The sequence below is a fragment of the Halomonas alkalisoli genome (assembly GCF_021412585.1).
Taxonomy (GTDB): Bacteria; Pseudomonadota; Gammaproteobacteria; order Pseudomonadales; family Halomonadaceae; genus Halomonas; species Halomonas alkalisoli.
Map to the genome: position 1 here is coordinate 57,672 of NZ_JAKCMI010000026.1, position 57,671 is coordinate 115,342.

Below are 57,671 nucleotides of genomic sequence, written 5' to 3' on the forward strand. Positions count from 1 at the left end.
GGATGGGCAGCGGCCGCGAGTAGAGATAGCCCTGGTAGGCATGGCAGCCGTGGGCCTCCAGCCAGTCGCGATGCGCCAGGGTTTCCACGCCCTCGGCGATGACCTCCAGCCCCAGATTGCGCCCCAGGCTGATGATCGTGGCGGAGATCATCTCATTCGACGCATCCTCGAACAGGGTGCGTACGAAGGATTGATCGATCTTGAGCTGGTCGAGCGGCAGGCAGCTGAGATAGGAAAGGGATGAGTAGCCGGTGCCGAAGTCGTCCAGCGAGAAGCGCACCCCCATGGCCTGAACCCGCAGCATCGTCTCGCGCACCGCCTCGGGCTCCTCCATGAACAGCGTCTCGGTCAGCTCCAGCTTCAGCCGCTCCGGCCGCGCCCCGGTCGTCTCGAGTACCGCCGCGAGATTGGCCACGAAATCCGGCTGCTGGAACTGCAGCGGGCTGATATTGATTGCCATGGTCAGCTCGGCTGTTCGGGGATCACTGGCCCACCTCGCCAACTGTCGGCATGCCGTCTCCACCACCCAATTACCGATGGCAACGATCAGGTAGCTCTCTTCAGCCACCGGGATGAAATCATTCGGCGGAATCATGCCGTGCTCCGGGTGCTCCCAGCGCAGCAGCGCCTCGACTCCGGTCACCTGCGACTTGCCGTCCACCTGGATCTGATAGAAGAGTTTCAGCTCTCCGCGCCTGGCTGCCTGGCGCAGGTCCGACTCGATCATGGCGCGTCGCACCGCCACCGCCTGCATCACGGGGTCGAAGAAACGCAGCGTATTGCGGCCCGCCTGCTTCGCCTGGTACATGGCCATCTCCGCCTGCTGCAGGCACTCCTCCGCTCGCCCGACACCATCGCCGAGCAGGGTGATACCGATGCTACCGGAGAGCAGGTGTCGGCGCTCGCTCAACCAGCAGGGCTCGGTCAGCTTACCCAGCAGCTTGGTTGCCAGGCGCTCCGCCGCCTGCGAGGTTCCGTCGATGGTCTCGCCCAGGCCCTCCGCCAGGATCACGAACTCGTCGCCCCCGAGGCGGGCCACCAGGTCGACATCGCGACTGACCGCCTGGATGCGCCTGGCCATGAGCTGCAGGAGTTCGTCGCCACACTGGTGACCCAGGCTGTCATTGATATGCTTGAAACCATCCAGGTCGATGAACAGCAGGACACCCTGCTGTTCGCTCTGCCGTGACGCTTCGAGCGCCTCCGCCAGCCTGTCCAGCAACATGCGACGATTGGGCAACCCCGTCAGCGGATCGAAGAAGGCCAGCCGATGCGCCTCCTGCTCGGCGGCCTTGCGGTGCGTGATGTCGCTGATCGTCGCCACGTAGTGGGTGATTTTCCCTTCCGCGTCCTTTACCGCACTGATGGTGACCCACTGCGGATAGGTATCGCCGTTCTTGCGCCGGTTCCAGACCTCACCCTGCCAGCTGCCCTTCTCATGGATGCTACCCCACATCTCACGATAGAAATCCGCATCATGACGGCCGGAATTGAGCAGCCGCGGATTCTCGCCCAGCACCTCATCGGCGCTGTAACCGGTGATGCGTTCGAAGGTGACATTGACCTTGCGAATGATGCCGTCGGCGTCGGTGATGAACATGCCAAGGTGCGTCTCGAACGCCATGGCGGCAATCCGCAGTTCAGCCTCCAGGGAATCATTGATCTGTCGCAGTGACTGCTCGCTGCGCTCAAGCTCCGCCTCCGTACGTGAAAGACGAAGGTAATGAAGCAGAACCAGCAGTGCCAGCACCGCCGTCAGCAGCCAGCCCACGGAAAGTAACAGCACTTTCTGATGCCAGAGGGTGAGCGCACTGAGCACGCCGTATCCGGCCAAGGCCATGCCGGGGAGAATAACGGCGATCGACACGAGATACAGCGCAGTGGCCTGTCGTGTCGACCAGCGCCGCCGCGGCCGCTGGTCTCGAGCATGAATCATCGCTCGATAGCCCCTGAGGTCGTCTCGCCTTCAGTCACCTCGCACCCAGCTCCTGCTTGAGAAGGAGCTCCACCCGGCGGTTCTCGGCGCGGCCCTCTGCGGAATCGTTGCTTGCCAGGGGACGGGTCTCGGCGTAGCCCACCGCGCGCAGCCGCTCGATATCGACGCCCAGCTCGGCCAGGTACCGCAGCACGGCGATGGCCCGCGCCGACGAGAGCTCCCAGTTGGAGGGAAAGCGTGCCGTGGCAATGGGAATGCTGTCCGTGTGCCCCTCTACCGAGACGTCACCGTCGAAGGATTGCAGTAGGTCACGCAGCCGACCCAGCACCTCGCGCCCCTGAGAAGTCAGGTCCGCCTGGCCGCTGGAAAACAGCAGGTTGTCATCGATCCGCAGCGTGATGCCCTGCTGCCCCTCTGCCATGCTGACGCCCTCGATATCGAGTCCGGAGAATTGCGGCTGCAGGCCATCATGGCGCGGCTTGAGCCCCGACCCTGCGACCATACGCGCCGACGCCTCGGCCTGGGGCGTGATAAATGCAGCGATCTCGCCGCCATGCTGGCTTCCCTTGATGGCCAGGCCGTTGCCTGACAACGAGAGCAGCAATACGAACAGGGTGATGAGCAGCGTAAGGACATCGAGATAGCTCATCAGCCAGCCATCGCTGTCGCTCTCCACCGTCGGCGGGGCAAGCATGTCACGCATACCGCGATCAAGCATTCTGCCCCTTCCCTGCTGCCGGCCCCTTCCCTTTTGCAGGCCCATCGCCCGTCGCGCGCGCACGCTCGGACACGATGGGGTCGCGAATCTCGTCATGATAGTTGGCGACAAAGGAGTTGAGGGTCTCCTCGATGAAGGAAGGCAGACGCCGCTTGGTGATCAACGAGATGCCCTCGAAGACCATGTTCATGGCGATGAGCCGCTCTTCGGTGCGGCGCTCGAGCTTCACCGCAATGGGCTTGAAGACGAGGTTGGCCAGCAGGATGCCGTAGAAGGTCGTGAGCAGGGCGATGGCCATCCGCGGACCGATGACGTGAAGATCGCCGGCTTCCATGACCTCCAGCATGTTGACCAGTCCCACCAGGGTGCCGATCATGCCGAAGGCCGGCGCATAGGTGGCCATGGTGCGGAATATCTGGGCCTCGGCATGCTCGCGAGCCTTGAGGCGGGCAATGCGCCAGCGCAGGAGATCGAAGATTTCGTCCTCCTTGGTATTGGCGATCACCAGTTGGATGCCGGTACGCAGGAAGGGATTGCGCGCCTTCTCCAGGGCCTCCTCCACGGCCCGGACATCACCCTTGAACCACAGCCGCGAGATATCCACCAGCTCCTTGATGTCGTCTCGCATGTAGGTGTTCTCGCGCCGAAACACCAGCCCCACCAGACGAACCACCCGAACGACCTCCTTCAGCGGATAGCTGATGAAGGTGGCCGCCATGGTGCCGGCCAATACGATGGCAAGCCCAGGCAGGTTCAGGAAACTCTGTGGCGACTCGGCGGTGAAGAAGAGTACGCTGACCAGTAGAATGACGCTGGCAAACATACCGATGATGGTTGAAGGGTTCATGCAGGCTCCTGATAGGGGCTTCGAGTCTAGGGCATCAATCGGCGGGATAGGCCGAAACTTGAGGTGCGAGCTGCCGAGAAGCCGCCCGCACATGATCTATGTCAAGCAATTCGCTGGCCCTCCAAATTATGCAGCGTCCAGCATGGGCAGAAACGGGGCTCAAGTTTCGACCGCGTCTGCCGATTCAACGGGTAACGGGGAATCCGTTCCCCACAGCCGACAGAGACGATGGGAGTCTCCATGCATCAATGCGCCGAAAAGGATGGACGCTGCGTCATCTGCGACGGACCGCTTCCGTTCGAATTCACCATGGCCTTCCAGCCGATCGTGGACCTTGCCACTGCCCGCGTCACCACCCATGAAGCCCTGGTGCGCGGCCCCGCGGGCGAGTCGGCCTACAGCATCCTCTCCCAGGTCACTCCCGACCTGCTCTATCGCTTCGACCAGGCTTGCCGCGTCCGAGCCATCGAGCTCGCCAGCCAGCTGGGCATGACCGAAGACCTGTCGATCAACTTCCTGCCCAATGCCGTCTACGAACCCGCCGCCTGCATCCAGGCGACCCTGGCCATCGCTGCCAAGGTGGGCTGGCCCACGGAACGGCTGGTCTTCGAAATCACCGAGACCGAGAAGGTCCGCAGCCAGGCACACCTCCGCGGCATCATCGAGGCCTACCGCAGCATGGGGTTCGCCACCGCCCTCGATGACTTCGGCAATGGCTTCGCCAACCTGGACCTGCTCACCGACCTTCGCCCGGACCGCATCAAGATCGATCGTGTCCTGGTGGATGGCTGCGACAGCGACCCACGACGACAGGCCATCCTGCGGGCCATTGTCGGGCTTGGCAGCGCCCTGGATATCGCCCTCATAGCCGAAGGGGTGGAAACCCGTGAAGAGGCCCTGTGGCTGGCGCGCAACGGCCTGATGCATCAGCAGGGGTTCTACTATGCCCGCCCCAGCCTGGCGAGCCTCGTCAGCGGCCTGGAGCCCAGCCTTCACGCCTTGAGAGAGGCACTCTAGCGGGGCGCCAGGAACCTTGATCGGTCGAATAGGCGCAGAACATCGAATCATGACGACATCCTGAGTGCCGTGTCGCTCAGCAGGGAGCCCAGCAGCATGCCAGAGCAAGCGAATTTCGATCCTTGCACCATTGCCCTTCATCCGATTCACGATGCGAAACACGCCCATGTGGCGGACCGCCTGGTGTATCGCCAAAGCGGCGTGTCCGAGTCCGACGACACCCTGGCCGCCACCGCCAGGGCCCTGGCCAGCGCGGTCTACGAACTCGGGGATGCGGGCTTGCTCGGCGAGCGTACGCTCTTCGTCGACCTGCCAATGGTGTGGCTCGACCGCCCCGAACTGCTCCCCACCCCGGCCCCTCGACTGGCCATCGGCATTGCCGATATGCCGGACGTCGACGACAGGCTACTCGCCCGGCTGGATGACCTGCGGGAACGGGGCTATCGCATCATCCTTCCCGCCAGCCTCATCATGCAGCATCTCGAGGCGATGCTACCCAGAACCGACATCATTCTGGTCAAGACACCCACTGAGCTCGATGCCGATATCCTCGAACGACTCCCCGCCCGGAACATCAAGCTGCTGGTGGAGAATATCGAGGATCGCGAAGAGCTCGAGCGCTATCGCGAGATCGGCTGTGCCTACTACAACGGGCACTACCTGGCGCGCCCCAACTTCATCGCCTCCCCGCCGCGGGGGCGACACGGCAACCGCGCCGCCCAGATCCGGCTGATTCGCACCCTGTACGAGGACGACAGTGATATCCATCGTCTTCAGGAACTCGTGGTGCAGATTCCTCACCTTCACGTGGCCGTGCTGAGGCGTGCCAACTCGACCTATTACAACCGTGGCGGAAAGGAGATCGACCTACAACGGGCGATGCAGGTGCTCGGCCTTATCGAACTGAGACGCCTCATCCTCACCCTGACCCTCGCCAGCCTCCAGCCGTCGTCCAGGATCATCCTGCGCATGGCGCTCATTCGCGCCTTCATGTGTCGCAACCTGTCGGCCCCCTTCGCCACCCTCGATCCCGAAGATGCCTTCACCACCGGGCTCTTCTCGATGATGGATGCCCTGCTCGAGGAAGACCGCGACACCCTGCTCGCGCAGCTACCGCTCAACCCGCTCATCATTCGCGCCGTGAAGGACCGGGCGGGCCCCCTCGGGGCAGTGCTCAGGCTCTGCGAGAATCACGAGCGCCAGGTCGAGGAAGCCAACGACGATATACCGGCGGATCAGCTGCATAGCTGCTATATGGCTGCCCTGGCCAGTGCCCGCTCCCTGATGACCAATCTTTGAAGCGCCCTTTTAAAGAGCCCGCCCTGGCCGGCTAGTCCTCCTGCTCGTCCTGATCGGCCAGCCGGCTGCGAAGCCGGCTGACCGCCTGGCTGTGGAGCTGACACACCCGCGACTCGGTCACGCCCATGACGGCACCGATCTCCTTGAGGTTCAGCTCTTCCTGGTAGTAGAGCGCCATCAACAGCTTTTCCCGCTCAGGCAATGCCTCGATCCCCTCCACCAGCTGCTGCCGCTTCTCCTGGTCGATCAGCTGCTTGTAGGGTGTATTCGCGGTGACGTCCACGACCCCCGGTTCTACGCCCTCGGCCAGCAACGCCTCGAACGGCAGCAAATGGCCGCTATTGGTGTCGTTCAGCAGCTGGCGATAGGTGGGTAGGTCCATGTCCAACTCAGCGGCTATCTCCGTCTCCTCGGCGGGCCGGCCAAGATGCTGTTCCAGCCGGCGGACGGCCTCGTCGACAGCCCGGGCGTTACGCCGCACGCTGCGCGGCAGCCAGTCACGGCTACGCAACTCATCGAGCATCGCCCCACGAATGCGCTGGCTGGCAAAGGTGGCAAAACTCGCGCCCTGGGAGGAGTCGAAACGCCCCATGGCCTCGAGAAGCCCGACCGTACCGGCCTGAATCAGGTCATCCAGCTCGATGCTCGCCGGAAGACGCACCTGCAGGGAGAGCGCCTGACGTCTCACCAGCGGAAAATATTCCGCCAGCATGTCCCCCTGGTCGATCTTGCCTCGTGCTGTGTACATACTCTTGCTCTCGTGGCTGCCAGCCCAATTCAAAGGGTTCTGATTCGCTCAACGGGTCTCGCTTGTTTCAATGTCGTGTCACACTGCCCGGCGTCCCACCGACCATGATCATCCCGACGGGCCGAAAGCCGTGCCTGATCATGGTGGTTCACGATCACCTGAAGCCCCTGCAGTGTCATGGCACGCTGCCGGCTATCCTGCAGCGTAAACTGGAAATAGAGCGCAGTATCCGCCGGTATGCCGGCCAATGCCTCGGTATGCCCTCGCGGCCCCGCCAGCGCCACACAGCCCCCGGCGTGACAGAGCCGGGCATTCACCTCGCCTCCGGCAGGGGGCTGGAACTGCCAGCTCACACGCCCCATCACCTGGTTTCGGGTGAGCTCGGCCGTGGGCGGCACCATGTTCGCCGACTGCACCGGGCGATCCGGCATGACCACCTGTACCGCAGGGGCACTGGCCACCCAGCTGCCCGATGCCTGTGCCAGGGTGGCCAGGAGAGTCCCTCCCAGACCCAGCATCATCCACGTCCACGATCGAATTTTGCTCATCGCGCCAACACCAGCAGCTCGATACCAAGATAACTCGCCGCGGCATGGCGCAGATTGCTCAGCAGCCCCTGTCGCCCCACCCCGGGCGGGTGGACCAGGAGCAACCGCTGGGGGCCCCCCCGTTCGGCGACCTGCTTCAGCACCCGATAGGCACGACGAAACGCCTCCGGGTCGGCATCCACCCACAGCGCCCAGCGTGCTTGCTCCTCGGCCAGTACCGGCAGGTGCGGGCTACCGGCAGGCAGAGCCACCACACGCCAGGCGTCGGGATTACCGACCCACTGGCGGCCCTGGCCGGCCCAGAACGCGAAGAGTTCGCTCACTTTATCGGTATGGCGCGGGCCGGTGCCGGGAAGCCCCAGGACCATCAGCGTCGCCTCCGCTGCCGAATGCCGTGCCGGACGCGGCGCCACCTCCCGGCTGGCCGAGGAAGGCCCAGCCGGGTGGCCAGGGGCGGCAGGTTGAGCGGCGGTCGGCTGCGTCGTCCCTGCCATCGTCACCAGCATTTCGGCGACGTGGCCGGGGCACGCCTCCTGAGACTGTCTAGGCGTCGTGGTCGCCCACTTGCGTAGCCCGGCGGCCTGATCCATACCCATCTAGCCTGACTCCCTTTCACCGAGACCCAGATGCCGAATGGCATCTCGTACCATGAACAGTTGCGCCAGCGACTCCAGCAGCGCCACGTCGCGGCGGCGCTGCCGGCCTCCAGCCAGGCCCAGCAGCTCGGCACGCAGGTCCATGGCCGCCTCGTCTTCGGCCAGGTCCAGATGCGCCGCAACCGTGGCCAGCCCGCTCGCCATCAGCAGGCGAACATCGGGCCGCACCTCGCCCAGTTCGGCGGGGGCCAGACGCTGCCAGGCTCGCCGGGTCAGCTGTGGCAGCGCGTCCCCCTGCAGTTGCGCCAGCAGCAGCGACTGCGGGTCACGCCCCAGCCGTGCCGGCGCCACCCAGTAGCGCTTGACCAGGACCCGGCCGCTTTCCGCATCTCGTACCTCGCCGAGCCAGGCTCGCACCGAAACCGTCTGGCTCACGCCTTTCCCCGCCTTGAGGCTCACCGCCACCGGCAGGCTCGAGAGGGTGATGCGCGCCGGCTGGCCACGGAAGCGACAGGCCACATCCCCCAGCGGCTCGGCCAGTTCACCCAACGCCGACAGCGGCTGACGCTCGCCGGCATGCTCGACGCGCTGGCTGCCGCGTACCTGACTGCACCAGGTCAGCGCCTGCCCTTCCAGCCAGCCAGCGGCCTCGCCATCGGGCAGGCCGTTGAAGAGATGCACGCTGACCGCCAGGCGTTGCAGCGCATCTTCCAGCCGCGCCTGCTGCCCCGCTACCTGGCGGTGCTGAAGCAGCGGCAGTGCCAGCCAGGCGCCGTCCGGGTCGATGGCGACATCCGGCATCGACCAGCGCTCGCCCTTGACGCGCCGACGCTCGCTCCACAGCATGCCCAGCGCCTGCTCGCCTGCGGGGTAGTCTGCCAGCAATGCTTCCAGCCGCCGCTGCTGGACGGCTTCCGGCAGGCCCAGCAGGTCCCACACCGCCTCCAGCCGCTGGAACCCGGCCAGCCGCTGTCGCAAGGCCAGCAGCGTGCCGGAGAGCCGGCGCCCCTGCCCCAGCAGGCTGGGGGAGCGCGTGGGCGCTTCCGCTGCTCCCTGGCGAGCCGTCGATCCTGCCACGGCAACGCGGGACTCCAGCGCGCGATCGATCAGGGCCGGCACGTCGGCCACGGACATGTCCTCAGGCACGCGCTGCCCATGGGAGACGAACAGCAGGCGCAGGCCGTGACGCATGACGATATCCAGTACCGGTGCCAGGCGTCCGGCTTCATCCTGCTTGGTAATGATGCAGTCGTTGAGTTCGGCGCCCGCCGCCTGGGCCGCCTGGCGATAGCGGACCACGACCTCTTCCAAGGTCTCCGGCTGACTGGCGGCATTGAGCAGCAGCACCAGTCTCACCGGGGCATCGCCGCCGCGCAGATGCGCCACCTGCTCGATGACACGATGGTCTCGCTGGCTCATGCCCACCGTATCGATGATCACCCAGGACTTGCCGCGCATGCGCTCGAGCAGGTCGGAGACCGGCTGGTCGGCATTGAGCGCATACATGGGGACATCGAGCAGGCGCGAATAGATACGCAGCTGCTCATGGGCACCGATACGAAAGCTGTCGGTGGTCACCAGGGCGACCGGGCGAGTACTGTGGCGCATCACGTAGCGCGCGGCCAGCTTGGCCGTGGTGGTGGTCTTGCCGATTCCCGTTGGTCCGATCAGGGCCACGATGCCGGTGCGATCCAGGAAGGCACCCTCGTCATCGAGCCCCTTCAGGCGCTTCACCAGCTGGCGGTGCAGCCAGCTCATGGCCCGATCACCCAGATCATGGCCAGCCAGCTCTTCCGGCAGTGCCGAAACCACTTCCTCGGCCAACGTCTGCCGGAACCCGGCTTCCAATAGTATCTGCAGCAGCCGTTCGCGCAGGCCACCAACCGCTTCCGGCGGGGCCTGCTCGCGGGACAGCAGCGCCCGCATATCGCGCATCTCATCGAGCAGCCTTGCACTCATGGCCTCGAAGGCACTCGAAGCATCCTGCCCCACAGCAGGGGGCGGCGGCACGGGGGCCTTCGCCGGCACTCGGCTCTCCGGGGCGTCGCTGCCGTCGGGTGTCGCCGACTCGGCCATGGCCAGAATCTCGACGCCATCGTCGACCCGCCGGTTGGCCAGGATGAGCGCCTCGTCGCCCAGCGCCTCGCGCACCTGACGCATGGCATCCCGGCTGTTGACGCCTGTAAATCGCTTGACACTCATCGCTTATCGACCTCCCACCAGCGTCGTGACGCGCAGTGTCCTATCATCGGGAATCTCCGCCTGTGACATGACCACGAGATGACGCAGCCGGCGACGCAGGAAGCGGGAGAGCAGCGGGCGCAGGCTGTGCTGCACCACCATGACGGGCGGCTCTCCGCTGGCTTCATGGCGGGTCAATGCCTGCTCCGCCTGGCTCATCAGCGTCTCCGCCAGCCCCGGCTCCAGGGCGCCGTTGCCGTTCATCGCCTGCATCAATACCTGCTCCAGCTGTGCCTCCAGGCCAATGACGTTGAGCGTGTCCTGGCCGGGGAACCACTGCTGGGTAATCGACCGTCCCAGGGCGATGCGCACCAGGGCGGTCAGTTCATTGGCATCCTGCTGCTGGGGCGCGTACTCGGCCAGCGTATCCAGGATGGTGCGCATGTCGCGAATCGAAACGTCCTCTTCCAGCAGGTTCTGCAGGATGCGCTGCAGTGTGGTCAGATTGATCGCCTTGGGCACCACCTCCTCGACCAGGGACTTCTGCTCGTCCCCCAGCTTGTCGAGGAGCTTCTGGACTTCCTGACGCCCCAGCATCTCGGCAGCATGACGATGAAGAACATGGTTGAGGTGCGTCGCCACCACGGTGCCGGCATCGACGACCGTATACCCATAGACCTGGGCATGCTCGCGCTGGCCGGAATCGATCCACACCGCGGGCAGGCCGAAAGCCGGATCCTGGGTGGGAGTGCCTTGCAGCTGGCCCGTCACCTGGCCGGGATCGATGGCCAGCCACTGCCCCGGGAAGGCCTCGGCACGGCCGATCTCGGCACCCTTGAGAGTAATGACGTAGGTATTGGCACCCAGCTCAAGATTGTCGCGGATATGCACCACCGCCGGAAGAAAGCCCACCTCCTGCGCAAATTTCTTGCGCACACTCTTGATGCGGCCCAGCAATTCCCCCGCCTGGCGTTGATCGACCAGCGGGATCAGCCGGTGCCCCACCTCGAGCCCCAGGGTATCGACCAGCTGGACATCGTCCCAACTCGCCTCGGGGGCCTCGGGTGGTGGTGGCGGCTCGGCGCTGATCTCCTGCTCGACCAGGCGCTGCTCCGCCTGACGGGTCAGCATCCAGGCCAGGCCAGCCAGCAGGCCGGTAAAGATCAGGAACACCATGTTGGGCATGCCCGGGACCATGCCCAGCAGGCCCATGACCACCGCGGCCAGAATCAGCACCTGGGGATTGACGAACAGCTGGCTGATCATCTGCTGGCCAACGTCCTCCTCGGTGTTGACCCGGGAGACGGTGACGCCTGCGGCGGTGGAGATCACCAGCGCCGGAATCTGTGCCACCAGGCCGTCGCCGATGGTCATCAGCGTATAGGTCCTGGCCGCATCGCCGAAGCCCATGCCGTGCTGAAGCATGCCGATCAGCAGCCCGCCGATGATATTGACCACCATGATCACCAGGCCGGCCATGGCATCGCCGCGCACGAACTTGCTGGCGCCGTCCATGGAACCGTAGAAGTCCGCCTCCTGGGCCACCTCGCCGCGCCGCTTGCGGGCGTCCTCCTCGCCGATCAGCCCCGCATTGAGGTCGGCGTCGATGGCCATCTGCTTGCCCGGCATCGCGTCGAGCATGAAGCGGGCACCCACCTCGGCAATCCGCCCGGCGCCCTTGGTGATGACCATGAAGTTGATGATCACGAGAATCAGGAAGACCACCAGGCCGACGGCGAAGTTGCCCCCCACCAGGAAGGTGCCGAAGGCCTCGATCACCTTGCCGGCCGAATCACCGCCCTGGTGGCCCTCCATCAGGATAACGCGGGTGGAAGCCACGTTGAGCGACAGGCGCAGCAGGGTGGTGAACAGCAGCACCGCCGGAAAGGCGGCGAAATCCAGCGGCTTCTGGGTGAACATGCTGACCAGCAGGACCATGATCGCCAGCGCAATGTTGAAGGTGAACAGCATGTCCAGCGCAAAGGGCGGCAGCGGCAGGATCATCATGGCCAGGATCATGAGGATCAGGATCGGGCCTGCCAGCAGCTTCATGCGCACGTCGCCCATCCAGTCGCGACGACCGATGAAGTGACTAAGGGACTTCATTGGCGTCCCCCGGTGGGTTCATTGCCCTGTGGCGCATCTCGATCAGCCTCGTCATTGTCACCGGGCACGGCCAGCGCAGGCGGTATGGGTAGATCCTCGGGCGTTGGCGGCACGTCTCCTCCCTCATGTGACACATGCTTGAGACGGAAGGCCCAGGCCAGCACCTCCGCCACAGCGGTATACAGATCCAGCGGGATCTCCCTGTCGAGATCCACGTGATGGTACAGGGCGCGCGCCAGCGGCGGAGCCTCGAGCAGCGGCACGCCGGCCTCCTGCCCGACTTCGCGAATGCGTGCTGCCACCATGTCGGCCCCCTTGGCCACGACGCGCGGTGCCCCCATCTGCTTCTCGTCATACTGCAGCGCCACGGCATAGTGGGTCGGGTTGGTGATGATGACGTCCGCCTCGGGCACCTTGCTCATCATTCGACCACGTGCCATCGCCTGCTGCTGGGAGCGGATGCGCGCCTTGACGTGCGGATCGCCCTCGCTCTCCTTGTGTTCACGCTTGACCTCCTCCTTGGACATGCGCAGCTTCTTGGCATGGCTGTATAGCTGATAAGGCACGTCGATCAGGATGACCACCAGCAGCGTCAGCACCATCAGGCCGCAGGCCTGGGCTGCCATCATCAGGGCACGTGCCAGGGCCTGGGTCGTGGGCTGATCCAGCAGCGAGAGGTACTCCCCACGATTGAAGTAAAGGTACGCCATCCCCACCCCACCGATCAGCGTCGACTTGGCAATCGCCTTGAACAGTTCGACCAGGGCCTGCACGCCGAACATTCGCTTCAAGCCCTTGAACAGGTTCAGCTTCGACAGCTGGGGCTTGAGCGACTTGGCCGATATCAGCCAGCCGCCCAGCAGTGCCGGTGCCACCAGGGCGATCAGGGCCAGCAGCAGAAACAGCGGCAGCATCGTCCATAGCGTTCGCTGCCCCAGGTTCAGCACGTTGACCAGCATGGGCCCCGTCTCGAAGGCCTGCTGCCGTTCGAAAAGAAAGGCCTGCTCCATCACCAGACCCAACTGGTCATAGAGCATGGCACCCATGGACCACATCCCCACGACGCCGCCCAGCAGCAGCATGAACGTGGTCAATTCGCGGGATCGGGCAACCTGCCCATCCTCGCGCGACTTCTCGAGTCGTCGTGGCGTGGCCTCTTCGGTCTTTTCCTGATCACTGCTCTGGTCGGCCATGGCGTCCGGACATTCGTGTGCACGCTGGCCATTGTGGGGGCTTCAGGGGAGGGGTAATACGCCAAAAAGCGCCGATGATCGTGGCCTTATCGACCATGACCCTCGGCGCAGAAGCGTTATCGGAAGATAATATGCGCGGGAGGAGGCTAGAACCCCAGCTGATCGAGCAGGTCGTCGACCTGGTCCTGATCGGTGACGACATCGACCCCAGGCTTGATCTGAGGTCCGTTGAGCAGTCCCTCCTCACGCTTGCGATCGGTTTCCCATTGGTCGTTGGCCTTCTGCTGCATCGTCTCCCGGTCCATGTTCTCGGGAACGGCGTCGATGAGCACCTGCACCAGCTGGTGCTCGATCTCGCGAATCACATCCATCATCTTCTTGATGACCTGGCCCGTCAGGTCCTGGAAATCCTGGGCCATCATGATCTCGAGCAGCTCTTTCTGGGTCGCCTGGGTCTTGTCGGGCACAGCGGCCAGGTAGGAGCGGGTCTCGTTGACCAGTTCGCGAGCCTCATCGAGCTCCTTGGGTTCGGCGAACCACTCTGCCCAGCGCTTGTCCAGGGATTCGGCACCATCGCTGAGCGAGTCCTGCAGGGGCTGCGCCCTGTCGATGGCGTTCAGCGCCCGCTCGGCGGCCTGTTCGGTCATGGTCGCCACATAGCTGAGGCGGTCCCGGGCGTCGGGTATGGCTTCCGCCGCCTTCTCGATCTCCTTGTCCAAGCCCAGCTCACGCATGCTCTCTCTGAGCATGCGCGTCAATTGACCGATACGCTGCACCAGTTCTTCGCCGGCGGCGCTGGACGGCTGCGCCTCACCGGGCTGCTCGTTTGCGCTCATCTTGTTCTCCTTCGCCAGGGGCCAGCCCTCGGCCATCACTTGCCCATTTTCTCGAATATCTTGTTGAGTTTTTCTTCCAGGGTTGCGGCCGTGAACGGCTTGACCACATAGCCACTGGCGCCTGCCTGGGCAGCGGCGATGATATTCTCCTTCTTGGCCTCGGCGGTGACCATCAGCACCGGCAGCGTCTTGAGCCCATCGTCGGCACGAATCTGCTTGAGCATCTCCAGGCCATCGAGATTGGGCATGTTCCAGTCCGACACCACGAACTCGAAACCACCGCCACGGAGTTTGCTCAAGGCTTCCTGGCCATCCTCGGCCTCCTCGACATTGGTGTAGCCGAGCTCCTTGAGCAGGCTTCGAACGATCCGACGCATGGTCGGGAAGTCATCGACCACCAGAAAGCTCATGTTCTTGTCAGCCATCGGGATTCCTCGTTAATGTCATGAATAGTTGACTGACGGCGGCGTCTCCGCCGTCCTGCTTCAGAATTCTTCCCACTCGCCCTCGGCCACAGGCTCGGCGCGACTCTTGCGCTGCGGCTTGGGGTCCACCTCGGCGACCTGGCGCCGGGCAGGCTGGGCCAGTGCCGGCACTCGGGTGCGGGCCGCCATGTCGGCACGCCCCTGATCCGTATCGGCGTTCGCTGTCGGCTGGTGCGAGGCGTGGAGCGCGTCACCAGCCAGGCGGAACACCGCCACGGCCTGCTCCAGCCGGCTGGCCTGCTCTTCCAGCGAGGAAGCCGCCACTGTGGCCTGCTGAACCAGCGAAGCGTTCTGCTGGGTCACCTGATCCATCTGTCCCACCGCCTGGCTGACCTGCTCGATGCCGTCGCTCTGCTCCTGCGAGGCCGCGGAAATCTCGTCCATGATATCGGTGACGCGCCGAACCGCCGACACCACCTCATCCATGGTCTCCCCGGCCTGCTCGGCCAGCGTCGATCCCTCCTTCACCTGGGCGACCGAACCGTCGATCAGCTCCTTGATCTCCTTGGCAGCCGTGGCGCTGCGGCTGGCGAGGTTGCGCACCTCGCCGGCCACGACGGCAAAGCCTCGACCCTGCTCACCGGCCCTGGCCGCCTCCACGGAGGCGTTCAGCGCCAGGATATTGGTCTGGAAGGCAATGGAGTCGATGACGCTGGTGATATCGCTGATCTTCTTCGAGCTGGCCGAGATGCCGCCCATGGTCTGCACCACGCGATCGACCACCTCGCCGCCACGCTCCGCGGTAGTGGAAGCGTCCAGGGCCAGGCCGCTGGCCTGGCGGGCATTGTCGGCGTTCTGGCGCACGGTGGCGGTGATCTGCTCCATGCTCGCCGCGGTCTCCTGCAGCGATGCCGCCTGCTGCTCGGTACGTGACGAGAGGTCGGCGTTACCACCGGCGATCTCGCGGGTGCCGATATGAATCGAACCGCTGCTGTCACGCACCTGACCGACGATACGCACCAGGCTCTGCTGCATATTGCGCATGGCGTTGAACAGCTTGCCGATCTCGTTACGACTGCCCTCCGGGATCTTCCCGGTCAGGTCGGCCTTGGAGATGGTCTGCAGGTGCTGGACCGCGGCATGCAAGGGGCGAATGACGATCTTGCGCAGGCCTGCATAGATCGCTATCACCATCAAACCGATCAGGACCAGCAGCGCAAGCCCTGCTCGCTCGAACCAGAGTGCCTGGGTGTGGAAGTCCTCGACAAGCGCATTGGTCGTGCTGAAACCATAGGCAACGAATGCGCTAATGCTCTCCCCGAGGGCATTACTCGGCGCCTCCAGCTCGTCACGCAGATTGCCGAACCCCGGCGTATTGAGCTCGTCGAGGGCGACATGCTGCTGACGCACCAGATCCAGCACGGTGGTGAAATGCGACTCCACCTCGGCAGCCAGCAGCCCACCCTGTTCAGACTTGGGGGAGGCAGAGAAGCTGGCCAGTCGCTGCTCCGAACGGTCGAGGTTGCTGAGTGCCAGGGCGAGCTGCTCGTTGGCCTGGGCCATACGACCCAGCATGACCTGGTTGGAGGCGATCTCGAGGTTCACCCGCGCCACATTGAGCAGGGCATCGGCCCGGTTGATCTCGTTCAGCTGCTCGGCGCTGAGCTCATTCAAGGTCGTCAGGGCACGATTGGCATTTCTTTCTGCCACGAACCCCATGCCGGCAATCAACGCAATGAAGACGACGAAAGCTGCCAGAACGGACACCATGGCGGCATGAATACTGATGTTGCGGATGAATCGACTCATATCGGCAGTTCCTCGCGCACGGAGACGCTAGCGTCTTCAGTCATGATTGTTATGTTCAGACCCGCTGTGCCCGGCCGGAGGCCGCCACCAGCGCCATCAAGCGTTCCGGTATATCGTCCAGGCCGAGCACCTCGGATGCCCCGCCCAGGGCAATGGCCTCTCGCGGCATGCCGAATACCACGCAGCTCGCCTCGTCCTGGGCCAGGGTGGCCGAACCGGCCTGGCGCATCTCCAGCAGCCCCGCCGCCCCGTCCTTGCCCATTCCGGTCAAGATCACACCGATGGCATTGCGGCCCGCCTGGCTCGAGGCGGAATGGAAGAGCACGTCCACCGACGGGCGATGGCGGTTGACCGGGGGGCCGTCGTCCAGTCGCGCGACATAGTTGGCCCCGCTGCGCGCCAGCTTGAGATGGGAGTCCCCCGGGGCGATATAGGCGTGCCCCGGCAGCACGCGCTCGCCGTCCGTGGCCTCCTTGACCGATATCTGGCACAGGCGATCGAGCCGCTCGGCGAAGGAGCGGGTAAAGCCGCCCGGCATGTGCTGGGTGATCAGAATGGCCGGACTGTTGGCCGGCAGGGGCTCCAGTACGGCGCGTATCGCCTCCGTGCCCCCCGTCGATGCCCCGATGATGATCAGCTTCTCGCTGGAAACCAGCGGCGCCTTCAACGTCGGACGCGCGGTCGTCTCCGGGCGCCTGGCCTGTCGTGGACGCGACTTGGCGGCGGCACGAATCTTCTCGGCGATATCGTTGGCATAATCCATCATGCCGTTGCGTATCCCCAGTGCCGGCTTGGCCACGAAATCGACGGCCCCCAGCTCCAGGGCTCGGAGTGTGACTTCCGAGCCTGCCTGGGTCAGTGACGACACCATCAGGACCGGCATGGGTCGCAGGCGCATCAGCCGCTCGAGGAAATCGAGACCGTCCATGCGCGGCATCTCGACGTCGAGCGTCAACACATCGGGGTTATGACGCTTGATGAGATCACGTGCCACCAGGGGGTCCGGCGCTACGGCCACGACCTCCATGTCCGGCTGGGAGTTGATGATCTCGCTCAGCAGGTCGCGAATCAGCGCTGAGTCATCGACACACAGCACCTTGATCCTGTTCGATACCAAGACGAGGCCTCCTTGATGGCAAGGGCCGCTCGACACGACCCAAGGCAAATGACGTTATAGCTCTACCATCGGCCTCGGCGGCCGAAACTTTAGCGCCCAGCCGGCAATAGCCGAGTCGGAAAAAGATGGCAGGCGGATCGGACGGCAAGCACGCTCAGCGATGGCCTGCCAGTGTGTAGACGGTCTGTCCCCTCAGCCGGAACACCTTGCTGATATAGGAGAAGTTCTCGGAGTGGCCGGCAAACAGCAGCCCGTTGGGCTTGAGCAGCGGTGCGAAGCGCTCGAGAATCCGCGCCTGCGTCTCCTTGTCGAAGTAGATCATGACGTTACGGCAGAAGATTGCGTCGAAGGGTCCCTTGACCGACCACTGGGGCGCCAGCAGGTTCATTGACTGGTACTCCACCAGCGACGAGACTTCGGGCCGGATCCTGGCGAATCCCTCATGGCGGCCCTTGCCCTTCTGGAAGAAGCGCTTCACTCGCGCCTCATCGAGCTTGCGCACCTGCTCGATGGGATAGACTCCCGCTCGGGCTCTCGCGAGAGCTTCGGTGTCGATATCGGTTGCCACCACCCGTGCGTCGGCCGCCTTCGAGCCGAGGCTCTCGAGCAGCGTCATGGCCAGCGAATAGGGCTCCTCCCCCGAAGACGCCGCGGCACTCCAGACACGCACCGGCCCGCTGACCTGGCGAACGTGCTCGGCCAGCAGCGGGAAATGGTGCATCTCACGAAAGAACGCGGTGAGATTCGTGGTCAGTGCGTTGGTAAACGCCTCCCACTCCCGTGCATCGGGCTGGCGAGACAATCTAGCCAGATAATCGCTGAAGCGGGTCAGGCCGTGGTGGCGCAGGCGTTTGGCCAGTCGGCTGTAGACCATCTCGCGCTTGTGCTCCGCCAACACGATGCCCGCACGCTGGTAGATCAGCTGGCGAATCTGCGTGAAGTCCTCGTCGGTCAGGATCAGATCACGCTCCAGCTGACCGAGTCCGGACCACTGGCCCGGATCGGAACCTGAGCCTGTTGCCGTCAAAACGTTTCCCACTCTTCATCCATGGATGACACTGCCTTGCCTTGCTTCGCCGGTGACGGCTTCACCGGCCGGGGATCCTGCCGCAGAGCCGGCACCGCGGGCCGCAGGCTGTGCTCCCTGCCGTCTGTCGCCTGCTGCATCGCCTCGACCTGCTCAGGCCCCGCCCCGCGCAAGCGGAACACCCGGATGGCCTGGGCCAACTGTTCCGCCTGATACTGCAGGTCGCTGGCCGCACGGGCACTCTGCTGCACGCGCTCGGCATTCTGCTGGGTGACCTGGTCCATCTCGGTGATCGCCTGGTTGATCTGGCCGATGCCGCTACTCTGCTCCTCGGAGGCCGCGGTGATCTCGCCCATGATGTCGTTGACCCGCGTGGATGCGGCCACCACCTCCGCCATGGCGCTCTCGGCCTTCTGCACCTGGGCCGCGCCCTCCTTGATCTCGCTGGCGGAACCGTCGATCAGCTGGCGGATCTCCTTGGCGGCATCCGCACTGCGCCCCGCCAGGCTGCGCACCTCGCCGGCCACCACGGCGAAGCCGCGGCCCTGCTCGCCGGCCCGGGCCGCTTCCACCGAGGCGTTCAGGGCGAGGATATTGGTCTGGAAGGCGATCCCGTCGATGACGTTGATGATGTCGGTCATCTTGTTGGAACTGGCGGTGATCCGCTCCATGGTCTGCACCACGCCATGCATCAGGTCGCCGGTATCCCGTACGCGGCTGGCATTGTCCAGGGCCAGCCCGCTGGCCTGGCGCGCATTGTCGGTATTCTGCTGCACCGTAGTGGTCATCTCCTCCATGCTGGAGGCGGTTTCCTGCAGCGAGGCGGCCTGCTGCTCGGTGCGCGCCGAGAGATCCTCGTTGCCACGGGCGATGGAGCGCGAGGCCGGTGTCACCACGTCGATGCCCTGCTGCACGCTGTGAGTCGTGGTATAGAGGCTCTTGCGCATGGTGTTCAGCGCCTTGAGCAGCATGCCGACCTCGTCGCGCCGCGGCTCCGGCGAGCGCACCGCCAGGTTGCCGGAGGCAACCTGCAGCGTGAAGTCCACCGCCCGGCGCAGCGGACGGGTAATCGAGCCCATGGTCCAGAGCCCCAGCATGATCAGGAAAGCGACCCCCAGCGATACCGCAACCACCTGCCCCTTCAGCATCAGCGCCTGCCCCTGGGCCGCCTCCTCGGCCAACACGTTGGCATAGGCCAGCTTGCCCTCCACCAGTACGTTGATGCTTTGACCGATCAATTCGACTTCCGCGCGCAGCACATCGTTGAAGGCCTCGTAGGCGGCAAAACCGCTGCCCTCGATAAGAGCGGCCAGCGTGGGGCGAATGCCTTCCTGTACGGCAACATCGAGCTGCCCGTCCAGGGTGGCAATCTCCGGCTGGGTGGCGTCCTCGCCATCCAGGAAACTCTGCCAGGAGGCCTCGATACGATCGACCACGACATTGACCTCATCGTCGAGCTCGTGGATCTGCTCCAGGCGCAGCGCACGCGGGTTGCGCACCGGACGCTCCAGGTCGATCATCAGCTGGCTAAGAAGCTGGTCGATACGCTGAAGGTCGGCGATATCCTGCACGCCGTTGTTGTTGAGCTGTGCGACCCGGTCCCCCGACACCTTGAGGCCATAGAGGCCAGCCGCACCGCTGAGCAGAAGCAGCAGAACGGGTACCAGCGTCATCATGACCAGCTTGGCGCGAATGGTGCGCAGGTTGAGGCGGGCAAGAAAGCCCAGCGGCCCGCGCCGCACCAGTTGACCCTGGCGGAACGCCAGGTGCCTGGCACGTCCCTCGCGCAGGCGGGCGTAATCGCCTGCGGCCCTTTCGGCGGTGGCCGGGTCGACCTTGGCACGCACCGAGGTGTAGCCGAGACACTTTCCCTCTTCGAGGATCGGGGTGACGGTGGCGTGCACCCAGTAGTGATCGCCGTCCTTGCGCCGGTTCTTGACCACCCCCTGCCAGGTGTCGCCCTGCTTGATGGTCTGCCACAGGTCGGCAAAGGCCTCCGCCGGCATGTCGGGGTGCCGGATGAGATTGTGGGGTGAACCGATCAGCTCATCATGGCTGAAGCCACTGACCTCCACGAACGCCGCGTTGGCATAGGTGATATGCCCCTCCAGGTCCGTGCGGGTGATCAAAAGGTGCTGATCGCTCAGCTTGTATTCACGCTGTGTTACTGGCTGATTATCGCGCATGTTTATTATCCCTTGTCACACTAGTCACGCCCGGAGCGCCCCGACCCTTTATGCAAAGCCTTATATAGAAAGCCCCTATAGAAAGCCCCTATAGAAAGCCTTCCCGCAGATCCTTACGCAACAGTTTACATAAGCAATGTTACGTAATTTACGTAACCATTCTTACACACCCTTCAGCAATACATGCCGCATGGAGCCGGAATCTCTGTCTTGCCTGGCTCTCAGAAGGAAGCCCACTCCTCTTCCTCTTTTCGAGACGCGCCGTTTCGAGCTGCGCTGTTTCGAGACACGCTGTTTCGAGAAGCTTCGGGCGACGACTCATGGCCGCTGCGCCTACCGGCAGGCAAAGGATCGCTCAACGGCGGGGCCTGAAGCGCCCTGCCGGGATCATGCTGCGTTGGGGCGCCATGGGCTGCCGCCTGCCCCGCCACGCGGAAGCGCAGCACCGCTTCACGGAGGCGACCGGCCTCGGCCTCCAATTGCGTGGCCCCGGCTGCGGCCTTCTGTACCAGCGTTGCATTCTGCTGGGTCACCTGATCCATCTGGGTGACGGCCTGGTTGACCTGGCCTATGCCGTTGCTCTGCTCCAGCGACGCCGAGGCAATCTCGTCCATGATGTCGCTGACACGCTGGACGGCCGCCACGATCTCGGCCATGGTCTGGCCGGCCTGGTCGACACGTGAGGTGCCCACGTCCACCTTCTCGCGGGATGCTTTAATCAAGGTGCGAATCTCGCCGGCGGCCAAGGCACTGCGACCGGCAAGGCTGCGAACTTCCTGGGCCACCACCGCGAATCCACGGCCATGCTCGCCGGCCCTGGCTGCCTCGACCGAGGCATTGAGGGCCAGAATGTTGGTCTGGAACGCGATGTTGTCGATCACACTAATGATGTCCGACATCTTGTGCGAGCTGTCGCTGATGTCGTGCATGGTCGACACCACATCGCTGACCACATCGCCACCCTGAGCGGCGGTACGCGATGCCTCGGCCGCCAGCTGGCTGGCCTGGCGCGCATTGTCGGCATTCTGCTCCACGGTGGAGGCCAGCTGCTCCATGCTGGAGGCCGTCTCTGCCAGCGATGCCGCCTGCTGCTCGGTACGCGAGGAGAGCTCGCCGTTGCCTCGGGCGATCTCATGGGCGCCCTGGTAAATACCTTCGCTGCTGCTGCGCACGGTACCCACGGTGTCGGACAGCCCGTCCTGCATATGCTTGAGGGAAGTGAACAGTCGGCCTATCTCGTTGTTGCCGCGGTTCTCCACCGGCTGGGAAAGATCACCCCGTGCCAGGCCCTCGAAATAGCCGACCAGCCGGGCCAGCGGCTGCAACACATTGACCGTGATGCCCCACATGACAACCGCCATCACCAGCGCCGAACCCACCAGCACGGCAATGATGGCCAACCGCATCCAGCCGGCCACCACATCGAAGCCCTGTAACAGCAGGGCGCCCGACTCACCGGCATGGGGAGCCATCTCGGTAACCGCGGCATGGCCCTGCTGCAGGGCATACAGCCCCAGCACGCTGAGCACGACGATCATGCCACCGAAGAACAGCAGCACCAGGACCCAGCTGGCTCGGACGGTCAGGTTGTCGAGAAGCTTCACGTCATTCCCTCATGATCGGCAGGGCCAGGGCCCGATGATGGTTGGCGACAAGTATCGATGGGCGACAAGCCAAAGCCTGGCCTGCCGCGGATCACCCTCTGGGTTGACTATCGGCCAGCAGGGAGAAAACTTGAGTCGAATCAGGCCTATTCAGCCACACGCTCGACCAGCTCCATCTCGTCGCTGGTCAGCAGCTTGTCGATGTCCACGATCACCAGCATGCGATCCTCGAGGCTGCCGAGCCCGCTGAGGAAATCGGACGAGAGCGTCACGCCGAATTCCGGCGCCGGCTTGATCTGGTCGGGCGACAGCGTCATCACGTCGGAAACGCCATCCACCACGATCCCTACCACGCGATCCTCGACGTTGACCACGATCACCACGGTCTGGCCGCCATACTCCACCTTGTCGAGATGAAACTTGATGCGCAGATCGACGATGGGCACGATCACGCCGCGCAGATTGGTCACACCCTTGATGAAGTCGGGCGCATTGGCAATGCGCGTGACGTTCTCGTAGCCGCGGATCTCCTGCACCTTGAGGATATCGACCGCGTACTCCTCCTCACCCAGGGAGAACACCAGGAATTCACGGTTGTGGGCTTCGGCCGCGGTCATGGCCGCTTCGGTCGTCTGGTTCATGAGGAAGTCTCCAGCTCTTTGTCGGTTAAGGCTTCGAGAGATTGATAGGTACGCTCGGGTCGGCGCACCTCCTTCTTGGCACGGCTGAGGCGATGCAGACCGGTGATATCCAGGATCAAGGCCACGCTGCCGTCGCCCAGAATGGTGGCCGCCGATACGCCCGGCACCTTCCGGTAGTTGGTTTCCAGGTTCTTGACCACCACCTGCTGCTGGCCCACCAGATCATCGACCAGCAGGGCGTATCGACGCCCTTCGCCCTGGACGATGACCGCGATGGTCTCGGTCAGCTTCGTCTTGGCATCGGGCACATCCAGGGCTTCGTGGACGGCCACCACCGGCAGGTACTCGTCGCGCACCTTGAGCACCACGTCGTCGCCCGCCATGGCATAGAGGTCCCCCTTGGCCGGCTGCAGCGACTCGAGCACCGCCGATAGCGGAAGGATGAACATCTCGCCACCCACCTTGATGGACATGCCGTCGAGGATTGCCAAGGTCAGCGGCAGCACGATACGAATCCGCGTTCCCTCGCCGGATTTCGACATGATCTCGACATGGCCGCCCATGCCCTGGATGTTGCGCTTGACCACATCCATGCCCACGCCACGGCCGGAGACGTCGGTAACCGCCTTGGCGGTGGAGAAGCCCGGCGCGAAGATCAGCTGCCAGACTTCGTCATCGCTCATGGCGTCGGAGACCGGCAGCCCGTTCTCGCGCGCCTTGGCCAGCAGCCGGTCGCGGTTGAGGCCGGCGCCGTCATCGATCACCTCGATGAGAATGTTCCCGCCCTGATGCTGAGCCGAGAGGGTAAGGCGCCCGGTACGGGGCTTGCCGGCGGCAACGCGATCCTCCGGCATCTCGATACCATGGTCGAGGCTGTTGCGCACGAGGTGGGTCAGCGGGTCTATGATTCGCTCGGTCAGGCTCTTGTCCAGCTCGGTGGACTCGCCCTCGGTGACCAGCTCGATCTCCTTGCCCAGCTTGCCGGCGGTCTCGCGGACGACGCGCGGGAAGCGGCTGAAAACGAAATCCATGGGGATCATGCGGATCGACATGACCGATTCCTGGAGATCCCGGGCATTGCGTTGCAGCAGGCTCATGCCGTTGAGCAGGGCGCTGTCGGCAACGGCATCCATGTCGCTCACCGTCTGGTCCAGCATCGACTGGGTAATGATCAACTCGCCCACCAGATTGATGATCTGGTCGACCTTGTCGACGGAAACGCGAATGGAAGAGGTCTCGGGCCCCTTTGCCTTGGGCTTGCCCCGAGCGGTCCTTGCACCCTCATCGGCGGCCGCTTTCACCGGCGGCTTCGCGGCCTGCTCGGGGGTGGCAGCAGGCTTGGCGGTATTCGCCGCCGCGACCGGCGCTGCCCCTGCCTTTGCTGCCTCCGCAGGCGGCCCAACCTCACCGGCCTTGCTGATCTGGAGCTGATCGGCGTCGACGATGAAGCACATCACCGCCTCGATATCGTCATTGCTGACCGAGGAGGCCAGCACCACGTCATAGCGGGCTTCGTCACCCTGGCTGGAAACCACCTCGCCCAGCTGACCCAGCTCCTCGACGAGCAGTTGGCGGTCCTTTTCCCCCACGTTGAACAGCGTGACGACCCGCTGCCCCTCGCCGGCGACGACTGGTTCACCGTCCGCCTCCTCGGGCTGGCCGGAGACGGCAGGCCGGATCTGAAACTGATCGGCCTCGATGATGAAGCACATCACGGCTTCGATATCGTCGTCGCTATCGCTGGAGGCGAGCACAACGTCGTAGCGCTGCTCATCGCCCTGGTGGGAGAGCACCTCGCCCAGCTGCCCCAGCTCCTCGACGAGCAACTGGCGGTCCTTCTCACCCACGTTCAGCAGCGTCACGATGCGCTGCCCGTCATTGGCAGGCTTGGCCGGCTCCGGCGGGGTGGCCGGGGCAACCTCGGGTACGGGCTCGGCCTTCGGTGCCGCGGCACCGCCACCGTCCAGGTCCTGCCCGATCTCTTCGAGGGCCAGCTGCTGCAGGGTCTGGCAAATGCGTTCGAAGGCTTCCTGATCGGGCTCGCCGCCATTGCGGTAGGCGTCTAGCTGATCGCTGAGCATGTCCTTGGTTTCCAGAAAGGTATCGACGATATCCCGGCGCAGGGCGAGCTCCCCCTTGCGGGTATGGTCGAGCAGGTTCTCGAACAGGTGGGTCGTCTTCTGCAGCGCATCGAAGCCGAAGGTCCCCGCCCCGCCCTTGATCGAATGGGCGGCACGGAAGATGGCATTGAGCTCTTCGGTATCCGGCTCGTCCACGTCAAGCTCCAGGAGGTAGCGCTCCATGTCGGCCAGCAGCTCTTCGGCTTCCTCGAAGAAAGTGTCATAGAAATCCGTGATATCCATGCGCATCACCACCTGGTGTCAGAATGTGTTCCCAAGCCCGCTCACTCCGGATTGAGCGAACGACGCAGGCTTTCCGTAAATTGTTCCACTGGCGCCAGATCCACCTCGCCTTCCAGCCGCGAGCTCATGGGGCTGGGCACGCCAGGACCGTTGAGGATGCTGGGCCGGCGGATGTAGTCCGCCACCTCGGGCAACAGAATCAACAGTTCGATCCGGCGGTTGTCGGCGTCGCGCGGATCCGTGTCCGGCAGCTCTACCCGATCGGCAAAACCGGAGACCCGCAGCAGCTTGCTCGAATCCAGGCCGCCGACCACCAGCTCACGCCGCGAGGCATTGGCCCGGTCACTGGAAAGCTCCCAGTTGCTGTAGCCACGATAGCCGCCGGCGTAGGGCAGGCTGTCGGTATGCCCACTGATGCTCAGGTAGTTGGGCAACTCGTTGAGCAGCGGCGCAATGGTGCGCAGCAGGTTACGCATATAGGGGGCGACCCGGTCGCTGCCGATATCGAACATCGGCCGATGGTCGGTATCCAGCAGCTGGATACGCAGCCCTTCGGGAGTGAGGTCGAAGCGCATCTGCTGGCGCAGTTCGCGCAGCTCGGGGTCCGCCTCGATCACCGCCTCGATGCGACGCTGCAGGTCCATGAAGAAGCGTCGCTGCTGATCGCTGGGCCGGGTCTGGCTGCGGGTATCGACCCGCGCCCGCTCGCCATCGCTGTGTACCGGATCGGGGCCACCGCCGGGAATGACCCGGGTGCTGCCCGAGCGGTCACCACCACTGATAGCGCTGGTCAGCGGCGTACTGAAATAGTCCGCCACCCCCTGACGCTGCTCCTCGCTTGCCACTGACAGGATCCACATCACCAGGAAGAGCGCCATCAAGGCCGTCATGAAGTCGGCAAGCGCAATCTTCCAGCTGCCGCCATGATGGCCATGGACCACTTTCTTGCGCCGAATGATGATCGGGCGCTTGTCGCCGGCGGCACTCATTCGCCTACCGCACCCGCCTTGGCATTACGGACATACTCCTCCAGCTCGGTGAAGCCAGGGCGCTCGGCGGTGTGCAGCGCCTTGCGGCCGAACTCAACGGCCAGTTGCGGCGCATACCCATGCAGGCTGGCCAGCAGCGTAATGCGGATGCACTGGAGCATCTTCTCGGCCTCCTTGATCTGGCGTTCGATACTGCTGGCCACCGGATTGATGAAGCCATAGCCCATCAGGATGCCGAGGAAGGTGCCCACCAGGGCGTGGGCGATCATCTCACCCATCTGCTCAGGCCCCGCATCGGCATAGGTCAGTGCCTTGACCACGCCCATGACCGCCGCGACGATGCCGAATGCCGGCATGGCATCACCCACCTTGGCGATGGCATCCGCGGGAATGTGCGCCTCCTGCTCGAAGGTCTCGATCTCATGGAGCATCAGCTCATCGATCTCCATGGGGTCCATGCCGCCACTGACCATCAGGCGCAGGTAGTCGGTAAGGAAATCCATGATCATCGGATCGGCCAGTACCCTGGGGTGCTCCTGGAACAGGGCGCTCTCCTGGGGGCTGTCGATATCCCGCTCGATGCCGAGCATGCCCTCGCGGCGGATCTTGCTCAGCAGCTTGAACTGAACCGCGAGCAGCTCCATGTACATCTCTTTGTTGTACTTGCGGGTGCGCTTGAGCTTGGGAAATATCTTGAAGGTGGCCTTGATCGCCTTGCCGTTGTTCGCAGCGATGAAGGCACCCACACCCGCACCGCCGATCATCAGCAGTTCGGTCGGCTGGTAGAGCGGGCCGAGAAAGCCTCCGGCGAGCACGAAGCCGCCGAAGACGCAAAATATGACAACGAGATAGCCAAGCAGAATCAGCACAACCGGTATCCTTAATGGGGACGCGACTTGTCGATATTTCAGTTTATCGGCCAGGCCTCCCCGGACTTGAGGCCGACGCCCAAAAAAGCGCAAGAAAGATCGAGAAAAAACAACGCCGCCCCGGCACAGGGCCGGGGCGGCGAAGGGAGTCCGGCCGGAACCGGTTAGGGCTGGAAACCTACCGACCGACGGAAGGCTCGATCAACCGGCGCAACGCGCGTCGGGCAGCTCCATGCCCACGGGCGCCAGCCGGGCCGCCTCGCTTTCACGACGCTTGCGAGTCTTGCCTGCGCGCGAAGGAGGCATGCAGATACCGCAGACGTAGTCATGGTCCGGCGAATGGGCATGGGCCACGAAATGGCCGCTGCAATGGGTGCAGGCCGACAGTTGCAACAGGTCGCTCTCGAAGAAGCGCACCAGGGTCCATGCGCGGGTCAGGCCCAGCACCGGCTCGACCTGGTCGATGCTCACCTGCTCGCTGTAGAGCCGATAGGCGGTAACGAAGGCTTGCATTCGCTCACACTGCTGCTCTTCCCGCAGGCTGCGGAAGATGTTGTAGAACAGCGAGGCATGCACATTCGGCAACCAGGTGATGAACCAGTCGGTGGAGAAAGGCAGCATCCCCTTGGGGGGCGACATGCCACGCACCTCCTTGAAAAGCCGTATCAGGCGCGCTCGGCTCAGGTCGGTCTCGGTCTCCAGCACCTGCAGGCGCGCACCCAGCTCGATCAGCTCGATGGCCAACTGCACCTGCTGCATTTCGGTGACAAGGCTCTTCTGCTGTGTCATGCCGCTCCCCCCCGCGCAATGGATGCGGTCCCACGCCCTGCCATCAGCAGCGAAGCGTGGAACTGCGACAATCCATTGTCACGGGGGTTTTCGACAACTTGACGCAACTGCTCGGCGCCATCGAGTCCGAAATGGCACAGCAGCTGGTTGGTGCGGGCCAGCCGGGTCAACTGGGCGGCACCCAGCGACAGCAGCAGGTCTGCGGTTTCGTCGTCGAGCTTCAAGCGAAACATTGCAGCGGGCCGATCGTCGTTGAGCAGACGCTGGGCCAGCAGCAGATAGGTAAGGTTGAGCTCCTGGATGTCATCCAGGTGGTTCGTGGTCTTCATATTGGTTCCCTGCACGCGATGATACGCGTGTCCTTATTTTTTATATGTTCTACATAGAGTGCAGCAGCTGTCGATGAAACGCATCGGTAAAAGCTGGAACAGCACTCCTAAGGACGTGCTTTCTACAGGGTCATTGTGAGGTTTTGAAACAAGCTTGCCAACCAGCTAAAAGCATTAGTGTGTCAACGCACAGTCTGACAAAAATCAGTCTGCGATACTATTTTGTTAACACATTGGCCCGTATAGCAAAAAAAAGCATATTGCAACATTGACAAAAGGGAAAACAAAAGGTTACGACACATAAAGTAACATTTTTTTACATTATTTATCGTCATTCCTGTGTATCGGACAGCTCATAGACCCATACCAGCAGCTCGGCGATGGTCTGGTAGAGCATCGGCGGAATCCGCTCATCGAGATCCAGGCCCATCAGCAGCGATACCAGCTCCGGGGCATCGTGCACGTAGATCCCCTGCCGCTTCGCCTCGGCCAGGATGCGGTCGGCCATGTCGCCATAGCCCTTGGCCAGGACCCGTGGCGCATCATCGCCATCGCGGTACGCCAGGGCTATCGCCTGGCGACGTTTCTCAGGCCCCGGTTCCGCCATCGGCTCCCTCCTCGTGCAAGAGCCGGGCATCGATCAGTACCGACGTCAAGCCGGCGGCTCTCAAGCGTTCATCGAGCCTGGCAACACCCTGTTGCAGGATTGCCAGGGTGGCATCATCGTGCGCCTTCAGCTCCAGCCTGACCTCGGTCTCGCGCAGCCACATCCCCACGCGGATGTCGCCCAGGCTGGGCACCCTGAGCTGCAGTTCGGAGTGCCAGGTTTCCGGCTGCGCATCACTGTCATCGCCACCCTGCCCCTCTTCGCCATCCCGCTTGGCGCCGGCCGGCAGCTGCACCATCAAGGCCATGAAGATCCCCGACCAGACATCCCCTTCCCAACGCAGTATCGGTGTCACCAGCATTTCCAGCTGGTGACGAACCAAGCCCTGGAGGCTCTCGTGAACTGCCTCGCCACCCGCCGGTCGAGCACGAGCCAGGCCTTCGCCCTGCTCCCGTCCGGCGACAGCCTCGGGCGCGACCGCTTGCCCCTGGGCAGCGGCACCACGTCCGGCACTCGCCGAATCCCGTAACGGCGAAGCCGAGCCCTCCATGGCGCTCCCGCCCCCCGCCGCTTGGCCACTCCCCCCGCCGCCAGGCAACAGCGCGCCCGTGGCGGCATAGATGCCGGCCTGGGCCGCCTGGCCCTGAGCAGCCCCACTGCCGGCCGCCACCGGTGGCGACAGCGGCCCGGGGGCAGCGGCGGATGCCAGGGTGCCCGGCGCCATTGGCCCGGCGGCACCACGCGCGTCCGGGGCTGTCGCAGCGGGAGCCGTGGATGCCGGCGAAAAGCGCAGGGTTCGCCACATCTGCGGCTCCCTCTCCAACTGCTGGCGGGAGACCTCACCGTGATACCAACGTGACAGGTGGGATTCGTAGAACAGGCCGCTGTCTCGCACGCCCGACTGCAGTCGGCTCGCCAGCGTCGTCGCACTCGGCGCCTCATCCAGGGCCATCAGCGGCGATGTGGCACTGAGCACCGAGGGAGGCGCCGGAAAACGCACCAATAGGTCGGCAATGGTTCGTGCAGAAGGGCTGAAGTGGGTCTGGATGGAAGCGGGAGGACGAGAGGTGTCCGCCGGCCCGGCCGGTGCCTCGCCACGCTGCTGCGGTGAAGTGGCACCGGACAGGGGGGCCGCAGCAGGACGGCGCCCATCCAGCCTTGAGTCGCTATGCAGCGCCCTGGGGCCCTCGCCGGGGTCAACGGCACGAACCGGCTCATTCAGGTCACGCGGCGGCGCCGTATCGACACGCTTGCCCAATACCTGATGAAGCAGGGTATCCAGCAGTGGCGTGATGCCACTCACGAGATTCCCTGGCCGAAGTCATCGGAGGGGCTCGCCACCGACGAAGCCTGCCTGCCGTAGCTGCGATGCAGGTCACGCTGACGTCGCGAGCTGTCCATCAGGTGACCCAATTCCTCGCGACGCGCCATGAGTTGCTCGCGAATCGCCAGGTCATCGGCCAGGATCGACTCCAGCAGCTCGGCCTTGCGTGCTGCATCGCTCGGGTTCAGCGGCACTTCGGCATCGAGCCGCCTGAGCCGTTCCGCCAGCTGCAGATAGTCGGCCTGCTGCTCGATCAGCGCCTCCCACTCACCGCTGCGTGCCAGCCCCAGCATCACCGACACCTGCTTCTGCAGCCGGACGTAACCGGCAATCACCGCTTCCGAGCCGCCGGCATTGATCGTCGCCATGTCAGCCCGGCACCCCGGCGGTGCCGATTTCCCGCCATGCCGAGGCGATGTCCTCCAGCAACTGCTCGGCCTGGTCGAGACTCTCCTGATCGTTATGCAGGTTCGCCGCCAGCAGCAGCCGGGAGACATACTCATACAGCGAGCCGAGGCGTTCGGCGATCTCGCCGCCCTTCTCGGTATCCAGCGCCGCCAGGAGGCCACTGTTGACGATATCCAGCGCCTTGGAGATGGACTTGCCCTTCTCCGCGACGTTACCGGCCTGCATATGGATGCGGGCGGCACGAATGGCACCCTGGGCACCGTCGAACAGCATCACGATCAGTTGATGCGGGCTCGCCGACATCACACCGCTTTCCACGCCAACCCGGGCATAGGCTCCGGCCCCGCGGCCATAGGCGGCGGCTCCTCGCATGGTACTCATGGCAGTCATTCTCCTGTTATCTGATGGGTTTCGCGGCATTCGTGGCACGAGACCAACCAGGTCTGGACTTAAGCGATGAAGCCAAGAAACAAGTACTCCTTGCGCCCCAAGACGGACTCCGGCGAACACTTACGGATGCAGTAGTCGCACAGTACTTTTTCATCCCGGCTATTCTGACAGGCCCGCCGCCAGGGGTTCTGGCGAAAAGCCCGCGACCTTGGGGTTATTTCCCTGTATCGGCTCAACGGCAGATAACTTTAATGTCGGGCCGCATCCCAATTCCCATCCCGCAGCCGGGACCATTTCCACACCGCAGCTGGCGCCCGACGGCCATGCACAGCTCAAGTCGAGACGGGTATCTCCTCGACGGGCTCGCCCAGCCGGGCGGTGACATTGCCACGCAACACCTCGCCCAGCGCCTCGCCCGGGGGCTCTATCGCGTCGGTCAACTGCACCTGAAACGGCTTGCCCTGCTGGTCGAGCCGCTGAATCCACGCCATGTCGCCACTGGCAAAGCGAACCAGCGACCCGATCGGTCGCAAGCCGAAGCGCTGGATGTAGCGCTTCACCCAGCGCGGATCGAACTGTCCGGGATGGGTTAGCAGGTGCCGATACACGGCATCGATGCGCCAGGCCGGGCGGTCGGGCCGGTCGCGGCGCATGGCATCGACCACGTCCACGACCGCACTCATGCGGGAGAGCTCCTGCAAATGGTCTCCGTCATGCCCGGCCGGGTAGCCGCTGCCATCAAGGCGTTCGTTGACCCCCTCCACCACCGCCTTGGCCACACCGGCAGAGAGCCATTGGCACTTGGCCAGGGCCTTCATCAGTAACGGCACATGCGCCTGCAGCTGAGCGTAGCCGTTCGCCTGGAGCGAGCTGGCCGACAGCAGCTCGCCGGGCACCAGCCCCTTGCCCAGGTCGTGGACCATGGCGCTGGCCGCCAGGGCCTTGCGCACGTCCCGCGGCACCGTACTACCATTCGCCAGGGCCAGGATATGAACGGCCACGGCGAGCCCATGGCGAACGAGCCGGGGCTCGCGGCTCAGGCAGCGGGTGGCAAACTGGAGCGCCTCCATGTCCTCGTCGGCCAGCATCAGCAGCATGTCGGCATGCCGGGAAAGCTGGATCGAGCCGATGCCGTCGCCCTGCTGCAGCTCCAGCAGCTGGGCGTCCAGGTAGCCGGCCACCCGCGCCAGGCGGCGCGCCATGGGGGTGGGGTAGCTCAACAGGTTGCGCCGACCCACCGGCGCCGAGGCGACCGACTGGCCCTGGAACAGCATGGAAGGCAGGCGCCCCACATCGGCCTCCTCCGCATAGCGGGAGGACTCCCGCTCTATCTCGCGCACGAAAAACCACAGCTTGCGCTCCTGCTCGGCATTGCAGCCCTGGAACCGGAAGCCAACTCGGATCGTCTGACGATCGGCATCGGCCACGGTATGGCAGGCAGCCGCCTTGACGGCAAAGCGCGTGCCATTGGGAAAACAGAGTTCGATCTCGATCATGGCCACCGCGGAGAGCAGCGACGCGGCGGAGGCAGGCAACTCGAGCTGACACCCCTGCTGGGAGAGATCCTTGAGGTCGCCCTGCACGGTCGCCTCACCGTCACCACGCAGGATGGCACCCACCTCCATGCCCAGCCGCAGCCGTGCCCGAAAGGCTTCGCGTCGCTGCATCTCTTCCAGATAGAGGGGGTACTCGCAGCGGCAGATCACCCTGCCATCGAGGGTTTCGCTCTCCACCATCTTGAGCAGAGGCGTACGCACGATCTTGCCCTGAACCTGGCCCAGCAGGCGAAATCCCAGCCCGCGCTTGAGCTCACCGCCGATCTCGCGCACCGCGGTGATATCCATGGCCAGCGACTCCGCCGGAACCTGCTCCATCAGCACCACCGGGAGCGGTGTGCTTTCAGGCTTGTCGAGCAGCAGCGATGCACCTCCCGGCTGAATCAACGAATCCAGCAACGACTCGATGTCAGCCGGACTGCCCACCCGTACAAAATCATCTTGCGCCTTCACCATCCTTGCCTCTTCTTCGATCCGGACTAATTCAAGCCGGGCTATCCCGAAACCCTGTCAGTGCGTCACTCGTTCGGCCTGGCCGACACCGGCCGAAGCCATGTCGGCCAACCTGATACGCGATGCCTGCCCATGCTTGCCGTGTACGTCTTGCCGCTACCTGTCAGCCGCTACCTGTCAGCCGCTTATCTATCGAAGGCGGCCAGCGGGTTCGCGCTATCGGGCTCGGCCTGGTGCTGCTCGATCATGTAGCGCTTGAGCCCATCCAGCGGCATGGGCCGGGCAAAGTAGAACCCCTGGAAAACATCGCACCCGTGCTCGGCCAGGAAGTCGCGCTGGTCACGCTCCTCGATCCCCTCCGCCACCACCTGGAGGCCCAGGTGGTGGGCCATGGAGATGATCCCCTGGACAATGGCGCTGTCATGAGGGTTGCTGGTGACATCGCGGATAAAGCTGCGATCGATCTTGATCTTGCCGATCGGCAGCTGCTTGAGGTAGCTCAGGCTGGAGTAACCGGTGCCGAAGTCGTCGATGGAGACCTCGACCCCCATGTCGCGCAGCTTGTGCAGCGTGGCAATGGCGGCGGCCGTGTCGTTCATCAGGATGCCCTCGGTCAACTCCAGCTCGAGATACTCGGGGGCCAGGCCGGTCTCCAGCAGGGCCTGCTGCAGGTTGGCCATGAAGTTGGAGCGATGGAACTGCAGCGGCGAGAGGTTGACCGAAACCCGGTGGTGTCCGTAGCCCTGTGCGGCCAACAGGCACATGTCGCGGCAGGCTCGCCTCAGCACCCATTCGCTGATCGGGCCGATCTGCCCGGTATCCTCCGCCAGTGGAATGAACAGCCCTGGAGAGAGGTAGCCCCTGACCGGGTGCTTCCAGCGCACCAATGCCTCGAAGCCGGCCACGCTGCCGTCGGCGGCATTCAGCAGCGGCTGGTAATGCAGCTCGAAATTCTCCGCCTCGATGGCTTCCTGCAGGTCATTGCGCAATGCCATGCGGGAGCTCACCTCATCGTTGAGATCACTGGTAAAGCACTCCCAGGCGTTGCGCCCCTTCTGCTTGGCGCGGTACATGGCCATGTCGGCCTGCTGAATCAGCTCCACCGGGTTCTCCAGCCCCTCGTAGAGGAAGGCGATCCCCACGCTGGCACCGATATAGAGCTCCTGTTCGGCGATACGGAACGGCCGGCCAACGCAGGCCAGCAGCCGCTCGGTGAGCCTCAGGGCGGCCTCCTCCCGGCTCAGTTCCGGCAGCAGGATCACGAACTCGTCACTGCCGAAGCGGGCCAGCGTATCGCCGGGATCCAGCTCATCGGCCAACCGCTGGGCGACCTGAACCAGCACCTGATCCCCCACCTCATGACCCAGGCTGTCGTTGATCGGCTTGAAGTCATCCAGGTCGACGAACAGCACCGCCAAGTGCCTGCCGTGTCGCTGTGCCAACTGCACGTCATGCAGCAGGTGGTCCTCGAACAGCGAGCGGTTGGCCAGGCCCGTCAAGGCATCATGGCTGGCATGGAAGGAGAGCTTCGCCTCATAGGCCTTGCGCTCGGAGATGTCGTGCTGCACGCCAACGAAATGCGTCACCACGCCAGCGGTATCGCGCACCGGAGCCAGGTAGAGGTTGTTCCAGAAGGGCGAGCCATCCTTGCGGTAGTTGCACAGGGTGACGTTGACCTCCTCGCATTCGGCCAGGGCACGACGAACCTGCTCAATGGCTTCCGGGTCGGTTTCACGGCCCTGCAGGAATCGACAACTCTGGCCCAGCACCTCCTCCCGGGCGTAGCCGGTCATGCGTTCGAAGGCTTCGTTGGCATAGATGATCGGCAGGCCCCATGTCTGGGCATCGGCGATGACCACGCCGTTGATGCTCGCCTCCACGCTACGTTGCAAGATGCGCAGCTCGGTTTCATGCCGATTACGCTCGGTCATGTCCTTGGCGATGCCGTAGAAGCCGATGACCCGCTCGTTGACGACAATAGGCAGATTGGTCAGGTCGAGATAGACCATTGACCCATCCTGCCGCTTGAAGGCCAGTGAGTAGCGGAAGGCTTCGCCCTTTCCGGCGTCCTGGTAGAGCTGGGCGATTCGCGCCTGGTCGCTGGGCTCGAGCAGTTCGGCGAAGTGCAGGCCGGTCAGCCGCTCCAGCGGGTAGCCGGTTATCTCGCAGCAGGCGGCGTTGGCGGTGAGGAAATAGCCCTGTAGATCGAGCGAGAAGACGGCATCGGGATGGTAGGTGAAGAGTGAACGGTAGCGCTGTTCGCTCTCGCGCAGGGCGCGGCGGTTCTGTTCGCGCTCCACCGCCAGCGACACCAGCTCCGCCGACTCGATGATGCGACGACGATCGGCACGGGTCGGCTCCCCCGGCTCCCTGAAGTAGGTGCCGAAGGCGCCCAGCACGCGCCCGTCGCTGGCAATCACCGGATAGGACCAGCAGGCGCGCAGGCCGTACTCGGCGGCCAGCCCATGGTAACCGGCCCAGCGCGGATCGTTGGCGATGTCGGCACAGACCACGAAGTCGCGGATATGGGCGGCACGGCCGCAGGCACCGGCTTCAGGTCCCACGCCGATGCCACGCACCGCTTCGCAATAGCGCTCGGGCAAGCTGACCGAATAGACATGATCCAGCACCGACCCTTCATCGTTGCAGAGCATGATGCTCGACACCGACCCGGGCGCCTGGGCTTCGACCATGCGACAGATGGCCTTCAAGGTATCCGCTAGCGGCTGGTCGCGGGCGATCAGGGTCTGCACGCGCTGCTGGGCACGCAGGTGCCGCTGGGTGATGGCCAGGGTGACCGAGCGACGACGACTCAGGCTTGCCATGCCCAGGCTGAAGGCCAGCAGGTAGCTGAGAATCAGGCCGCCGATCGCCACGTTCAGCGGCATCAAGCCACCGATGGCCAACGGGCCCGAAGCGGCGTCGTATACCCGCGCCTCCAGGGTGACTCCACCCGGCAGCACCACCAGGTTACGGTGCAGCTTCATGCCTCGTTCTTGCTGGGGATCGTGATTGGTGGCCAGCAAGCTCTCATGGCGATGCAACGAGAGCAACTGCGGGGTGACGATGGAGCGCATCTCCTCCCCCAGCAGCCGCTCGAGATCGAGCACCCCCACCAGCTGGCCGCTGCGCAGGCCGGGCAGCGGCGCCGATACCAGGGCCAGCGCGGGCCGCAGCTCGTCGGGCAGCACCCACCGCGGGTGGTTGCCACCTACCGCCAGCCAATCCAGCAGCCAGGCACCCTCCTGTCGTGACCAGTAAGGTAGCGAGAGGTCATGGTTTCGATCGCGACCCCAGCGAAACCGCTCGCTTTCATCCTGCCAATAGAGCGACAGCAGGCTTGGCATATCGCGGAAGTAGGAATCGAACTCCGTCTCACGGAACTGTAGCGGCGGGCGGCCCGAGAAATGCCCCCAGCGCTCGGCCATACGCTGGAGATTCAACTGCTGCGTATCGACGACGCGCTCCGCCGTGATCTTGAAATTGGTGGCCATCTCTGCCGCGTGGCGATGCTTGGCATCGTACTGCTGCCAGGTGAGGGCATACCAGGCCAGGCCGCTCGCCACCACCCCTCCGGCCAGGGCCAGCACCATGGCTCGCCCCAGGACGGGCGGCACAGAGGAGCGGCGACCAATGAGGATCATGGCCGCCCCACTCAGCAAGGCAGGCAAGGCGGTAAAGGGCGTAGAAAAAGCCGTCCCCCAAGGGCCCGGCATGACGACACCTGGCAAGATCACGCCGATCAAGGAGATACCGCCCATCAGCATGGTCGTCAGACCGGCCAGAACCCAGCCCAGGCGCGTCCGGCGGGAATCTTTACCCGCCAGCAGGCACGCCGCCACCGCAAGCAGGGCAACACTGGTGGATAGGGCCACCGGCACACCCCAGAGCTCCAGCAGGCCTTGCTGCGCCTCCGGCAGTAGCGCAAGCAGCGGCGCATACAGCCCGAACGGAAGCAGCAGACCACCACAGAGCCGTGCCCACCGGGGATGGTTCAACATCGTCGCGAGCAAGCCACCACCCACCAGCAACATCAGCGGCAGGCTGACCTTCGCGGGATGCCAGGCCACCGGCAATTGCCAGGTGGCCAGTGCGTTGATCACCCCCATGACCATGAGCAGCATCGGTACAAGAATCAGCAGGGTCTGAAGCGCCACCTGCCGAGAGTTATTGGGCATAGTGCCCCCTGCTCGTGAATGAGTCCTGATAGCCGAGTTATCGGCAGCGTGGCATGACTCTTGAGGGTCTAGGGAAAATTAGGTGGGGCGGAATGCCTATCGAGAAGGCCCTCAGGCATCACGAATGGGTAGGCTACCGTCAGACAAGCGGTAGTGGCTCGGCTTCCACGACGCGGTTGCGGCCGGCATGCTTGGCAAGATAGAGCGCTTCGTCGGCACGCTTGAGGGCATCCTGAGCGGGCTCATCCTGCATCAGCTGGGTCACACCGATACTGATCGTCACCGGGATGCGCCTCCGGTCACGGTCGAGAAACTCGAAGGCCTCCACGGCAAAGCGGATACGCTCCGCGATCTCCATCGCCCTGGCCTGGCCGCTGCCAAGCAGCAGCACCACGAACTCCTCGCCACCGTAGCGTGCCGTACAGTCGTGCTTGCGCGTCTGCCGGATCAATACATCGGCGAACTGGCACAACACACTATCGCCCACGGAGTGGCCAAAGGTGTCGTTGATCTGCTTGAAGTTGTCCAGGTCGAGCATCAGCAGCGAACAGGGCACGCTACCCGCACTATCCAGCCCCTCGGTGTCGCGCTGCCAGGCCTGGATCTTGGCCAGATGCACTTCCAGGGCGCCGCGGTTGAACAGGCCGGTCAGGGGATCATGAGTGGCCTGGCGATAGAGCCGCAGCAGCAGGCTGAGCTGGAAATGGTTGGCCGCCATGGACACTGCCAGCAGGCTCGACAGCAGCCAGAATGCTTCCACACCGCGCCCTGTCATCCAGCTGCCGTCGACCATCTGGGAAAATACCTGCAGCGCCAGCAGGGCGATGCCGGCAATCAGCGACTCCAGCAGCGTGAACGGAAAGACGCTGAGCGCCGCCACCAGCAGGAAGGGAATGAAGCCGTAGCCTACCAGGTTGTGCAGCTCGCCCGGGGGCAGCATCACCAACACCAGGGTGTAAAACGCCGCAGGAAGCGCCAGCAACATGCCGGCACAAAAGCGGATACGACGGATCCTCTCCTGGCTGAACAGGGCCAGCAGCAGCACGACAACCAGGCCCAGCATCAGCACCACCCGCCCTATCAGGGTGTACTTGAGCAGCGCCGTAGGCAGCATCAGGGAGTCCACCACGATCCACAGCGGCGAGAGAACGGCGAAGATGATGCCCAGCGCCAGCACGCGGCTGCGAAGATAACGAGCATGGGCGAAGGCGAAGTCGCGGGAGTGGTGGCGACTGCTGAAGGTATCACGTAGCGAACTGAAACCAACGAAAAGCTCATGGCCCGCCTCGGGCGGTTCGGCCAGCAGGTCGAGCCGGCGTCTCCGGCGCTCGCTGTCCCGCGCTTCCTTCAGTTTACTGAAGACCATCGAATGACCTCACGTTGACAGGCCTTTCACAACGAGCGGCCCATGTTGCACGAACTGTGCCCAAGTGAGCCGGATTGTAACAGCGCCGTCTCCCTGGAAATGTTACAGAGTTTGATCCAGGGCAAGACTAGATAAGGGCTTCGATCGAAACAAACCTCCCCGCATCGGAAAAGGTCAGCCTGAAGCGGCCATGCACCCCGTCCCGGGTCACCACCCGGCGTAGCGCCTCGGCGGGAAAGATCACCTTCCTGCCATCCAGGCTACGGGTATGCACCTGCCCGACCCGGCCCTCGTAATGGGCCAGGCAGGCATCATGGGAAAGCTCGATTACCACGTCGATGGTAGGCATGGTTCGTCAGGTTGCCGTCAACGCAAAAGTCGCCAATACTTTACCCCATTCGGCCCGCCCTACGGACATTCACCATGCATGCATCCACCGTCATCGGCCCCGTGCCCTTCTCTTCCAGCAGTTGGCAGCCCGGCGCCGGTCTTGTCGGCAACGCCGAAGCCGCACGACGGGTTGGTGAACCGGGCAATGCCGAGGCGGCTGGCCGGGCTGCCGAGGAAGCGGCCCAGGGCAAGGTCGCCGAGGGCGAGGCCGCACAGAAGCCCAATGGCGAAACGCTGAGCCAGGAAGAGCTGCGCCAGCTCGAGCAGCTCAAGACCACCGACCGCGAAGTGCGCCAGCATGAGCTGGCTCATCAGATCGCCGGCGGACAGTACACCGGTGCGGTCAGCTACCAGTTCGAGCGCGGCCCGGACGGCCAGCGCTATGCCGTGGCCGGCGAAGTCCCCATCGACTACGGCCCGGTGCCCGGCGACCCCCGCGCCACCATCGGCAAGATGCAGCAGGTGATCAGCGCCGCCCTCGCTCCGGCCGATCCGTCACCCAAGGACCACCAGGTCGCCGCCCAGGCACGCCAGTACTTGCTCACCGCCCAGCTGGAAATGGCCCAGCAGTCCAGCGCGCGACACAGCGCCGAGCGCCCCGAACCCAATACGACGGAAACCTCGGCCGGCGCGCAAGCCAGCGGCAGCGGCACGCTCGAATCCAGCAAGGCCTCCCTCACCAACTATGACATCATCGCCCGCGCCGCCTTCGCCAGCGGCGGTACCGGAAAGCTGAGCGGGAAGGCGTGAGCCCACCCGACCCGCGACAAAGTAGCGACACGAAACGGCTGTGGTGACTTAGCCGCCACCGGCCGTATGCCGCACTGGCGTCGTGATTCGCCCAGTTTGGAACACTCCCGTGCTCGTACCCCTGCGTGCTGACGACTGCCCGAACGCAAGCAGCCCGGCACATGGCCGGGCTGCTTGCGGTGTACTCCAGTTTGCGGACTCAGCGAAAAGAGAAGTGAGCCCCCCTCGCCCCGCTCTCCTCGACTCCCTTAATCGTTCCTACCGCTCTACTTACACCTGATAAAACTCTCGATACCAGGCCACAAAGTTGGCCACGCCCTCCCTCACCGGCGTGGCAGGCTTGTAGTCCACGGCCTTCTCAAGATCGCTGCAGTCGGCATAGGTGGCAGGCACGTCACCAGGTTGCAATGGCAGCAGCTCCCTGATCGCCTTCCTGCCCAGTGCGTCTTCGATCGCTTCGATGTACTCCGAGAGATGCACCGGGTCGCTGTTACCGATATTGAAGATGCGGTACGGCGCGTTGCTGGTGGCCGGATCGGGACTGTCGCTGTCCCACTCGGGATTAGGTCGGGCCACGTCGTCACTGGCACGGATCACACCTTCGACTATGTCATCGATGTAGGTGAAGTCGCGAGTATGGTTTCCGTAGTTGAAAACCTGGATTGGCTCACCGGCCAGAGTGGCCTTGGTAAACAAGAACAGCGCCATGTCCGGGCGCCCCCAGGGGCCATATACGGTGAAGAAGCGCAGCCCCGTGGTGGGCAAGTAAAACAGGTGGCTGTAGCTGTGTGCCATCAGCTCATTAGCCTTCTTGGTGGCGGCGTAGAACTGCAGTGGATGGTTGACGCTCTCGTGCACCGAGAACGGCATCCTGGTATTGGCGCCATACACGCTACTGGTACTGGCGTAAGTCAGATGTTGCACCTGATGATGACGGCAGGCCTCCAGGATGTTGGTGAAGGCCACCACGTTGCTCTGCACATAGGCATGCGGATTCTCCAGCGAATAACGGACTCCCGCCTGGGCGGCCAGATGAATCACCCGCTCGGGGGCATGCTCGCGAAAGGCATCATGCACCACCTGCTGATCAGCCAGGTCTTCCCGAATGAATCCATACTCGCTACCGGTGTGCGCCGCGGTCGCCTCCAGGATCTTCAGGCGCGCCTCCTTAATCTTCGGATCGTAGTAGTCGTTGACCACATCGATACCGACCACGCTGTCGCCGCGTTCCAGCAGTCGTTTGGCCACGTGGAAACCAATAAAGCCGGCATTGCCGGTGACAACGATTCTCATGGTATCTCCATTGGAAGGGGCGAAGTTCGAGGCCTCTTCCCACCTCGAACCTGCCGTTGCACCTGGTATCTGACCTAAAGGCGCAAGTCGACCTGGCCCTTGGGCAGCACAAACTTGAGGTCGTAAAGCACATGCTCGGGTTTCCCCCAACCATGGATAACCTCGGCCCTGAGTTCGCGGAACTCCCGGTGGGCCACTGCCAGAACAATGGCATCATAGGCATCGACTTCGGGGCTCTCGACCGGACGAATGCCATACACCCTTTCGGCCTCGGCCTTGTTCACCTGCGGATCGTAGACATCTACCACCACGTTGTAGTCGGAAAGCTCACTGAGAATATCCACCACGCGAGTGTTGCGTAGATCAGGACAGTTTTCCTTGAAGGTCAGCCCCATCACCAGCACCCGCGCACCCTGCACTTCCAGGCGACGCTTGACCATCTGCTTGACCAGCTGGTTGGCGACATAGGCCCCCATGCCATCATTGATGCGCCGCCCGGAGAGGATCACCTCGGGATGGTATCCCACCTGCTGAGCGCGGTGGGTCAGGTAGTATGGGTCCACGCCAATACAGTGCCCGCCTACCAGGCCCGGGCGAAACGGCAGGAAATTCCACTTGCTGCCAGCAGCTTGCAATACCTCCTCGGTATCGAGACCGAGTCGGTTAAAGATTACTGCCAGCTCGTTCATCAGGGCGATGTTCAAGTCGCGCTGGGTATTCTCGATCACCTTGGCCGCCTCGGCGACCTGGATGGAACTGGCCTTGTGGGTGCCAGCGGGAATGATGCGGCGATAGAGCGAATCCACGAATTCGGCCACCTCCGGCGTAGAGCCTGAGGTGACCTTCTTGATAGAAGTGACGCGATGCTCCTTGTCACCAGGATTGATACGTTCTGGGCTATAACCCGCGAAGAAGTCCTGGTTGAAGACCAGGCCAGAGGCCTGTTCGATCACGGGTATGCAGTACATCTCGGTGGCGCCAGGAAACACGGTCGATTCATAGATCACCACGTCTCCCGGCTGCACCATCCCACCCACGGTTTGACTGGCCGTGATCAAGAGCGTGAGATCTGGGCAGCGACTCGCGTCGATGGGTGTCGGTACGGTAATGATATAGACATTGCAGTGGCGCAGCGCCTCGGCGTTGTTCGAGAAGCTCAGCTGCCACGCCTCGGCTAGCTGTGTCGCCTCCACCTCAAGCGTCAGATCGACATGATCGCTCAACTCATCCACCCGCCGAGTGTCGATATCGAAGCCCACTGTGGGCCACACCTTACCGAACTCCACCGCCAGCGGCAGCCCGACATAGCCCAGGCCGATGACGCCCAGGCGCACCTCATCCATCGTCAGCATCGTCCCACCCCTTGCGTCGTTGAATGGTCATCCCGAGGACCTGTGCCGGCACCCCGCTCCAACCAGCATCGAGTTGCCAAGCCCCATGGCTATCGTTTTATTTCCTTTGCGGTGGTCACCCAGTTAGATCCTCGACATACCCTGTCCTTGCGTCATGAAGGCAATCGAGTGCTGCCTCCACGACGATGCGCTCATCGAACTCGTCCTCGATTCGCACACGCGCCGCTTTCCCTGCGGCCTGCAGTTCCGCTTGGGGAAGGGCAATGCACCGCTTCATGCACTGGGCCAATGAATCAGCGCTCTTCACCTCGCATAGCCAACCGGTCTGACCGGCCACGATTGCCTGGCGGCAGCCCGGCACATCGGAGACGATGGCGGGCCGCCCCATGGCGGCGGCTTCCAACACCGTGCGGGGCATCCCTTCGCGATAAGAAGGAAGGACCAGTACATGGGCCTGCTGGATAAAGGGCCGCACATCGCCCTGCTCGCCCAGCACCTCGACCACACCTGCGGCCTGCCAGCGCTGCACCTCGACTTCGGAAATGGCGGTACAGTTGCTGGCACCATGAGGACCAATCAGCAAGAACCGACTATTGGAGTGGTCGATACGGACCTGTGCCGCCGCCTGCACGTACTCGCGAACTCCCTTGTCGCCCAGCAGGCGGGCGATCATCACGAAGGTAAAGGGGACAGGGGCCGGCAGTGGCGAGAAAGAAAAGCGGGTTGTATCCATGCCGGAGCCAGGCAGTACGGCTGTGGGGGTTTCGCGAAGCAGGCCATGGCTCTGAAACAGGTCGTGGTCTTCCTGGTTCTGGAAGAACACCCGCCGCGCCCCGCAATTAGCGACTCCATACAGCGAACGCACCCGACGGTACAACCAACTGTCGTGCAAAAAGGCAGTGCCCAGGCCCGAGACATTGTTGGCATAGGGGATGCCCAACGCACGGCAAGCCAGACCAGAATAGATGTTTGCCTTCACCGTGAAGTTGAACACGAAGGTGGGCTTAAATCGCAACAGCATATTGGCCAGCGCGAGCAGGCTTCTACCCTCACCCAGCAGCCGAGTGCCTTTGCCCTCCATGGGAAGCGGCACGTGCTTGATACCCAGTTCGTCCACCAGGCGATGGGAGTAGGCATCCTGAGGCGCGAGCCCGATCACCGTATAGCCTGACTCACGCAGCGCCAGTATGGTGCCACGGCGAAAGTTATAGAGGTACCAGGAGGTATTGGAGACCAACACCACAATGCCATTGTCCTGCATTATCCTCGCCCTCCCGTTTCTGATTTCCCCCTAGTCCAGGTTCCTCGCCACCTTGCAGCTCATTGCAACCCCACCAACTGATACGGCAACCAGGCATGGGAATGTGCCGCAAACATGAGCCACACGAGCAATACCCGCGTAGCAGGCCACCACGCTGAGTACAATCAACATCGACCAGCGCGAGTCCCGGCTAATTAACGGAAGCCGCGAGAAAAGGAACATCTGAACGGGACACGATCGATGGCGGTGGAAGACACAATCACCAGTGGGATACAGGTTTCAATGGCCAAGAAAAGCGCCGCACCCTCGTACCGACCAACCATTTTTACCTGATAGGGACCATCAACCTGGGACACAAACCAGCAGCCCGGCACAGGATCGGTCTGCTATCAATTGTGCCTCATGAATCAAAGGATCTTATAGTAGGAGTTCAGCTCGCCCTCCTCAGCCAGATGTGCATAGGTGTCCAGCTCTCTCACTGTATCCACCTCAAGCCAGCCATTCTCTACCAAACACGCCTTCACCAGCCACCCCCCATCAATCAATTGTTGTATAAAGCTGGTCATATGCATATTATCGAAACTCCTACCATCATACTTTGCATCAGGGTCGATGCCATCATACGCAGCCACCAGGTCCGACACCTTGTCACCACGAATACGAATCAGCCCTATATATTGAGCATGTACCTGATCATAAAACCGAGGCTTCTTCCCCAGTTCAAGCACATGCTGTTTTTCATCCATAACGAAAGTTTCTGCATCAGACAAGGGATCATCCATACGCAACCTCCATAGTCTTTCCCACTCTCTATCGGCAGCAACACAAATCGGAGCATTGCAATCAAGGACAGCTTGAAGCACCTGAGGTTCGTAGACAATATCACCATAACTTATTAATAGATCTTCACCGGACACCATGTGTTCTCGCGCGCAAAAAAGCGTACTAACCATATTGGTAGTTTCGTATCGTGCATTTTCCAACACCTCTGCACCAAGAGGGTCAAGCTTTTCAATACAGTAGCCACCAACAATGATGATGTTGTCAGAAATACCACACATCTCCATAACGGCCATTTGGCGGTGAAGCAGCGACTTTCCGGCCAAGAGTACCATGCACTTTGGCTTGTCGTTGGTGTAAGGGCGCAGGCGACTTCCTTGGCCCGCTGCAAGAATGATAGCTCTCATAAATCCCCTTTAAACAGCCGAATAATGAGTCGAATATCCGATAGCATAAAAGGCATTTCGCGCTCGGGATGCCACATTATGCCGGTCCATTTCCGATGACGATGCGTGACGGCCTCAATGGTGCCATCTGTCGCGGTCAGACATGACTGCAGTGTCTCGGCCAGGCCTTCTACCTGCACACCCCAGTCATGAAAACTGTTGACACGGGTGTAGGTACCAAACCGGGCTTCAGCGGTGGCTGCCCTGACCGAGTGCCGAGTGCCGACATGTTCCTTAACGGGGAAGAGACTGCCACCCAGATAAACGTTCATCATCTGCATACCACGGCAAACACCCAGTACGGGAAGTTGGTTATCACATGCGTAGTCAAGAATGGCTTTTTCTGTTAGATCACGTTCGGGAGCTGGGCAAGCAGGATTAGGCAAGCAGCTCAGGTCATTTCCGCCGGAGAGGATGTAACCATCCAGCTCCATCACCTCCAACCATGCAGCCACATTATTGAGACTGTTGGGAACAGGAACCGGGGTAAGGCCCAACTGCTCCAGCAAAACAAACCATTGCTGGTCTAGGCAATCGCGTCGTTCTGCGTACGATGCAACGTCTTCGACTCGCTGAGTAATACCAATTCGCCGGCTCACTGGAGAACCTGTATTAGATGGTTGGCAGCGTCAAGCTCAAGAACGGATGCCCGAGCAAAACTCGCGTATCGGGTTTCGCCCACTCCAATGGCGGCTGGTAAGCCGAACTCTGCCGCGCGGATGGCCATATGAGAATTGGCCCCCCCATACATGGTGATTAGCCCCGCGATATCCTGACCAAATAACCAGTCGAACCCCGGGTCAGCCTGAGGAATCAGGGCAATCTTTCCTTCCAGGGCTGAGCTCTTTCTGCTTGAGACCTGCCCAAGGTCCATGCAGGGGGCGATGATCCGACCGGATCCGACAAAGTTGGCCTGAGTGCTAGGGTAAAGAAATAGATAGAAATCCTTGTCATCCAGTAGCAGGGGCGGTAACTCGACAGCCCTCACCTGTTGATGGAACCGCTTACCGTCCATTGCCTGTTCACGCAGCCATTCGCCTATATCGTTGGTAGCCGCAGTGCCCGAGCGCAGAGCAGTAAAGGCTTCTAGTGGGATATGTGCCATATCGTCGCGTGAGACATCATAGGAATTTCCCACCTCCACCAGACAGTCCAGAGCGGCAGACAGGTGACGGCTAAAGGCAAATTTTGCATACTCACGACCTTCGATGGCATGCCGCATGAATTGCTCAACCGCTGCCAAGTCCTCCGATATCCCTTCTTCAGCCAATACTCTGCCAAATACCGCGCGCTCGCTTTGCCACAGGGCATCAATATCAGTCCGGTATTCTTCCCTTCTGCCTCGCGCACGCTCCACGAGGGGGGCCAGAAAGTGGAGCGGATCTTCCATATAAGACAGCGAGGTAATGTCATACGTGCCAGGGCGGAGATGCCCATAACGCTCGATAAATACCTGCCAAGGCAGGCGATGATCTGCTGTAGCAGCAGCATCTTCTGTAAGGCGGTGTGTTATCGTGCGGATGGAGTTCATGAAGGCATCCACAGCTCCTTGACTCAGAGCGCCGCGATAGACAGCCGACTTAAGTAGTGTGACAGCCACAAAAGCACTGCGGGCAAGGTGAGCAAACGCCAGGGTACCATAGCGCCGGCAATCCTCCAGCAGCACCAAGGCACGCTCCAGCGCCGGCATATCAGCCAGCATGATACGCTCAAAACGGCTTTGCAGTTTTTCAATAGCCTCCAGGTCTCCTGGCGTGCGAATGATGGCACCACAGGTAATGGCCTTGAGCCCCCTTGCTAGACAGGCCACTTGCCCTTCAGAGAAGCCTCCTTCCGCGATCAAGTGCGCTTGCCAGCGTTCAAAATCAAGAGCAAAACAGGTGGGCACCACATCAAACTCCACCTTGTCGTGCAGGTGCGGGTTCTGTCTCAGCCAGTCCAAGTAGAAGTTCACCAACCTGCCGGCCAACGCATCATCCACACTGGCGGGGACAAAAGAATTGAAACTGGCACGAATATCAACATAAGGGTGCCCGGCAAAAGCCACCAGCAAGGGTTGAGGCCGCACGTCACGGTATCCATATTCCGCTCTTTGGGTCGCCCAGATCTCATCCATGATGAGAAATCGGTATAGATCCATGGCCAGCTGTCCCGGCTTGGTGCCGATGATTTCCGCTGGGTTCCAGTCAGGCATCACCCCGAAAATGGCAGGACCTCCTACCACGAAGGGCGACGACTTCTGCAAGGCCCGGAACCGGGCTTCGGCATTATTCAGCAGTGCCGCAACCTGCTCATCCCTGGCCTCTGATCGGCCGTGATCAACGGTGATAGGACGGACCTGCAGAACATGGATATGGCCCGCTGGACTGATGGCAAATTCGATATCCAACGAGTCATAGCCCAACAGATCCTCGATCTCACGCAGGGCCGGAAGGATATCACGAATAGACTCAGGCGCCTGCTGATGCTTCATGCTGGCCTGGCGATGAACCAGAAGCGTCTTGTGATCACGGCTGGTCCCATTCGTGATGGATTCCGTACTGTGGGTCAGGTCGTCGTAATTGATGACATAATAGGGCGCCCCCTGGGCCAGGGTACGGGTGAACGCCACACCGCTGACCTGAACTTCCTCGAGCATTGGTTGTACCAATACCTGATGATCTCCATTGCCGTCCGGATAGGAAGCGATTACCTGCTCTATGGCGTTCCGTATAGCGGGCTGCGGTGTGGCCTCTACCCCAAGGATACTAGCGTAGACACCGGCATTGGCACAGGTAAACCCATCCTCTGATAGGGCACTGCTGCGTACAACCAGGCGCCCTGTCGTGAATGCTATCTGAATGCGGCGGATCACAAGATCTGGAGCACTATGCCATTCGGCAACGGTAAAACTGACTTGGTCTTCAATGCGACTAAGTCTGACGAGCCCCCGCAAGCGGTGAAGAGTCTGCGCCTTGGTGCCCATGATGAACCGCGTCAAATCCCGAGGTTCATTGAGCTCTGCCCAATCCCCCACCACATCCACTGCCTGAATGTTGAAGCCCCGTATCCGCAGCAACTCCAGTAATTGTGAAAGGTTGGCATGCCTCACCGGTGGAAAAAGTGACTCAGCATTATCTTTCAGGAACTTAATTACGTCAGGACTGAGCCGCACGAACCCGACAAACTCAGCATCAGCCATTTCTGGCAAAATATCCGGCCCCAAGCGAGTCACTGTAGTTTGGAACATGTTCACCTTCTCACAACGCGCAATATCGTTCTCCGAACGACCGGAAAAACGATGGCGCCAGGCGCTATCCACAGCTACCACAATATCTCCGCTGGCCTCAGCAACCCCACGAACAGCTGACTCGCGAAATAACACATCTGCATAAGAAATAAAGTGCTGTGCCCCTGATATCAAAGGTGCATGCAGCAAAGAAGTCGCTGCGCCGGTACTCTCCCATTCCACATTGAAGGTGTAATGAAGGCTAGGGTAGCGGCTGGAAATTTCTTCAAGCTGGTATCCGCCCACAAATTTAACTTCCGGTGAAAGGCATCCCACCGCTTGCAAGAGCCAATCCAATACACGTCCTTGGCTGGCGCCCCCTCTGAGAACTGGATGCTGCTCACCGCTATAAGGACGGCCAGCACCGAGAATAATGAGTTGATTTTTTCTCGAGTGTTCAGCTGAGATGGAAGCCGAATTTAATTGAGCTGCCATAGTATCATTCATGTCATGAAACCTTTTGTGGAAAGTTGCCAAGGAGCATAGGCCATGAAATGGCTAAAGATTTAATTACATCATGCCACCATTTATTTTCCAGCAGCAATCGCCAACTTTATGCTTCTTAATATCTTATCGGATGGCGAGTCATGGCAATATAAAGGCTCCACTTCATCTAATAGAAACTGCTTATGATCGGCCTTGATACTGCAACCCCCGTCAACTACAGAAATCAGGAAGCTCTCAATATCGCTTTTTTCCCTAGCAAGGTAATAAGCCTTTAGCGCTTTCAATCCGAATTTGTTTTTCAGCCCAGGCTGTTGCTTGTCGCTCACAAGATACAGGCAGGGTTTTTCTACAAAAACGTATTCAACGATAAAAGAACTTGAGTCATGTATTATTGCATCGGACTGTACGAATAACTCACTATACTCACCCTCATCTAGCTGAGTGTTTTCGGAAAAGTCCCAATATGAATAGTATTTATCGGCTTTCTCCTTTCCCCAGTCAGGATGTCGATAGAGCTTTGGCTTGAGGACCGGATGGGGCTTGAAAGACCACTGTGTTTCATTTCGATATCTTGTTGAAAGCTCAACCATGAATTCGGCATATTCATTAAAATTGGACAACCCTGAAGCCGCACCTATAGAGTGATGCGGAGCAAAGATAACTTTCTTCTTCCCACACACCTGTTCTTTCCATGCACCTTTCTTTCCTTCATTTTTTACCAACAGGCTTTCGCATGATGGATAGCCCGTTAAGACGCAGTTGGTGGCCTTATTATCAGAAACCTTTTTTGCCCTATCCATAGAATGCTGGTGGGGCATGAAAATCTTCCACATGACATTATGGAAGTGCGTATTAAACATGCTCTGCTCGCTAACATGACTCGTTGCCAAATAAAAATAAGGAACATAGCAGGTCAAAAATTTATGAAACGCATCCTCATAATATTCAGGCCTAGTGTGATTGTATGGGCGCGTAAAAAAAACCAAATCAGGTTTTAAATCTTCAACTCTTAACCACGAGTTACTCGCCTTGTCGTATGATGAAATTACAGGATAGCTTTTCCCTGAAAAGTAACTATATGCCCTCTCCATATCCTCAACCATCGTTTCATGGCCATACTCAACATGAGGGCAGACAAGAATCATCGGATCAAAAAAAGGATCATCCAGCATTTTCCGAAATACAGTATCAACCTTCCAGACACTTTCATGGATGGCGAGAAAAACAACCTTGATCCGCTTCTTTTCTTTTATCCTCTTTAGCTCCTGCATATGACGCAGCCTGACTCTCCATAAATGCAATTTATTTAACATTCGTTTAATATATTTTTTTATAGGCTGCGGCAATATTTTTTTAATATAATCCATCCCATCAACTCCTGGACAAAATACTGCACATGCGGTATCCCGGGCTCCTGAGCGCTCCTCCAGAAACTCTTGTGCCGGCGTACGGTAACCAAGATCGAAGGGCTTCAAACAGACAATTCGAGAAATAAAATATCTACATAGGAAATAAAGTGCTGTGCCCTGAGATCACTAAAGTTTCAACTGCATCATGTCACCATTTATTTTCCTGCAGAAATCGCGTCCTTGAGAGTTCTTAATATCTTATCGGATGGCGAGTCATGGCAATATAGAGGCTCCACTTCATCTAACAGAAACTGCTTATGATTGGCTTTGACACTGCAATCCCCGTTAATTACAGAAATCAGGAAGTTCTCAATATCGCTCTTTTCCCTAGCAAGATCATAAGCCTTTAGCGCTTTCAATCCGAATTTGTTTTTCAGCCCAGCCTGTTGCTTGTCCCTCACAAGATACAGGCAGGGTTTTTCTACAAAAAGGTATTCAACGATAAAGGAACTTGAGTCATGTATTATTGCATCGGACTGCACGAACAACTCACTATACTCACCTTCATCTAGCTGAGTGTTTTCGGAAAAGGCCCAGTAAGAAAAGTATTTATCGGCTTTCTCCTTTCCCCAGTCAGGATGTCGATAGAGCTTTGGCTTGAGGACCGGATGGGGCTTGAAAGACCACTGTGTTTCATTGCGGTATCTTGTTGAAAGCTCAACCATGAATTCGGCATATTCAATAAAATTGGACAACCCTGAAGCCGTACCTATAGAGTGATGCGGGGCAAAGATAATTTTCTTCTTCCCACACACCTGTTCTTTCCATACACCTTTCTTGCCTTCATTTTTGACCAACAGGCTTTCACAGGATGGATAGCCTGTTAAGACGCAGTTGGTGGCGTTATTATCAGAAACCTTTTTTGCCCTATCCATAGAATGCTGGTGGGGCATGAAAATCTTCCACATGGCATTATGGAAGTGCGTATTAAACATATATTCCTCGCTAATATGACTCGTTGCCAGATAAAAATAAGGAACATAGCATGTCAAATATTTGTAAAATGCATTTTCGTAATATTCAGGCCTAGTGTGTCTGTATGGGCGCGTAAAAAAAACCATATCAGGTTTGAGATCTTCAACTCTTAACCACGAGCCACTCGCCTTGTCATATGATGAAATTACAGGATAACTTTTCCTTGAAAAGTAGTTATATGCCTTCTCCATATCCTCAACCATCGCTTCATTGCCATACTCAACATGAGGACAGACAAGAATCATCGGATCAAAAAAAGGATCATCCAGCATTTTCCGAAATACAGCGTCAACCTTCCACATGCTTTCATGGATGGCTAAAAATACAACCTTGATCCGCTCCTTTTTTTTTACCCTCTTTAGCTCCTGCACATGACGCAGCCTGACTACCCATATTAATATACTTTTAATGTGATTTTTTACAGGCTGTGGCAATATTTTTCTTATATATTCCATCTCCTCAACTCCTGGAAAAATGCTGAACATGCGGCATCCCGAGCTCCTGAGCGCTCTTCCAGAAACTATTGTGACGGCGCCCGGTAACCAAGAGCGAAGGGCTTAGAACAGATAATTTGAGAAATAAAATATTTATATAGGAAATAAAGTGCCGTGCGCAGAGATCAAAGGCGCATGCAGAAAAAAGTCTCTGAACCGGCCTTCTCCCTTTCCACGTTGAAGGTGTAATACCGATTAGGATATTAGCTGTAAATTTCTTCAAGCCGGCACCCGCTCCCAAATTTAACTTCCGGTGAAAGGCATCCCACCGCTTTCAAGAGTCAAACCCATATGCTATGAGATCAGTAAGTTTCAACTGCATCATTTCACCATTTATTTTCCTGCAGAAATCGCGCCCTTGAGGGTTCTTAATATCTTATCGGATGGCGAATCATGACAATATAGAGGCTCCACTTCATCTAATAGAAATTGCTTATGATCGGGCTTGATACTGCAATCCCCGTCAACTACAGAAATCAGGAAGCTCTCAATATCGCTTTTTTCCCTAGCAAGGTAATAAGCCTTTAGCGCTTTCAATCCGAAATTATTTTTCAACCCAGGCTGTTGTTTGTCGCTCACAAGATACAGGCAGGGTTTTTCTACAAAAAGATATTCAACGATAAAGGAACTAGAGTCATGTATTATTGCATCGGACTGCATGAACAATTCATTATACTCACCTTCATCTAGCTGAGTGTTTTCGGAAAAGGCCCAATAAGAAAAGTATTTATCAGTTTTCTCCTTTCCCCAGTCAGGATGTTGATGGAGATTATACTTGAGTATCCGATGGGGCTTGAAAGACCACTGTGTTTCATTGCGGTATCTTGTTGAAAGTTCAACCATGAATTCGGCATATTCAATAAAATTGGACAACCCTGAAGCCGCACCTATAGAGTGATGCGGGGCAAAGATAATTTTCTTCTTCCCACACACCTGTTCTTTCCATACACCTTTCTTGCCTTCATTTTTTACCAACAGGCTTTCACAGGATGGATAGCCCGTTAAGACGCAGTTGGTAGCGTTATTATCAGAAACCTTTTTTGCCCTATCCATAGAATACTGGTGGGGCATGAAAATCTTCCACATGGCATTATGGAAGTGCATATTAAACATATCCTCCTCCCTAATATGACTCGTTGCCAGATAAAAATAAGGAACATAACAGGTCAAATATTTATAAAAAACATGCTCATAATATTCAGGCCTAGTACGATCATATGGGCGCGTAAAAAAAACCAAATCAGGTTTGAGATCTTCAACTCTTAACCACGAGTCATTCGCCTCGTCGTATGATAAAATTACAGGATAGCTTTTCCTTGAAAAGTAGCTATATGCCTTCTCCATATCCTCAACCATCGCTTCATGGCCATATTCAACATGAGGACAGACAAGAACCATCGGATCAAAAAAAGGATCATCCAACATTTTCCGAAATACAGAATCAACCTTCCAGACACTTTCATGGATGGCGAGAAATACAACCTTGATCCGTTCCTTTTCTTTTATCCTCTTGAGTTCCTGTACGTGACGCAGCCTTACTATCCATATTAACATTATTTTAATATAATTTTTTACAGGCTGCGGCAGTATTTTTTTTATATACCTCATTTCATCAACTCCTGGGAAAATGCTGCACCTGCGATATCCCGGGTTCCTATACCGATAGGGAAGATGCGATACGAAACATAGCGGGTAGCCGGGAGCAGGGCTGTCGCTTCTTCACTCAGGCTTGGGCGCGACTACCTGGACACTGGCCGGATCCCCCCTACCCCGATCTCATCGCTGAAGGAGAAGTCGCGGGCCGCTTAAAGCCTAAGGTCTACCGCCACGTTATAGTCGGAAAGTTAACTGAGGATATCCACCCACGGGTGTTACGCAGATCAGAACAGTTTGCCCTGAAGATCAGCCCGATCACCAACACCACAACGCCATTGCCTTGCATGCAGTGTTTCGGCAGCAGCGGATGCGCGCCTAATTAAAAATGCGCGATATATTCTGGCTCAACTCAGCGATATTGATATCTGGTATCCGGTCATAAGGTGGGTAGAACATGCCGTGTCGTGAATAAAGCCCGTACACAAAAGTAAAGTCACCCGCATAAATAGAGGTCTCAGGCTGTGACATCAGGCGCTCCACCATGCCAGAACCGCCCAGTGCCGAGAGATGATCGATCGATAACGGCCGATACCCATTGTCAAGTGATATCCATGGCTCGTTAGAGTCCACCACCATCCAGCCTTTTGAGGTCAGCACTTCGGTTACAGCATGCGAGCGGACCTGTGGCGTAAGCAGAGACTTGATCGCAGATCCAGTTTCAACTGTTGAATAAATAGCGATATGACGTGTTTCGAAGCCATGTTGTCGAAGAGCTTTTTCGATAAAGCGACTACGGTCGAAGCAAAGGCCTTTACCTCGCGCCAGCAGGTCATTGGGCTCACGTGGCATGCCATGTGGGATTCCGGAATTGACAGGCACGTTGCCGAGCACAGCCCCTTGCACCAGACGTATGAAATCCACCTCCTCCTGAAACGTCAGGTTTCCGTCATTTGAGCCTTCAAAAAATGGGCCTAACACTTGACCTATGGCTAGCTTATCTTCCCGAGTAACTCCGTTGTCGACCTGAGTTATAAACAAGTAGGTGAAAAACAACATCGGCAATACAACCAACATTCCGACAAGCTTAATTTTCATCTTCATTTGATCCGCCCTACATCCGTAATATTCTAAAGCATTGAAAGAATAGACAATTGATAAGGCAGCCAAGATTGAGCATTGCTAGCGAAGAACAACCATACATTCAGCACCACCGCGTAGTAGGCCACCACGCTGAGTACAATCAGAGTCGACCAGCGCGAGTCCCGGCTTATCAACGGAAGCCGAGAGAAAAGGAAGATCTGAACGGGGATCAGATAAAGGGCGACACGGTCGGTAGCGGTGGAAGACATAATAACCAGTGGGATGCAGGCGATGGCCAGCACCGAAAGCCACCACCACAGGCGACGCTCATCTTCCTTGAGTTGCAAGTATCGCTGCAAGACGAGATAGAGCCCTGCCGGTACGGCATTCATCAGGACACGTATCAGCCCACCCTCGGACTGGTAGTTGGCCTCGACGTAATTGGTCCAGAGATCATCGGCGGAATCGAACAGGAAAAGGTAACCGCCGATCAGCGTGGCCATCCCCGCCCAGGCCAGGGAAATGAGTCGGCTCTGGCTGGCCGCCAGCCCCGCTACTGGCAACAGCAGCACCGCAGACCTGTGGAAAGCCGCGCCAATCAGTACCCAGACCACAAAAGTGCGAACCTTGCCATCGCCGAGTGCCACCAGGCCCAGCAGAACGAATCCCAGCGCCACGGCCTGGCGACTGTAGCCCATGGCTACCACAACGATCAGGTAGGGCACCGCCACCATCAGGGCCAGCCAGGGCAACGGCTGATCGCGAACAAAGGCCACTACCCCGGTCATCACGATGGCACCACAGGCCAGATTCACCCAGTAAATATTGCCGCCCAGCTTCATCACCAGCCAGTTGAGCAGGTAATAGCCTGGATCCTTACTCGTGAACACCTCGAACAGGGTCATGGCCGAGGCACGGTTCAGATATCCAAGGTACGCCCCCCAATCACCGCCAACCTCGAAGCGCAGGCCGATAGCCAGGGCAAACAGGCTACCGACTAACCACCACATCACGCGGCGAGAATCGGGGGTCAGCCGGTAGGGTGCCAGCACCCCCACGGCGGGAATCAGAAAGAGAATCCAGTAAGGCAGCATGGCTATCGCCTATGCAGTGAGAGGCGCTGCGGATACGGTGCTCAGCGTCACGGATCAGGGCAGCCTAGGCTTCCACTGCCGCTGCCAGGCCAGTAACTGCAGTACTGCCCAGAGCTGCTGGGCATGGTGCCCCTGCCCTTTCAGGTGGGCCTGCCACAACTTGCGAACCTGGCGGCCATCCAGCCTGGGCAGCTCGGCAAGGCTGGCGGTGGAGAGCAGGTCCTCCGCCCATTCCCGCAGCGGGCCCCGCAGCCAGGCATCCAGCGGCACGGCGAAGCCCATCTTGGGGCGTTCGATCAGCTCATGAGGCACATGGCGGTAGAGCAGCTGGCGCAGCACCCACTTGCCCTGGCCGTCGCGCAACTTGATTTCGGCGGGAATGCGCCAGGCGGTGTGGAATACCTCAGGGTCGAGGAACGGCACCCGCACTTCCAGGCTACTGGCCATGCTGGCGCGGTCCACCTTAACCAGCACGTCGTCGACCATGTAATGGAGTGTATCCATCAGCAGCATCCACTCCACGCCGGTGAAATTCTGGAGTGCCGGGAAAAGGGATTCCGGCGCTCTGCATGGCCCTTGACCGGCCAACAGCGCAGCGGGCTGGCGGTTCATCGCGGCCACCCCGGCAAACAGTGCCCTCTCCCCGGGGCTGGCCAGCACTGCAGCCAGCTTGTGCAACTTCTCGCCGAAGGTGCGCAAGCGCAGTTGGCTCGGCAGCAACCGGCCCCCCAGTCGCATCAACTGATCGTAGTGATGCGAGGGAATCGCCCTGAGCGTCACCGCCAGGGCCCGCCGAGCCGGCAGCGGCAGCCGCTCCAACTGGTGCCAGATCCTCGGCACCCAGAGGTGGCGGTTATAGCCGCCGAACAGTTCATCGCCGGCATCGCCGGAGAGCGCCACCGTGACGTGCTCGCGGGTCAGCCGAGCAACCAGCGCGGTGGGCAACTGAGAAGAGTCGGCGAACGGTTCATCGAAGAGCTCGGACAGGTGAGGCACCAGCTCAACCGCCATTCGGGAGGTAGCTTGCAGCGTCATGTGTTCGGTGCCCAGGTGAGCCGCCACTGCCTCGGCATGGGTGGTTTCGTCGTAGCGGGCATCATCGAAGCCCACCGAGAAGGTGCACACCGGCCGGCTTGTCTGTTGCTGCATCAGCGCCACGACCAGCGAGCTGTCGATACCGCCGGACAGGAATGCCCCTAGCGGGACATCGGCCAGCATACGGTGGCGTACCGATTGGCCTAGCGCCTGTGCTACCGCAGAAACGGCGGCCTCGGGATGCTCGATGCGCCCTACCTGCATGGCTGCATAAGCAGCTCGCTCCGCTGACCACCAGTGCCGCGGGGCAGGCAGCTCACCGGCCTGCACATCGCCAACCGATACCTGCAGTAGGCACCCCGGAGGCAACTTGACCACCCCCTGGAAGATGCTGCTCCCACCGCCCACACAACCGAAGCGCAGATATCCCTCCAAGGCATCGGTGGCCAGGGTACCCTGCCACGCGGGGTGCGCCATCAGGGCCTTGAGTTCGGAGCCGAACAGCAGCGGCCCGGTACCGTGGACCTTACCCGCATTGCCACCGAGTGTGCCTCGAGCAAAACCATAGTAGAGCGGTTTTTCGCCGAAGCGATCCCGTGCCAGGGTCAAGATGCGGTACCGTCGATCCCACAGTGCAATGGCGAACATTCCGACGCAACGCTTGAGCGTCTGCTCGACGCCCCACAACGCAAACGCCGCCAGTAGGGTCTCGGTATCCGAATGGCCTTTCCACTGGATGCCCACTGCAGTCGGTTCTTCACCCCAAGTGCCGCGGCCCTCGTGTTTGTCGATTCCTCGACCCTCGAACCTGCTCTCCCCTCGAAGCTCATCCCTGATTGCCTGATGATTATAAATCTCACCATTGAAGGCGATCACATAGCGCTTGCAGGCCGAGTGCATGGGTTGATGGCCAGCCGGCGAGAGATCCAGGATGGAGAGCCGACGGTGTCCCAGCGCCACGCTGGCGCCACGATCGACCCAGATGCCCACATCATCGGGGCCACGGTGCTGGAGGGTACCCGCCATTGCCATGACCTCGCCTTTCAGCTTAGCCAGCGCAGGCGATCCCCCTGTCAGTAAGCCTGTGCAACCACACATGGCGCTAGCCCCCCAAACGCGAGACGCGCGCCAGGGCCGGTCCTGCCAGAGTGCCTGCCGCCGCCGCCACGGCAAAGTAGCCCGTCAGAACAAGGAACCCTTCGGCGCCTGGATAGGGCCACAGGACCAGCAGGCCGATGAGGGGCATCAAGAAAAAGAACAACCGGAACGTGGCACGTTGTCTGCCAGGCATACGCAGAAGGTCCTTGCTGTCCAGGTAGCCCAGCAGGCGAAAGACGACATAGGACACAGCCGCCGCCAACCCGATGCCGAGCCGCTGGGTGTCCTCCACCACGAACATCACCGGTGCCATGAACCGCAACCATGCCAGCCACAGGAAGGTCGCGGCCTTGAGCTCCTTGTCTTGCAGTGCATTGTGCAGGGCAAAGGTGAGACACAGGGCCAGGTGAAACGACCACCACGCCGGTACCGCCAGCATGTCCAGCCA

General features: G+C 60.7%; 46 protein-coding genes (2 of these 46 cut by a window edge). 3 read left to right on the top strand and 43 right to left on the bottom strand.

Features of this window, described 5'->3' with window-relative positions; all coding sequences use genetic code 11:
- The 3 genes in view from LY622_RS10985 to LY622_RS10995 are tightly spaced (at most 34 nt apart) and all read right to left on the bottom strand, a layout consistent with a single transcriptional unit that may run on beyond the window.
- Positions 1 to 1,936, bottom strand: the 5' portion of a protein-coding gene (locus LY622_RS10985) for a putative bifunctional diguanylate cyclase/phosphodiesterase (RefSeq protein WP_234290947.1). The gene continues 50 nt to the left of window position 1, outside the view; 1,936 of the gene's 1,986 nt are visible here — the first part of the coding sequence; it begins with the start codon at positions 1,934 to 1,936; its stop codon lies beyond the left edge, outside the window.
- A 34-nt stretch (positions 1,937 to 1,970) separates the two neighbouring features.
- On the bottom strand, positions 1,971 to 2,654 hold the full coding sequence (locus LY622_RS10990) for an OmpA/MotB family protein (protein ID WP_234290948.1): 684 nt from the start codon (positions 2,652 to 2,654) through the stop codon (positions 1,971 to 1,973).
- Positions 2,647 to 3,501 carry a motility protein A gene (locus tag LY622_RS10995; RefSeq protein ID WP_234290949.1) on the bottom strand — a complete coding sequence of 285 codons (855 nt, stop codon included), beginning with the start codon at positions 3,499 to 3,501 and terminating at the stop codon, positions 2,647 to 2,649. The genes LY622_RS10990 and LY622_RS10995 overlap by 8 nt, the downstream gene beginning before the upstream one ends.
- 240 nt (positions 3,502 to 3,741) lie before the next feature.
- Here LY622_RS10995 and LY622_RS11000 point away from each other — a divergent pair, with 240 nt between their 5' ends.
- The gene (locus LY622_RS11000) at positions 3,742 to 4,518 is read left to right on the top strand and encodes an EAL domain-containing protein (RefSeq protein ID WP_234290950.1); all 777 of its coding nucleotides are present in this window, start codon (positions 3,742 to 3,744) and stop codon (positions 4,516 to 4,518) included.
- Positions 4,519 to 4,614: 96 nt separating this feature from the next.
- Positions 4,615 to 5,817 carry an EAL and HDOD domain-containing protein gene (locus LY622_RS11005; RefSeq protein ID WP_234290951.1) on the top strand — a complete coding sequence of 401 codons (1,203 nt, stop codon included), beginning with the start codon at positions 4,615 to 4,617 and terminating at the stop codon, positions 5,815 to 5,817.
- 31 nt (positions 5,818 to 5,848) lie between these two features.
- Here LY622_RS11005 and LY622_RS11010 read toward each other — a convergent pair whose 3' ends face one another.
- The 27 genes from LY622_RS11010 to LY622_RS11140 all read right to left on the bottom strand — a co-directional run bounded on the left by LY622_RS11010 (position 5,849) and on the right by LY622_RS11140 (position 38,804).
- The gene (locus LY622_RS11010; RefSeq protein ID WP_234290952.1) at positions 5,849 to 6,565 is read right to left on the bottom strand and encodes an RNA polymerase sigma factor FliA; all 717 of its coding nucleotides are present in this window, start codon (positions 6,563 to 6,565) and stop codon (positions 5,849 to 5,851) included.
- A 29-nt stretch (positions 6,566 to 6,594) separates the two neighbouring features.
- A complete protein-coding gene (locus tag LY622_RS11015; protein WP_234290953.1) occupies positions 6,595 to 7,113 on the bottom strand; it encodes a flagellar protein FlhE in 519 nt (172 codons plus the stop codon).
- On the bottom strand, positions 7,110 to 7,709 hold the full coding sequence (locus LY622_RS11020; RefSeq protein WP_234290954.1) for a hypothetical protein: 600 nt from the start codon (positions 7,707 to 7,709) through the stop codon (positions 7,110 to 7,112). The genes LY622_RS11015 and LY622_RS11020 overlap by 4 nt, the downstream gene beginning before the upstream one ends.
- A complete protein-coding gene (gene flhF / locus LY622_RS11025) occupies positions 7,710 to 9,911 on the bottom strand; it encodes a flagellar biosynthesis GTPase FlhF (RefSeq protein ID WP_234290955.1) in 2,202 nt (733 codons plus the stop codon). It abuts the gene before it with no gap.
- Between the two features lie 3 nt (positions 9,912 to 9,914).
- Entirely contained in the window at positions 9,915 to 11,996 is a 2,082-nt protein-coding gene (flhA, locus tag LY622_RS11030; protein WP_234290956.1) for a flagellar biosynthesis protein FlhA, read from the bottom strand.
- Positions 11,993 to 13,189, bottom strand: a complete 1,197-nt coding sequence (gene flhB, locus LY622_RS11035) for a flagellar biosynthesis protein FlhB (RefSeq protein ID WP_234290957.1) — start codon at positions 13,187 to 13,189, stop codon at positions 11,993 to 11,995. The genes flhA and flhB overlap by 4 nt, the downstream gene beginning before the upstream one ends.
- A 146-nt stretch (positions 13,190 to 13,335) precedes the next feature.
- A complete protein-coding gene (gene cheZ / locus LY622_RS11040; protein ID WP_234290958.1) occupies positions 13,336 to 14,025 on the bottom strand; it encodes a protein phosphatase CheZ in 690 nt (229 codons plus the stop codon).
- A 35-nt stretch (positions 14,026 to 14,060) separates the two neighbouring features.
- Positions 14,061 to 14,450, bottom strand: coding sequence for a chemotaxis response regulator CheY (gene cheY, locus LY622_RS11045; RefSeq protein WP_234290959.1), 390 nt, complete (start codon positions 14,448 to 14,450; stop codon positions 14,061 to 14,063).
- A gap of 60 nt (positions 14,451 to 14,510) precedes the next feature.
- On the bottom strand, positions 14,511 to 16,259 hold the full coding sequence (locus tag LY622_RS11050) for a methyl-accepting chemotaxis protein (protein WP_234290960.1): 1,749 nt from the start codon (positions 16,257 to 16,259) through the stop codon (positions 14,511 to 14,513).
- 55 nt (positions 16,260 to 16,314) lie between these two features.
- The gene (locus LY622_RS11055) at positions 16,315 to 17,376 is read right to left on the bottom strand and encodes a protein-glutamate methylesterase/protein-glutamine glutaminase (protein ID WP_234290961.1); all 1,062 of its coding nucleotides are present in this window, start codon (positions 17,374 to 17,376) and stop codon (positions 16,315 to 16,317) included.
- A 154-nt stretch (positions 17,377 to 17,530) separates the two neighbouring features.
- A complete protein-coding gene (locus LY622_RS11060) occupies positions 17,531 to 18,403 on the bottom strand; it encodes a CheR family methyltransferase (RefSeq protein WP_234290962.1) in 873 nt (290 codons plus the stop codon).
- Positions 18,400 to 20,589, bottom strand: a complete 2,190-nt coding sequence (locus LY622_RS11065; protein ID WP_234290963.1) for a methyl-accepting chemotaxis protein — start codon at positions 20,587 to 20,589, stop codon at positions 18,400 to 18,402. The genes LY622_RS11060 and LY622_RS11065 overlap by 4 nt, the downstream gene beginning before the upstream one ends.
- Before the next feature lie 221 nt (positions 20,590 to 20,810).
- Positions 20,811 to 22,193: a methyl-accepting chemotaxis protein gene (locus LY622_RS11070; protein WP_234290964.1), complete on the bottom strand. Its 1,383-nt coding sequence runs from the start codon at positions 22,191 to 22,193 to the stop codon at positions 20,811 to 20,813.
- Positions 22,194 to 22,339: 146 nt separating this feature from the next.
- Complete coding sequence (locus LY622_RS11075; protein ID WP_066450461.1) at positions 22,340 to 22,834, bottom strand: chemotaxis protein CheW; 495 nt, start codon at positions 22,832 to 22,834, stop codon at positions 22,340 to 22,342.
- Positions 22,831 to 25,197 carry a chemotaxis protein CheW gene (locus tag LY622_RS11080; protein WP_234290965.1) on the bottom strand — a complete coding sequence of 789 codons (2,367 nt, stop codon included), beginning with the start codon at positions 25,195 to 25,197 and terminating at the stop codon, positions 22,831 to 22,833. Before LY622_RS11080 ends, LY622_RS11075 begins: the two co-directional genes overlap by 4 nt.
- Positions 25,198 to 25,238: 41 nt before the next feature.
- Entirely contained in the window at positions 25,239 to 26,186 is a 948-nt protein-coding gene (gene motB, locus LY622_RS11085) for a flagellar motor protein MotB (RefSeq protein WP_234290966.1), read from the bottom strand.
- Positions 26,183 to 27,055, bottom strand: coding sequence for a flagellar motor stator protein MotA (motA, locus tag LY622_RS11090; RefSeq protein WP_234290967.1), 873 nt, complete (start codon positions 27,053 to 27,055; stop codon positions 26,183 to 26,185). Before motA ends, motB begins: the two co-directional genes overlap by 4 nt.
- A 201-nt stretch (positions 27,056 to 27,256) precedes the next feature.
- Positions 27,257 to 27,844, bottom strand: coding sequence for a flagellar transcriptional regulator FlhC (gene flhC, locus LY622_RS11095; protein ID WP_234290968.1), 588 nt, complete (start codon positions 27,842 to 27,844; stop codon positions 27,257 to 27,259).
- Complete coding sequence (gene flhD, locus LY622_RS11100) at positions 27,841 to 28,173, bottom strand: flagellar transcriptional regulator FlhD (RefSeq protein ID WP_234290969.1); 333 nt, start codon at positions 28,171 to 28,173, stop codon at positions 27,841 to 27,843. Before flhD ends, flhC begins: the two co-directional genes overlap by 4 nt.
- Before the next feature lie 331 nt (positions 28,174 to 28,504).
- Complete coding sequence (locus LY622_RS11105) at positions 28,505 to 28,780, bottom strand: EscU/YscU/HrcU family type III secretion system export apparatus switch protein (RefSeq protein WP_234290970.1); 276 nt, start codon at positions 28,778 to 28,780, stop codon at positions 28,505 to 28,507.
- On the bottom strand, positions 28,761 to 30,083 hold the full coding sequence (gene fliK, locus LY622_RS22660) for a flagellar hook-length control protein FliK (RefSeq protein ID WP_234290971.1): 1,323 nt from the start codon (positions 30,081 to 30,083) through the stop codon (positions 28,761 to 28,763). The genes LY622_RS11105 and fliK overlap by 20 nt, the downstream gene beginning before the upstream one ends.
- Positions 30,080 to 30,472 carry a flagellar protein FliT gene (locus LY622_RS11115; RefSeq protein ID WP_234290972.1) on the bottom strand — a complete coding sequence of 131 codons (393 nt, stop codon included), beginning with the start codon at positions 30,470 to 30,472 and terminating at the stop codon, positions 30,080 to 30,082. Before LY622_RS11115 ends, fliK begins: the two co-directional genes overlap by 4 nt.
- Before the next feature lies 1 nt (position 30,473).
- Positions 30,474 to 30,893, bottom strand: coding sequence for a flagellar export chaperone FliS (gene fliS / locus LY622_RS11120; protein WP_234290973.1), 420 nt, complete (start codon positions 30,891 to 30,893; stop codon positions 30,474 to 30,476).
- A 341-nt stretch (positions 30,894 to 31,234) separates the two neighbouring features.
- Positions 31,235 to 32,914 (bottom strand): HD domain-containing phosphohydrolase, encoded by a 1,680-nt coding sequence (locus tag LY622_RS11125; RefSeq protein WP_234290974.1) that lies wholly within the window; start codon positions 32,912 to 32,914, stop codon positions 31,235 to 31,237.
- 182 nt (positions 32,915 to 33,096) lie between these two features.
- Complete coding sequence (locus LY622_RS11130; RefSeq protein ID WP_234290975.1) at positions 33,097 to 37,089, bottom strand: sensor domain-containing phosphodiesterase; 3,993 nt, start codon at positions 37,087 to 37,089, stop codon at positions 33,097 to 33,099.
- 139 nt (positions 37,090 to 37,228) lie between these two features.
- A complete protein-coding gene (locus tag LY622_RS11135) occupies positions 37,229 to 38,455 on the bottom strand; it encodes a GGDEF domain-containing protein (protein ID WP_234290976.1) in 1,227 nt (408 codons plus the stop codon).
- Positions 38,456 to 38,582: 127 nt separating this feature from the next.
- Positions 38,583 to 38,804: a DUF2835 domain-containing protein gene (locus LY622_RS11140; RefSeq protein ID WP_234290977.1), complete on the bottom strand. Its 222-nt coding sequence runs from the start codon at positions 38,802 to 38,804 to the stop codon at positions 38,583 to 38,585.
- A gap of 74 nt (positions 38,805 to 38,878) precedes the next feature.
- Here LY622_RS11140 and LY622_RS11145 point away from each other — a divergent pair, with 74 nt between their 5' ends.
- Positions 38,879 to 39,595 (top strand): putative metalloprotease CJM1_0395 family protein, encoded by a 717-nt coding sequence (locus LY622_RS11145; protein WP_234290978.1) that lies wholly within the window; start codon positions 38,879 to 38,881, stop codon positions 39,593 to 39,595.
- Positions 39,596 to 39,865: 270 nt separating this feature from the next.
- Here LY622_RS11145 and LY622_RS11150 read toward each other — a convergent pair whose 3' ends face one another.
- From LY622_RS11150 to LY622_RS11210, 13 genes are all read right to left on the bottom strand, one after another.
- Entirely contained in the window at positions 39,866 to 40,888 is a 1,023-nt protein-coding gene (locus tag LY622_RS11150) for an NAD-dependent epimerase (RefSeq protein ID WP_234290979.1), read from the bottom strand.
- A gap of 74 nt (positions 40,889 to 40,962) precedes the next feature.
- Positions 40,963 to 42,240, bottom strand: a complete 1,278-nt coding sequence (gene tviB, locus LY622_RS11155; RefSeq protein ID WP_234290980.1) for a Vi polysaccharide biosynthesis UDP-N-acetylglucosamine C-6 dehydrogenase TviB — start codon at positions 42,238 to 42,240, stop codon at positions 40,963 to 40,965.
- Between the two features lie 115 nt (positions 42,241 to 42,355).
- Positions 42,356 to 43,501 carry a glycosyltransferase family 4 protein gene (locus tag LY622_RS11160; protein ID WP_234290981.1) on the bottom strand — a complete coding sequence of 382 codons (1,146 nt, stop codon included), beginning with the start codon at positions 43,499 to 43,501 and terminating at the stop codon, positions 42,356 to 42,358.
- Positions 43,502 to 43,908: 407 nt separating this feature from the next.
- Complete coding sequence (locus tag LY622_RS11165; RefSeq protein WP_234290982.1) at positions 43,909 to 44,688, bottom strand: phosphocholine cytidylyltransferase family protein; 780 nt, start codon at positions 44,686 to 44,688, stop codon at positions 43,909 to 43,911.
- Complete coding sequence (locus tag LY622_RS11170) at positions 44,685 to 45,326, bottom strand: type 1 glutamine amidotransferase (RefSeq protein WP_234290983.1); 642 nt, start codon at positions 45,324 to 45,326, stop codon at positions 44,685 to 44,687. The genes LY622_RS11165 and LY622_RS11170 overlap by 4 nt, the downstream gene beginning before the upstream one ends.
- The gene (locus LY622_RS11175; RefSeq protein ID WP_234290984.1) at positions 45,323 to 48,442 is read right to left on the bottom strand and encodes a PEP-utilizing enzyme; all 3,120 of its coding nucleotides are present in this window, start codon (positions 48,440 to 48,442) and stop codon (positions 45,323 to 45,325) included. The genes LY622_RS11170 and LY622_RS11175 overlap by 4 nt, the downstream gene beginning before the upstream one ends.
- 80 nt (positions 48,443 to 48,522) lie before the next feature.
- A complete protein-coding gene (locus tag LY622_RS11180; RefSeq protein ID WP_234290985.1) occupies positions 48,523 to 49,917 on the bottom strand; it encodes a CDP-glycerol glycerophosphotransferase family protein in 1,395 nt (464 codons plus the stop codon).
- 89 nt (positions 49,918 to 50,006) lie between these two features.
- A complete protein-coding gene (locus LY622_RS11185) occupies positions 50,007 to 51,311 on the bottom strand; it encodes a CDP-glycerol glycerophosphotransferase family protein (RefSeq protein WP_234290986.1) in 1,305 nt (434 codons plus the stop codon).
- Between the two features lie 342 nt (positions 51,312 to 51,653).
- Positions 51,654 to 52,928 carry a CDP-glycerol glycerophosphotransferase family protein gene (locus LY622_RS11190; protein ID WP_234290987.1) on the bottom strand — a complete coding sequence of 425 codons (1,275 nt, stop codon included), beginning with the start codon at positions 52,926 to 52,928 and terminating at the stop codon, positions 51,654 to 51,656.
- 363 nt (positions 52,929 to 53,291) lie between these two features.
- A complete protein-coding gene (locus LY622_RS11195; protein ID WP_234290988.1) occupies positions 53,292 to 54,017 on the bottom strand; it encodes a transglutaminase domain-containing protein in 726 nt (241 codons plus the stop codon).
- A gap of 26 nt (positions 54,018 to 54,043) precedes the next feature.
- Positions 54,044 to 55,090 carry an EpsG family protein gene (locus tag LY622_RS11200; protein ID WP_234290989.1) on the bottom strand — a complete coding sequence of 349 codons (1,047 nt, stop codon included), beginning with the start codon at positions 55,088 to 55,090 and terminating at the stop codon, positions 54,044 to 54,046.
- Positions 55,091 to 55,144: 54 nt separating this feature from the next.
- Positions 55,145 to 57,223, bottom strand: a complete 2,079-nt coding sequence (gene asnB, locus LY622_RS11205; RefSeq protein WP_500796436.1) for an asparagine synthase (glutamine-hydrolyzing) — start codon at positions 57,221 to 57,223, stop codon at positions 55,145 to 55,147.
- A 4-nt stretch (positions 57,224 to 57,227) separates the two neighbouring features.
- Positions 57,228 to 57,671 carry the 3' portion of a hypothetical protein gene (locus tag LY622_RS11210; RefSeq protein WP_234290991.1) on the bottom strand. 330 nt of this gene lie beyond the right edge of the window, so 444 of the gene's 774 nt are visible here — the last part of the coding sequence; the start codon falls outside the window, past its right edge — the gene reads right to left on this strand; it ends in the stop codon at positions 57,228 to 57,230.

Coding starts and splice junctions, on each gene's coding strand:
- LY622_RS11140 (WP_234290977.1), bottom strand. CDS start 38,804: ATGCCTACCATCGACGTGGTAATCGAGCTTTCCCATGATGCCTGCCTG.
- asnB (WP_500796436.1), bottom strand. CDS start 57,223: ATGTGTGGTTGCACAGGCTTACTGACAGGGGGATCGCCTGCGCTGGCT.
- flhF (WP_234290955.1), bottom strand. CDS start 9,911: ATGAGTGTCAAGCGATTTACAGGCGTCAACAGCCGGGATGCCATGCGT.
- LY622_RS11105 (WP_234290970.1), bottom strand. CDS start 28,780: ATGGCGGAACCGGGGCCTGAGAAACGTCGCCAGGCGATAGCCCTGGCG.
- LY622_RS10990 (WP_234290948.1), bottom strand. CDS start 2,654: ATGCTTGATCGCGGTATGCGTGACATGCTTGCCCCGCCGACGGTGGAG.
- LY622_RS11075 (WP_066450461.1), bottom strand. CDS start 22,834: ATGAACCAGACGACCGAAGCGGCCATGACCGCGGCCGAAGCCCACAAC.
- cheY (WP_234290959.1), bottom strand. CDS start 14,450: ATGGCTGACAAGAACATGAGCTTTCTGGTGGTCGATGACTTCCCGACC.
- motB (WP_234290966.1), bottom strand. CDS start 26,186: ATGAGTGCCGCCGGCGACAAGCGCCCGATCATCATTCGGCGCAAGAAA.
- LY622_RS11165 (WP_234290982.1), bottom strand. CDS start 44,688: ATGAGAGCTATCATTCTTGCAGCGGGCCAAGGAAGTCGCCTGCGCCCT.
- LY622_RS11080 (WP_234290965.1), bottom strand. CDS start 25,197: ATGGATATCACGGATTTCTATGACACTTTCTTCGAGGAAGCCGAAGAG.
- flhC (WP_234290968.1), bottom strand. CDS start 27,844: ATGACACAGCAGAAGAGCCTTGTCACCGAAATGCAGCAGGTGCAGTTG.
- LY622_RS11150 (WP_234290979.1), bottom strand. CDS start 40,888: ATGAGAATCGTTGTCACCGGCAATGCCGGCTTTATTGGTTTCCACGTG.
- LY622_RS11185 (WP_234290986.1), bottom strand. CDS start 51,311: ATGTTCAGCATTTTTCCAGGAGTTGAGGAGATGGAATATATAAGAAAA.
- cheZ (WP_234290958.1), bottom strand. CDS start 14,025: ATGAGCGCAAACGAGCAGCCCGGTGAGGCGCAGCCGTCCAGCGCCGCC.
- LY622_RS11160 (WP_234290981.1), bottom strand. CDS start 43,501: ATGCAGGACAATGGCATTGTGGTGTTGGTCTCCAATACCTCCTGGTAC.
- LY622_RS11145 (WP_234290978.1), top strand. CDS start 38,879: ATGCATGCATCCACCGTCATCGGCCCCGTGCCCTTCTCTTCCAGCAGT.
- tviB (WP_234290980.1), bottom strand. CDS start 42,240: ATGCTGACGATGGATGAGGTGCGCCTGGGCGTCATCGGCCTGGGCTAT.
- flhD (WP_234290969.1), bottom strand. CDS start 28,173: ATGAAGACCACGAACCACCTGGATGACATCCAGGAGCTCAACCTTACC.
- LY622_RS11200 (WP_234290989.1), bottom strand. CDS start 55,090: ATGCTGCCTTACTGGATTCTCTTTCTGATTCCCGCCGTGGGGGTGCTG.
- LY622_RS11010 (WP_234290952.1), bottom strand. CDS start 6,565: ATGTACACAGCACGAGGCAAGATCGACCAGGGGGACATGCTGGCGGAA.
- LY622_RS11015 (WP_234290953.1), bottom strand. CDS start 7,113: ATGAGCAAAATTCGATCGTGGACGTGGATGATGCTGGGTCTGGGAGGG.
- LY622_RS11065 (WP_234290963.1), bottom strand. CDS start 20,589: ATGCGCGATAATCAGCCAGTAACACAGCGTGAATACAAGCTGAGCGAT.
- LY622_RS11135 (WP_234290976.1), bottom strand. CDS start 38,455: ATGGTCTTCAGTAAACTGAAGGAAGCGCGGGACAGCGAGCGCCGGAGA.
- flhA (WP_234290956.1), bottom strand. CDS start 11,996: ATGAAGTCCCTTAGTCACTTCATCGGTCGTCGCGACTGGATGGGCGAC.
- LY622_RS11050 (WP_234290960.1), bottom strand. CDS start 16,259: ATGAGTCGATTCATCCGCAACATCAGTATTCATGCCGCCATGGTGTCC.
- LY622_RS11115 (WP_234290972.1), bottom strand. CDS start 30,472: ATGGCGACGATCAATGCCGGCGGCTCGGAAGCGGTGATTGCCGGTTAC.
- LY622_RS11195 (WP_234290988.1), bottom strand. CDS start 54,017: ATGAAGATGAAAATTAAGCTTGTCGGAATGTTGGTTGTATTGCCGATG.
- flhB (WP_234290957.1), bottom strand. CDS start 13,189: ATGGCCGACCAGAGCAGTGATCAGGAAAAGACCGAAGAGGCCACGCCA.
- LY622_RS11130 (WP_234290975.1), bottom strand. CDS start 37,089: ATGCCCAATAACTCTCGGCAGGTGGCGCTTCAGACCCTGCTGATTCTT.
- LY622_RS11000 (WP_234290950.1), top strand. CDS start 3,742: ATGCATCAATGCGCCGAAAAGGATGGACGCTGCGTCATCTGCGACGGA.
- fliS (WP_234290973.1), bottom strand. CDS start 30,893: ATGAGTACCATGCGAGGAGCCGCCGCCTATGGCCGCGGGGCCGGAGCC.
- LY622_RS11190 (WP_234290987.1), bottom strand. CDS start 52,928: ATGAGGTATATAAAAAAAATACTGCCGCAGCCTGTAAAAAATTATATT.
- LY622_RS11175 (WP_234290984.1), bottom strand. CDS start 48,442: ATGAATGATACTATGGCAGCTCAATTAAATTCGGCTTCCATCTCAGCT.
- LY622_RS11005 (WP_234290951.1), top strand. CDS start 4,615: ATGCCAGAGCAAGCGAATTTCGATCCTTGCACCATTGCCCTTCATCCG.
- LY622_RS11020 (WP_234290954.1), bottom strand. CDS start 7,709: ATGGGTATGGATCAGGCCGCCGGGCTACGCAAGTGGGCGACCACGACG.
- LY622_RS11125 (WP_234290974.1), bottom strand. CDS start 32,914: ATGGTGAAGGCGCAAGATGATTTTGTACGGGTGGGCAGTCCGGCTGAC.
- LY622_RS10995 (WP_234290949.1), bottom strand. CDS start 3,501: ATGAACCCTTCAACCATCATCGGTATGTTTGCCAGCGTCATTCTACTG.